49 protein-coding genes and 1 tRNA gene (2 of these 50 only partly in view) are annotated in these 57,671 nt (G+C 50.9%); 38 read left to right on the top strand and 12 right to left on the bottom strand.

Features of this window, described 5'->3' with window-relative positions:
• Positions 1-93: the 3' end of a L,D-transpeptidase gene (locus MKZ24_RS26015; RefSeq protein WP_340788245.1), read on the top strand. 1,347 nt of this gene lie to the left of the window's left edge; only the last 93 of its 1,440 coding nucleotides appear in the window; its start codon lies off the left edge, out of view; it ends in the stop codon at positions 91-93.
• On the opposite strand, the gene MKZ24_RS26010 is transcribed toward MKZ24_RS26015, so the two are convergent.
• Positions 90-227: a hypothetical protein gene (locus MKZ24_RS26010; RefSeq protein ID WP_167549535.1), complete on the bottom strand. Its 138-nt coding sequence runs from the start codon at positions 225-227 to the stop codon at positions 90-92. The genes MKZ24_RS26015 and MKZ24_RS26010 overlap by 4 nt on opposite strands.
• 208 nt (positions 228-435) lie before the next feature.
• Here MKZ24_RS26010 and MKZ24_RS26005 point away from each other — a divergent pair, with 208 nt between their 5' ends.
• From MKZ24_RS26005 to MKZ24_RS25980, 6 genes are all read left to right on the top strand, one after another.
• Positions 436-1,530, top strand: a complete 1,095-nt coding sequence (locus tag MKZ24_RS26005) for a quinone-dependent dihydroorotate dehydrogenase (protein WP_340788238.1) — start codon at positions 436-438, stop codon at positions 1,528-1,530.
• A gap of 27 nt (positions 1,531-1,557) precedes the next feature.
• Positions 1,558-2,370, top strand: coding sequence for a GTP pyrophosphokinase (locus MKZ24_RS26000; protein ID WP_039299775.1), 813 nt, complete (start codon positions 1,558-1,560; stop codon positions 2,368-2,370).
• Entirely contained in the window at positions 2,336-2,818 is a 483-nt protein-coding gene (locus MKZ24_RS25995; RefSeq protein WP_340788233.1) for a DUF309 domain-containing protein, read from the top strand. The genes MKZ24_RS26000 and MKZ24_RS25995 overlap by 35 nt, the downstream gene beginning before the upstream one ends.
• Positions 2,819-2,913: 95 nt before the next feature.
• Positions 2,914-4,479 carry an RsmB/NOP family class I SAM-dependent RNA methyltransferase gene (locus MKZ24_RS25990; RefSeq protein ID WP_340788230.1) on the top strand — a complete coding sequence of 522 codons (1,566 nt, stop codon included), beginning with the start codon at positions 2,914-2,916 and terminating at the stop codon, positions 4,477-4,479.
• 3 nt (positions 4,480-4,482) lie between these two features.
• Positions 4,483-5,247, top strand: a complete 765-nt coding sequence (locus MKZ24_RS25985; RefSeq protein ID WP_340788227.1) for a pseudouridine synthase — start codon at positions 4,483-4,485, stop codon at positions 5,245-5,247.
• Positions 5,248-5,932: 685 nt separating this feature from the next.
• Positions 5,933-6,736 (top strand): Cof-type HAD-IIB family hydrolase, encoded by an 804-nt coding sequence (locus MKZ24_RS25980; RefSeq protein WP_340788224.1) that lies wholly within the window; start codon positions 5,933-5,935, stop codon positions 6,734-6,736.
• Positions 6,737-7,279: 543 nt separating this feature from the next.
• Here the strand turns inward: MKZ24_RS25980 and MKZ24_RS25975 are convergent.
• The gene (locus MKZ24_RS25975; RefSeq protein ID WP_197073075.1) at positions 7,280-7,369 is read right to left on the bottom strand and encodes a sporulation protein YjcZ; all 90 of its coding nucleotides are present in this window, start codon (positions 7,367-7,369) and stop codon (positions 7,280-7,282) included.
• Positions 7,370-7,484: 115 nt separating this feature from the next.
• Complete coding sequence (locus tag MKZ24_RS25970) at positions 7,485-8,891, bottom strand: RsmB/NOP family class I SAM-dependent RNA methyltransferase (RefSeq protein ID WP_340788218.1); 1,407 nt, start codon at positions 8,889-8,891, stop codon at positions 7,485-7,487.
• A gap of 190 nt (positions 8,892-9,081) precedes the next feature.
• Between MKZ24_RS25970 and MKZ24_RS25965 the strand changes: the two genes are divergently transcribed.
• The 3 genes from MKZ24_RS25965 to MKZ24_RS25955 are packed head-to-tail and all read left to right on the top strand — an operon-like array spanning position 9,082 to position 14,994.
• Complete coding sequence (locus MKZ24_RS25965; RefSeq protein ID WP_039299792.1) at positions 9,082-10,218, top strand: glycosyltransferase family 4 protein; 1,137 nt, start codon at positions 9,082-9,084, stop codon at positions 10,216-10,218.
• Positions 10,219-10,222: 4 nt separating this feature from the next.
• Positions 10,223-11,695 carry a metallophosphoesterase family protein gene (locus MKZ24_RS25960; RefSeq protein ID WP_340788215.1) on the top strand — a complete coding sequence of 491 codons (1,473 nt, stop codon included), beginning with the start codon at positions 10,223-10,225 and terminating at the stop codon, positions 11,693-11,695.
• Positions 11,692-14,994: an AAA family ATPase gene (locus tag MKZ24_RS25955; protein WP_340788212.1), complete on the top strand. Its 3,303-nt coding sequence runs from the start codon at positions 11,692-11,694 to the stop codon at positions 14,992-14,994. The genes MKZ24_RS25960 and MKZ24_RS25955 overlap by 4 nt, the downstream gene beginning before the upstream one ends.
• Here MKZ24_RS25955 and MKZ24_RS25950 read toward each other — a convergent pair.
• A complete protein-coding gene (locus MKZ24_RS25950) occupies positions 14,981-16,108 on the bottom strand; it encodes a YkvI family membrane protein (protein ID WP_042235068.1) in 1,128 nt (375 codons plus the stop codon). The two genes, MKZ24_RS25955 and MKZ24_RS25950, sit on opposite strands and share 14 nt — an antisense overlap.
• Before the next feature lie 177 nt (positions 16,109-16,285).
• Here MKZ24_RS25950 and MKZ24_RS25945 point away from each other — a divergent pair, with 177 nt between their 5' ends.
• The 5 genes from MKZ24_RS25945 (at position 16,286) to MKZ24_RS25925 (ending at position 19,222) form a co-directional block, all read left to right on the top strand.
• Complete coding sequence (locus MKZ24_RS25945) at positions 16,286-16,855, top strand: xanthine phosphoribosyltransferase (protein ID WP_042235070.1); 570 nt, start codon at positions 16,286-16,288, stop codon at positions 16,853-16,855.
• 108 nt (positions 16,856-16,963) lie between these two features.
• Positions 16,964-17,281: a hypothetical protein gene (locus MKZ24_RS25940; protein WP_039309077.1), complete on the top strand. Its 318-nt coding sequence runs from the start codon at positions 16,964-16,966 to the stop codon at positions 17,279-17,281.
• A 131-nt stretch (positions 17,282-17,412) separates the two neighbouring features.
• Positions 17,413-17,631 (top strand): hypothetical protein, encoded by a 219-nt coding sequence (locus MKZ24_RS25935; RefSeq protein ID WP_042135771.1) that lies wholly within the window; start codon positions 17,413-17,415, stop codon positions 17,629-17,631.
• Between the two features lie 125 nt (positions 17,632-17,756).
• Positions 17,757-18,548 carry an SDR family oxidoreductase gene (locus tag MKZ24_RS25930; protein ID WP_340788199.1) on the top strand — a complete coding sequence of 264 codons (792 nt, stop codon included), beginning with the start codon at positions 17,757-17,759 and terminating at the stop codon, positions 18,546-18,548.
• Complete coding sequence (locus MKZ24_RS25925; RefSeq protein WP_042235072.1) at positions 18,545-19,222, top strand: AlkZ-related protein; 678 nt, start codon at positions 18,545-18,547, stop codon at positions 19,220-19,222. The genes MKZ24_RS25930 and MKZ24_RS25925 overlap by 4 nt, the downstream gene beginning before the upstream one ends.
• A gap of 414 nt (positions 19,223-19,636) precedes the next feature.
• On the opposite strand, the gene MKZ24_RS25920 is transcribed toward MKZ24_RS25925, so the two are convergent.
• Positions 19,637-20,095 carry a hypothetical protein gene (locus tag MKZ24_RS25920; RefSeq protein WP_340788195.1) on the bottom strand — a complete coding sequence of 153 codons (459 nt, stop codon included), beginning with the start codon at positions 20,093-20,095 and terminating at the stop codon, positions 19,637-19,639.
• 187 nt (positions 20,096-20,282) lie between these two features.
• Between MKZ24_RS25920 and MKZ24_RS25915 the strand changes: the two genes are divergently transcribed.
• From MKZ24_RS25915 to MKZ24_RS25880, 8 genes are all read left to right on the top strand, one after another.
• Positions 20,283-20,366: transfer RNA gene (locus tag MKZ24_RS25915), tRNA-Leu, on the top strand.
• Between the two features lie 480 nt (positions 20,367-20,846).
• Positions 20,847-21,050, top strand: a complete 204-nt coding sequence (locus MKZ24_RS25910; protein WP_042135783.1) for a helix-turn-helix transcriptional regulator — start codon at positions 20,847-20,849, stop codon at positions 21,048-21,050.
• Positions 21,047-21,469 carry a hypothetical protein gene (locus MKZ24_RS25905; protein ID WP_052416239.1) on the top strand — a complete coding sequence of 141 codons (423 nt, stop codon included), beginning with the start codon at positions 21,047-21,049 and terminating at the stop codon, positions 21,467-21,469. The genes MKZ24_RS25910 and MKZ24_RS25905 overlap by 4 nt, the downstream gene beginning before the upstream one ends.
• Positions 21,470-21,523: 54 nt before the next feature.
• Positions 21,524-22,174: a hypothetical protein gene (locus MKZ24_RS25900; protein WP_042235077.1), complete on the top strand. Its 651-nt coding sequence runs from the start codon at positions 21,524-21,526 to the stop codon at positions 22,172-22,174.
• A gap of 241 nt (positions 22,175-22,415) precedes the next feature.
• A complete protein-coding gene (locus MKZ24_RS25895) occupies positions 22,416-23,762 on the top strand; it encodes a citrate transporter (RefSeq protein ID WP_081956470.1) in 1,347 nt (448 codons plus the stop codon).
• A gap of 100 nt (positions 23,763-23,862) precedes the next feature.
• Positions 23,863-25,995, top strand: coding sequence for a hydantoinase/oxoprolinase family protein (locus tag MKZ24_RS25890; protein WP_042235080.1), 2,133 nt, complete (start codon positions 23,863-23,865; stop codon positions 25,993-25,995).
• A gap of 72 nt (positions 25,996-26,067) precedes the next feature.
• Positions 26,068-26,760 carry a hypothetical protein gene (locus MKZ24_RS25885; RefSeq protein ID WP_445324200.1) on the top strand — a complete coding sequence of 231 codons (693 nt, stop codon included), beginning with the start codon at positions 26,068-26,070 and terminating at the stop codon, positions 26,758-26,760.
• Positions 26,747-27,415 carry a GntR family transcriptional regulator gene (locus tag MKZ24_RS25880; protein WP_269322099.1) on the top strand — a complete coding sequence of 223 codons (669 nt, stop codon included), beginning with the start codon at positions 26,747-26,749 and terminating at the stop codon, positions 27,413-27,415. Before MKZ24_RS25885 ends, MKZ24_RS25880 begins: the two co-directional genes overlap by 14 nt.
• A gap of 91 nt (positions 27,416-27,506) precedes the next feature.
• On the opposite strand, the gene MKZ24_RS25875 is transcribed toward MKZ24_RS25880, so the two are convergent.
• The 5 genes from MKZ24_RS25875 to MKZ24_RS25855 all read right to left on the bottom strand — a co-directional run bounded on the left by MKZ24_RS25875 (position 27,507) and on the right by MKZ24_RS25855 (position 32,109).
• Positions 27,507-28,655 carry a DUF2812 domain-containing protein gene (locus MKZ24_RS25875; RefSeq protein WP_340788182.1) on the bottom strand — a complete coding sequence of 383 codons (1,149 nt, stop codon included), beginning with the start codon at positions 28,653-28,655 and terminating at the stop codon, positions 27,507-27,509.
• Positions 28,652-29,017 carry a PadR family transcriptional regulator gene (locus MKZ24_RS25870; RefSeq protein WP_231575337.1) on the bottom strand — a complete coding sequence of 122 codons (366 nt, stop codon included), beginning with the start codon at positions 29,015-29,017 and terminating at the stop codon, positions 28,652-28,654. The genes MKZ24_RS25875 and MKZ24_RS25870 overlap by 4 nt, the downstream gene beginning before the upstream one ends.
• Before the next feature lie 92 nt (positions 29,018-29,109).
• Entirely contained in the window at positions 29,110-29,796 is a 687-nt protein-coding gene (locus MKZ24_RS25865) for a DUF7002 family protein (RefSeq protein WP_042235087.1), read from the bottom strand.
• Between the two features lie 301 nt (positions 29,797-30,097).
• Positions 30,098-31,369, bottom strand: a complete 1,272-nt coding sequence (locus MKZ24_RS25860; RefSeq protein WP_042235088.1) for a sensor histidine kinase — start codon at positions 31,367-31,369, stop codon at positions 30,098-30,100.
• On the bottom strand, positions 31,366-32,109 hold the full coding sequence (locus MKZ24_RS25855) for a LytR/AlgR family response regulator transcription factor (protein ID WP_052416241.1): 744 nt from the start codon (positions 32,107-32,109) through the stop codon (positions 31,366-31,368). Before MKZ24_RS25855 ends, MKZ24_RS25860 begins: the two co-directional genes overlap by 4 nt.
• Before the next feature lie 188 nt (positions 32,110-32,297).
• On the opposite strand from MKZ24_RS25855, the gene MKZ24_RS25850 reads away from it, so the two are divergent.
• From MKZ24_RS25850 to MKZ24_RS25780, 15 genes are all read left to right on the top strand, one after another.
• Entirely contained in the window at positions 32,298-32,879 is a 582-nt protein-coding gene (locus MKZ24_RS25850) for an accessory gene regulator B family protein (RefSeq protein WP_042235091.1), read from the top strand.
• Positions 32,880-33,083: 204 nt separating this feature from the next.
• Entirely contained in the window at positions 33,084-34,250 is a 1,167-nt protein-coding gene (locus tag MKZ24_RS25845) for an SDR family oxidoreductase (protein ID WP_340788169.1), read from the top strand.
• A gap of 57 nt (positions 34,251-34,307) precedes the next feature.
• Positions 34,308-34,457: a cyclic lactone autoinducer peptide gene (locus MKZ24_RS25840; protein ID WP_081956472.1), complete on the top strand. Its 150-nt coding sequence runs from the start codon at positions 34,308-34,310 to the stop codon at positions 34,455-34,457.
• A 34-nt stretch (positions 34,458-34,491) separates the two neighbouring features.
• The gene (locus MKZ24_RS25835) at positions 34,492-36,180 is read left to right on the top strand and encodes a DHA2 family efflux MFS transporter permease subunit (protein ID WP_042235094.1); all 1,689 of its coding nucleotides are present in this window, start codon (positions 34,492-34,494) and stop codon (positions 36,178-36,180) included.
• A gap of 19 nt (positions 36,181-36,199) precedes the next feature.
• A complete protein-coding gene (locus tag MKZ24_RS25830; protein ID WP_042235096.1) occupies positions 36,200-38,260 on the top strand; it encodes a non-ribosomal peptide synthetase in 2,061 nt (686 codons plus the stop codon).
• A 25-nt stretch (positions 38,261-38,285) separates the two neighbouring features.
• A complete protein-coding gene (locus MKZ24_RS25825; protein ID WP_340788164.1) occupies positions 38,286-41,654 on the top strand; it encodes a non-ribosomal peptide synthetase in 3,369 nt (1,122 codons plus the stop codon).
• An 18-nt stretch (positions 41,655-41,672) separates the two neighbouring features.
• The gene (locus MKZ24_RS25820; protein ID WP_340788162.1) at positions 41,673-45,113 is read left to right on the top strand and encodes a type I polyketide synthase; all 3,441 of its coding nucleotides are present in this window, start codon (positions 41,673-41,675) and stop codon (positions 45,111-45,113) included.
• Positions 45,114-45,143: 30 nt separating this feature from the next.
• A complete protein-coding gene (locus MKZ24_RS25815; RefSeq protein ID WP_042235098.1) occupies positions 45,144-46,364 on the top strand; it encodes an ACP S-malonyltransferase in 1,221 nt (406 codons plus the stop codon).
• A complete protein-coding gene (locus MKZ24_RS25810; RefSeq protein WP_340788159.1) occupies positions 46,364-46,891 on the top strand; it encodes an HXXEE domain-containing protein in 528 nt (175 codons plus the stop codon). Before MKZ24_RS25815 ends, MKZ24_RS25810 begins: the two co-directional genes overlap by 1 nt.
• A 328-nt stretch (positions 46,892-47,219) precedes the next feature.
• The gene (locus tag MKZ24_RS25805) at positions 47,220-48,860 is read left to right on the top strand and encodes a response regulator transcription factor (protein WP_340788156.1); all 1,641 of its coding nucleotides are present in this window, start codon (positions 47,220-47,222) and stop codon (positions 48,858-48,860) included.
• Positions 48,861-48,927: 67 nt separating this feature from the next.
• A complete protein-coding gene (locus MKZ24_RS25800) occupies positions 48,928-50,742 on the top strand; it encodes a sensor histidine kinase (RefSeq protein WP_042235103.1) in 1,815 nt (604 codons plus the stop codon).
• A 107-nt stretch (positions 50,743-50,849) separates the two neighbouring features.
• Positions 50,850-51,821: an ABC transporter permease gene (locus tag MKZ24_RS25795; protein WP_042235105.1), complete on the top strand. Its 972-nt coding sequence runs from the start codon at positions 50,850-50,852 to the stop codon at positions 51,819-51,821.
• Positions 51,822-51,845: 24 nt separating this feature from the next.
• Positions 51,846-52,721, top strand: a complete 876-nt coding sequence (locus tag MKZ24_RS25790) for a carbohydrate ABC transporter permease (protein ID WP_042235107.1) — start codon at positions 51,846-51,848, stop codon at positions 52,719-52,721.
• 64 nt (positions 52,722-52,785) lie between these two features.
• Entirely contained in the window at positions 52,786-54,345 is a 1,560-nt protein-coding gene (locus MKZ24_RS25785; protein ID WP_340788152.1) for an extracellular solute-binding protein, read from the top strand.
• Positions 54,346-54,376: 31 nt separating this feature from the next.
• The gene (locus tag MKZ24_RS25780; protein ID WP_081956474.1) at positions 54,377-55,789 is read left to right on the top strand and encodes an FAD-dependent oxidoreductase; all 1,413 of its coding nucleotides are present in this window, start codon (positions 54,377-54,379) and stop codon (positions 55,787-55,789) included.
• A gap of 263 nt (positions 55,790-56,052) precedes the next feature.
• Here the strand turns inward: MKZ24_RS25780 and MKZ24_RS25775 are convergent, their stop codons facing one another.
• Positions 56,053-56,907: a YihY/virulence factor BrkB family protein gene (locus MKZ24_RS25775; protein ID WP_042235109.1), complete on the bottom strand. Its 855-nt coding sequence runs from the start codon at positions 56,905-56,907 to the stop codon at positions 56,053-56,055.
• Between the two features lie 90 nt (positions 56,908-56,997).
• Positions 56,998-57,671, bottom strand: the 3' portion of a protein-coding gene (locus MKZ24_RS25770; RefSeq protein WP_042235111.1) for an ROK family protein. The gene runs 517 nt beyond the window's last position; only the last 674 of its 1,191 coding nucleotides appear in the window; its start codon lies off the right edge, out of view; its stop codon occupies positions 56,998-57,000.

The raw sequence follows: 57,671 nt of genomic DNA, 5'->3' as shown, positions 1-57,671 counted from the left end.
CCTGAGGAGCTAGTCGCGCCGGAGGACCGGTTCCCTTCGGATGCGCCCCCAAATCAGACCAACCCCCATAAGGTCTACCATTGGTTGAATTAGTTCCCTGCTACGATAAACAAAACGACAATGAGAAGGACCAGCAGTACCAGACTTGCACTGATCCATAGGATCGCCTTGCGGTTAACTTCTTCTTTCTTCTGCTGCAGTGTAGGAGGTTTGCGTTTAGTTGACATATTGTCATCCTTCTTTCTCTCTTTATCTGTGATTACCCTTACATTGTAATGCGTTTACAAGAAAATTACTATACTTTGAGGGACAGGTTGGAACAATCGCTGCGGCAAAAAACTTTTCTTTTCACCCGGAAACGGATAAAATTAAGAAGAAACCTATAGATACGGGAGTCGCCCTGCGATTTGTGGTTCCCTTGAAGGAGCGAGAACGGTGCTGTATCGACATTTTGGTAAACCAATTTTCTTTAAAATGGACCCGGAGAAGGCGCACCATCTCGTCATAGGCGGACTAAATAAAGCGAATTTAGTTCCCGGCGGAAGTGCGGCGATGCGCCTCATGTACGGTGTTCCTGAGACTGCTGATCTGGCAGTGGATCTGTTTGGCGTGCATTTCCCGACACCGGTAGGCTTAGCTGCAGGACTGGATAAGAATGCTGAAGCGGTAGGAGGCTTCTCTTCAATCGGCTTCGGATTTATGGAAGTAGGCACTGTGACGCCGCTGGGCCAGCCGGGCAATGACAGCCCGCGGTTATTCCGTCTATTGCCCGACAAGGCGCTGATTAACCGGATGGGCTTCAACAATGAAGGCGCAGCGGCCATGGCTGAGCGTCTGAAGGGGATGAAGAAGCGCAGGATTCCGGTTGCGGTCAATATCGGGCGCAACAAGGCCACCCCGAATGAATTGGCGCATGAGGATTACCGCCAGTGTATCCGTACGCTATATCCGTACGGTGATTTTTTTGTGGTCAATATCAGCTCGCCAAATACGCCGGATCTCCGGAGTCTACAGCATGGCAGTGAGCTCTCGAACCTGCTGAGCCAGGTGAAGGAGGAAATGGAGCTGCAGCGGGTGAAGACTGGAGAAGCCAAAGGGCTGCTGGTGAAGATCGCTCCTGATGTCAGCGACGGCGAGCTGGAATATATGGTACATACAATCACAGAGGCTGGAATGGACGGCGTGATTGCCACCAATACAACACTTGTCCGTGAAGGTCTGAAGAGTGACAAAGCCGGTGAAACGGGAGGACTCAGCGGCCAGCCGCTGCGCGACCGCTCCACAGAGATTATCCGCAGAATCTACAGCCAGACCGGCGGCAAGCTGCCGATTATCGGCTCGGGCGGGATTTTTACAGCCCAGGATGCTTATGACAAAATCCGGGCAGGCGCAAGCCTGGTCGAAATTTATACAGCACTCATCTATGAAGGGCCGGAGGTTAACCGCAAAGTGCATGCCGGATTACGGCAGCTGCTGCGGCGGGACGGTTTCCGGGGGCTCCTAGAAGCGGTGGGCGCTGATCATCACTGAAGGATGAATGGACAGGAGGACAAGGCGATGGACGTCAGGGACTGGGGAACTTTTCTACTTCCATATGAACAGACTGTGGAGGAATTGAAGGTTAAATTTAAGACAATGCGTTCGGAACTCAAGAAAAGAGAAGAATATACACCGATTGAGTTCGTAACCGGACGTGTAAAACGGCTGTCGAGCATACTTGAAAAGGCTAAGCGGTTGAACGTGAAAATGGAGGATCTGGAAACGGGCATAGAGGATATCGCCGGCATTCGCATTATGTGCCAATTCGTCGAGGATATCCGCAGAGTGGCGGAGTACATCCGCGCCCGCAAGGACCTTGAAGTGTTATATGAGAAGGATTACATCACTAATTACAAGGAGAGCGGATACCGCAGCTTCCATATGATTATCAGATACCCGGTACAGACTGCGCTCGGGCAAAAGATTGTACTGGCCGAAATTCAGATCCGCACGCTGGCGATGAACTTCTGGGCGACCATTGAGCATTCGCTGAATTATAAATACCGGGAGAGCCTGCCGGATGAAATGCGCGTCCGCCTGAAGACTGCAGCGGAAGCGGCGTCGATCCTGGACAGTGAGATGTCCAGTATCCGTGAGGAGATTCTGGAAGCCCAGAAGACCTTCGAGGAGAACTCGAATACGACGACCCAGCTGCTCAAAGCCATCCATCAGCTGTATTTCTATCACCTCGTGAACGAAGCGATTGAGTGCCAAGAGAGGTTCAATGCCATCTGGCAGGTGCAGGATATGGATGCTATGCGTGAGCTGCTGGATCATGTACGGGAGCTGCTCTCGAATGCCAAGAAGGGCAGCCAGCCGGATGGCCTATGAGCCGCTGTACCTGGAGTATCTGATCTATTTCAACCGGGACAGGGATTACTTCGAATGTCATGAGGTACTTGAGGAGCTATGGCTGGAACAGCAGCGCGACCCGCTCTACAAAGCATTGTTGCAGGTAGCGGTCGGACTGTATCATTTCCGTAACGCCAATGTGCGCGGCGGACGGATCATGCTGAGGCAGTCCTATGAAGTACTGCGTGGATATCCGGCGGTAACCCTCGGGATTGATCTGGCGAAGCTGGTTCAGGAAGTGGGAGATTATGCCGCCCGGCTTGAAGCTTATGTAGAGCAGCCGTTTCCCTATTATGATCTGACGATCTGTATTATTGACCCTGTGCTGGAAGAAGCGGCGCGAATGACTGCGCAGTCTCTTAAGCCGCAGGTTCCCCAGCGCCGCGGGCCGCAGCGGCCGGATAGACCCAGGCATATAGCGGATTGAATATAGCAAAGCATAGAGCAGATTGAATATAGCAAGGCAACATTAGGAGCACCCGCAGGGGTGTTCCTTGATTATTTGAGCAGGAGGACGGCATCATGGCGGCACAACTGCCCGGGCTTTTCATGGAGCGCATGAAAGAATTGCTGGGAACTGAGTACGATCAATTTGTGGATACATATAAGCAGTCTCCCTACGGAGGAATCCGCGTAAATACGCTGAAAATTACTGTGGACGAGCTGCGCGGACGATCCCCTTTCGGGCTAGAGCCTATTCCCTGGTGCCCTACCGGTTTCTATACCGGAGAGGGAGCCAGACCCGGCAAACACCCGTATTATCATGCCGGGTTATATTATATCCAGGAGCCCAGTGCCATGGCGCCCGTCGAATTGCTTGGCGTTCAGCCGGGTGACCGGGTACTGGATCTGTGTGCTGCGCCCGGCGGCAAATCCACGCAGATTGCCGCCAAGCTACAAGGCGAAGGTCTGCTGATTACCAACGACCTTCATCCGGAACGGACGAAGGCACTTGCCAAGAATCTGGAGCTGTATGGAGTGCGTAACGGAATTGTACTGAATGAGAGCCCGGAGCGGATTGCAGCCGCATTCCCCGGGTTCTTTGACCGGATACTGATTGACGCGCCTTGCTCCGGTGAAGGCATGTTCCGCAAGGACGAGGATATGGTCAAGCAGTGGGAACCGGAAACTCCGGCCAAATATGCCGGTATGCAGCGGGATATCCTTGCGGCGGCAGCGGCAGCGCTAAAGCCGGGCGGAACGGTCGTGTACTCGACATGTACCTTCGCCTTGGAGGAGAATGAAGAGATGATTGATGACTTCTTATCCGGTCATCCGCAGTTCTCGCTGGTACCGGTGGGCGGCAGCGGTTCTTTTGCTGCCGGATTAGGTCCATTGCCGGGTGCCGCGCGGCTGTGGCCGCATAAGGTCATGGGCGAAGGACACTTCATGGCTGTTCTGCGGCATGACGGAAGTCCTGATATAGCCGGAGAGGCAGGTATAGAGGCAAGAGCAGACCTCATAGAAGCAAGGGCGGACTTCAAAGAGGCGACCGTATCCATATCTCCGCGTAACCGGGATAACAGGTCTGCTTCCCCTGTCAAAGCTTCGGCAGGTAAAGCTGAGAACGGGCGCGGAGGTAAGGGCGGACGGGGGCCTGGCAAAACTGGAGCTGCTGCCGGACGGCAGCTTCAGGGAACCGGGGAAGAAGCATCGCTTGCGGTATATGCTGATTTTATTCAGGAGCTGCTTGGGACGATGCCCGCCGGATATCCGGTATGGTTCGGAGATCACTTGTATCTCTCGCCGTTGCCGCGTAAAGCGCTGGACGGACTGAAGACGATCCGACCGGGCTGGTATGTCGGACATATGAAGAGCGGCCGATTTATTCCCGGGCATCCGCTGGCAACAGCCTTGCATCCTGCGGAGAGCAGCCGAAGTGTGTCGCTGTCCAGTGCAAGCGGTGAAGCTGTCTCCTACCTGAAGGGAGAGACCTTGTCGATTCCGCAGGAACGTCTGTCCATTAAGGCCGGTCATGCCTCCAAAGGTTACACGCTCGTCTGTATTGACGGCTTCAGCGCAGGCTGGGGCAAATGGCAGGACGGTATGCTGAAGAACGAATATCCCGCAGGCTGGAGGTGGACATAGATTATGAGTGGAGCAGGAAATACGAATAAGAAGCAGCGGATCGATAAAATATTGTCCCATATGGGTATTGGCTCACGCAGCGATATCCGCAAGCAGGCGAAGCAGGGGATGATTACGGTGAATGGCGCTGTCGTCAAAGACAGCGGATTTCATGTAGACCCCGGGCAGGACATGATCGAGGTTGGCGGTGAGCCGGTTCTGTACCGTGAATACATCTATCTGATGATGAATAAACCGCCAGGCGTCCTGTCCGCGACTGAGGACAAACGTGACCGTACCGTTCTGGATCTGCTTAAAGCTGAGCATGCGCTGTTCGAGCCGTTCCCGGTGGGACGGCTGGATAAGGATACTGTGGGCCTCTTGCTGCTTACGAACGACGGCAAGCTGGCTCATGAGCTGCTGTCCCCGCGTAAGCATGTGCCCAAAACCTACGAAGCTACTGTCGAAGGTGAGGTCGATGCGGCGGATGTGGCCGCTTTTGCAGCCGGGGTGGAGCTGGAGGATGGGTATGTGACGCTGCCAGCAAGCCTAAGGATTCTGAGCAGAGAAAGAGGCAGCAAGGTGCTGTCGTATATCTCGCTCACGATCACGGAGGGCAAATTCCATCAGGTGAAGCGGATGTTCGTGGCGGTCGGGAAGAAGGTCGTTTTCCTGAAGCGCGTATCGATGGGTGAGCTGAAGCTGGATGAGAGCCTGCCGCTCGGCGCCTGCCGGGAACTGACTGCTGAAGAGCTGGAGCTTCTGCGCCGGGGCGGAGCGGAGGAATAAGCTAGCGGATATAAGTGATGGAGCGGCATCTCCAGCAAATGAAGAGCAGACCTGGCAGAATGCCAGATCCTAAAAAAGGGTGGAAGGCTAATATAACTTCGGCGGACCGCCGGGGCTTGCATGTAATAAAGGTGAAACGACTGTACGCCGGACCGTAGCGGATGTTAGCTAGCTAGTACAACTTCAGAATTGAAAAAGCGAGTGTATTCAACAATGCTGCTTTTGATATGCTTCGTCCAAATGGAAATTCAGTGATAGTTGAATAATGTACAATTAAAAACAGCGAAAAGGGATGCTTACGCCTTATAACTGTATTCTGTACAACTAAATCTGCCCAAATGGGTGACAACCAAGGTACAATGGCCCTTTAATTGTACGAAATAGTGGAGGTGCGTGCTAGCGTTAAGGTCTGTTAGCACGAAAATACATTCTTGTTGGAGAAATACAGGCGTTGCCTTGTAAGGACAGGAACAGTCACGTGGAATGAGTACAGGAGTTTTAAACTTACGTATGGCTCGCTTACAGTACCTCCGAGACTCACGCACTATTCAGCCGATTTTGGGCAGCTGTGCGGGTGAAGGATTTACACAACCTTTGATATAAACGGAATCTTAGTTGATGGGGGTTAGGTAAGCTTTTGAGACAGAGTGAGGTATATTATACAGAGAAATAAGGATGGTGGAGTATGAAATACAAGCTGATAGCACTTGATGTGGATGGAACGCTGCTGGACGATGATCATCACTTAAGTGACGAGAATAAAGCGGCCATTGCCGAGGTTACCCGCCAGGGCGGCCAGATCGTATTGTGTACAGGACGCAGCCCGCAGAATTCGATTCCGTTCATGGAGGAGATGGGCTTGTCAGGGTATGTGCTGGGGCATAACGGAGCGGTGACGGTGCGTGTGAAGGACCGCAAAGTACTGCACCAATATGGAATGGACGCCAGAGGGCTCGATCCGTATATCGCGTATTGCCGCGAACATGATATCCATTTCGACGTTAACACTGCATTTGATATGTATGTCGACAATGTCGAGAACTTGACCAAGGAAGCCAACTTCATGTACGAGCATTTCCGGATTATGCCTGCCTCGCTGCCGGCCTGGGAGGATTTCCGCGAACCGATTGTGAAATTCACCGTGTTCACGCAGTCTGATATTCTGGATGAAGCGCAGCGGGAATGGTCTACCTGGGGAGAACAGTACAACATTCTGCGCAGCGGAGAGTTCTTCGTGGACTTCATGCACCCGGAAGCCTCCAAAGGCAATGCCCTGAAGAACCTGGCCGCAGAGCTGGGCATTCCCCAAGAGCAGGTCCTGTCGATCGGCAATTATTATAATGATATTTCTATGCTGACGTATGCCGGCCTGGGTGTTGCTATGGACAACTCACCGCTTGAGGTCAAAGCAGCAGCAGATGCGGTTACCGGAACGAATAATGACAATGGTGTACGCGATGCGCTGGTGAAATACTGCCTGTCTTCTTGACTTCTGTCTTGGTAAAATTCTGGTTCTCCGGTAAATGCTCCGCTTAGATATTCTTTGAGTTACTCGGCGTAGGCGTTTTGTTGCGCGGTAGAATGATTGGCCCGGCGGTGTGCTAAGTAGAAAAACGTCATCTAATTATGCGGAAATCTGCAGTTACAGGGCAGCAGTTGGAAAAAAGACACTTAATTTCACTCCCTCTGTAGAAAATCGGGAATCTGGGCGAAATTAGTGACGGAAATCCACTTATTATTGGCAAAGCAGCAGAGACAGAATGATTAAGTGTTGAAAATCCAACTATTCCCACAGCCCGGGCTGCTTCACAGCATTCAGGATCAGTGAAGCTTGCAGAAGACGAAGACTTACATAAAGCATGGTTCAGTGCCTTGGGGGCTCTGTGCTGTGCTTTTTTTGTGGAGTTCCGTTCGGATAATAAGAAAAAAGTATATAAAAAGCGCAAATAAAAAACGCAAAAAAGCAGCCTTGCCGCTCCTGAAAGGAACGGCCGGGCCGCTTGTGTCTATACGCTATGCTGCTAAAGCGGAATTAGACAAACAACGAACGGGAAATGATAACGAGCAATATGAAGAGCACCAAAATCGCACCGGTCGATGTGAAGCCTGGAACTGCACCCATGTCTGATTCCTCCCTTGACTCATGTCTGTTCCCATTGCCGCGTTAGTAGTTCAGCGGAGCTCCATGGGATAATGACATCATATGCGTGAGGAGGCTTCCTGAACTGGTCAGCAGCCTAAACCTCATCAACATGGGCTTTCAGAATCCGCAGGCCCTTGGGCAGGTGATTCTTCAGCTGGCCGGAGCTGGCTTTGCCCCAGCCTACAGACAAGCCATCCACGCTGACCAGCGTCCAGCCATGCAGGCTGGCCGGAACGGGCAGACTCTCCCCGCGCAGCCAGGCCTGAATTTCCGGCCCGGCGGATGGCATATCATAGCTCCGCGCCGCCTGATCCGGTCTCAGCGCCATGGCCAGAGCGTGGGCGGGTTCAATCCGGTTTTTCTTCAAGTGGGCAATATGCAGTCCGGCACGCGGAACCTTAAGGCCGTCGAGCAGGCCGGTGTGCAGCCGGTCATTGAATGCTTCGGGCAGCAGATACAGGGAATCACCGAAGAGAAGCGGTACGCCGCTCCCGGCAAACCCGGGCAGTTCTACCGACGACCAGCTCATAAACTGCTGATAGGCATCCCGGAGCGAGGCGTTTACTTTCGGACTGTTCTTGCCGCGGTCTCCGCGTTTGCTGCGGCCTTGGCGCTGTGAGGCTTCGGTATCTTGCTCTACAACTGCCTTGCGAAGCAGGGCTACGAAATGCCCTTCGCCTTTTTCCAAATGAGGCCACAGCCGTTTCGTAACGATCAGCTCCATATCGGGATAGCTCTGTATGAAGTGTTCGATCGTCTCTTCGTTTTCTTTGCGGTTAAAGGTGCAGGTCGAGTAAGCCATACTGCCGCCCGGCTTCAGCATGAGGTAGGCATCCTGCAATATATCCCACTGTCTGGCAACACACATCTCCACATGCTTCGGTGACCATTCGCTTACGGCAGCAGGATCTTTGCGGAACATTCCTTCACCCGAGCAAGGCGCATCAAGCATAATCCGGTCAAAGACTTCAGGGAACCGCTTGGAGAGTTCCCCCGGGGTTGCCGAGGTGACAAGCACGCTCCCTATCCCAAGCCGCTCTACATTTTCTGCGAGTATTTTGGCCCGCTCCGGATGTATTTCATTGGATATCAGCAAGCCTTGTTCCTGCATCAGCGCGGCAATATGGGTGGTTTTGCCGCCGGGAGCGGCAGCAAGATCGAGCACAGTCTCCCCGGGAAGAGGTCCAAGCAGCTCAGCTGCGGACATTGCCGAGGGCTCCTGAATATAATATAGTCCGGCGGTATGATAAGGATGTCTCCCCGGCCGTGCAGGCTCTTCATAATAAAATCCTGCCGGACACCATGGCACCGGAGACAGACTAAATTGGGATATTGCTTGTTCCGCAGCTGTGCGGCCCGGATCTGAAATGCTTTTTAAACCATTGAACCGCAGACCCTGGGTCCGCCGTGCATGATAGCTCTCCAGAAAAGCGTCTGCCGTATCCCCCAGCATCTCTCTAATGTCAGCGGTGTAAGCGGCAGGCAGCCGTTCTTCATTCATACTTCATTCTCCTCTAGTCAAAATCCAAGATAAGTAAAGCTGTCATCTTAGTTGCTGTTTCAGGTAGATACCGATAAAATCAAAGTATGGACCTTAGCGTACCTGTAATTGTACTTCTACATATACACAACTATATCATAATTGCCGGGTCTCACCGTAATCAGGGCAATTGTAAAGGGAGATGTACCTTATGAACTTGCTGCAAGCGCTATTCTTCCCGCCGGAGCAGCCCGGTGGTGTATCTTCTATGATCCCTTATCTGCAGGAACGCTTCCGGTCCAGCCGCTGGGAGATGGATTTGTTCTGGCTGCCCAAACGGATCCGGGGCAAGGGACGCGAAGAAATTGTCTTTGAAACCTTTGACTGGACACAGTACGGCGAAAGTCCGGTTGTGCAAAAATATATCCAAACCTACCGTGATTATATTTGGTGGACGAAGCTGCGGATGAGCAAAAGCTATGATCTGATCCATGCCCATCACCCGATTGCCGGGCTGGCCATGAAAAGAATATATCCGGAAATTCCTTTAATTCAAACGCTGCACTCCAGCTATGAACGCGAGCTGATTCTGAATGGAGCCATCCAGGAGGGCGGCCTGGAGCATCAGTTTCTGGTCTCGATTTACCGCGAGCTGGAGCATGTCAGCGACCGGCTGATGACGGTTTCGCGCGCTTTTGCCGAATATTTAACTCCTTATATAGATCATCCTGCGAGCATCGGCGTCATTCCGAACGGGTTCGACGAGAAGAGATTCAAGCCTGTGCCGCATGACAATGATATTCCGCAGCTGGTCACTGTTACCCGTCTGGTACCGGCCAAAGGAATAGATACACTGTTCAAGGCTTGTGCCGAGCTCAAAAAGCGGGGTCATGAATATGTGCTGCATATTATCGGGGACGGACCGAGCCGGGCGGAGCTAGAGCAGCTGGCGCAGGACCTGGGGATTTATAATGAAACGATCTTTTACGGCTATACGCTGCATCCGGAGGAATTCATGCCGTTCTTTGATATTTTTGTTCTCCCTTCGCGGGCGGAAGCGTTCGGGTCAGTCTTTGCGGAAGCTGCACTCAGCTGCCTTGCACTTGTCGGGACAAATGTCGGCGGGATTCCCGAGCAGATTGAAGATGGCGTCAACGGGCTGCTGGTGAATCCGGATGATGAGCTTGGACTGGCAGATGCCCTTGAGAAAGTGATCAGTGATCCCGGCTACCGTTATGAGCTGTCCCGTTCGGCCTGGGATAAGGCCAAAAGCCTCTATTCCCTGACCCGGGTAGCCAATGAACTGAAGAAGACTTACCTGCAGTTTCAGCCGGGAATGAAGGGGTGAGGGTATGATTCCTTTTCGATTCCTGCATGCTGCGGATCTGCATCTGGACAGCCGGTTTGCAGGGCTGTCCCATCTGCCGCAGGCTATACGCTCCTATCTCCGGGAGTCCACCTTCGCCGCCCTCGGGCGGCTTGTTGGCGTAGCTATAGAGCAAAGGGTAGATTTCGTTGTCATCAGCGGCGATGTCTATGATGTCTCCGATGCCTCTCTCCAGGGTCAGCTCCGGTTCCGGGAAGCGCTGGAGGAACTCGGGCGGCACGGGATTCAGGTGTTCCTGATTCACGGAAATCATGATCCGCTGGACGGGCCGCGTCTGGCAGCGGCACCGCCTGATCACGTTACAGTGTTCGGCGGCAGCGAACCGGAACAGGCTATTGCCCGCCGCAGAGAGGACGGCAGGGAGGTAGCCGTGATCAGCGGGATCTCCTATCCGACTGCCAAAGTGACTGAGAATACGGCGCTGCGGTTTAACCGTCAACCGGGTAGCAGCCTGTTCCACATTGCCCTGCTGCACGGCAATGTGGACGGGGATCTCCAGCATGAGACGTACTCTCCCTGCAGCCGCAAGGATCTGATCGGCAGGGGCTACGACTATTGGGCGCTGGGGCATATTCATAAACGCAGTATTCTGCATGATCGTCCGCCGATTGTCTATCCGGGAAATATTCAGGGACGAAGTATTAAAGAGACCGGCCCTAAAGGCTGCTACACCGTCCACGTGGATGCAGAAGGTGCTGCGTCGCTGACCTTCCATGAACTGGACAGTGTGCGCTGGCAGGTCCGTGAGATCCCGGTGGAGGGTCTGGCGGATGAGGCTGAGTGGACGCGGGCCGTTGAGAATGCGGTTGAAGACCTCCGGGAAGAAACACCGCAGCTGATGTCTGTGGTAAGATTCCGCCTGACCGGGCGGGGAGCTATACATAAGATACTTACAGAGAAGGGGGCGGCAGATGATCTGCTCGCCGAGCTGCAGCGGCGGGAAACGGTCCGTGCGGAACGTAAGGAGTATGCAGGTCTCGTGTGGACCGAAGGCTTCTCTATAGAAACGGGACTGGCTATTGACCGGGGCCGTCTGCTGCTGGAGGACAGCTTTCTCGGAGAAATGCTGCGTCTTGCCGGACGTAGCGGCGGGAACGACGAGGAGCTGGAGGAGCTGATCTCCACTGCGCTAAGGCCGCTAATGGAGAACCAGGAGCTGCGCAAGCTGCTCATGTCCACAGGGAGCGAAGAGAAGCGGGACTGGCTAAGCAGTGCTGCGGAGCTCGGCATTGTGCTGCTCAGCGGAGTAGAGGAGCAAGCCGGTGTGCCGCAGAATCCTGTGGCAGGAGAAGAGGTTCTGTCTGCCCGGGCCAGCGGGCCCTTGGAAAAAGACGGAGCCGGTGGATCAGCGGTGAGCATGGTGATACAGGAGGAAGAGGGCAGTGACGGGGAAGCGGCGGACCTGACTGTATGGCGGGAGCGGGGGGATGCTGAATGAAAATTGAGTCTTTGCGGATTGACGGCTATGGCCGTCTGGCCCGCCGGGAGATGAAGCTGAACGAAGGGGTCACTGTGCTCTTCGGGCGTAATGAAGCCGGCAAAAGCACTACCCTGCAGTTTATCCGCGCGATGCTGTACGGCATCCCCGGCCGGGCGTACCCTGCCGAGCGGTATGAGCCGCTGCAGGGCGGAACACATGGCGGGGTGCTGAATGCGCGTGATGATAGAGGCGCCCTCTGGACGATCCGCCGGTTTGCTTCCGGCGGTGAAGGGCCGGGAAGAGGAGAGAAGCTGCAGGTTACGCTCAGCCATCCGGATGGAACCACAGAGGAGCTGCAGCAGGCTGAGCTGGAGCGCCGCCTGCTGGGCGGCATCTCGCGGAGTATGTTCCGCCAGCTGTTCGCCGTCTCGCTGGACGAGCTGCAGGAGCTTGGCGCGCTGCAGTCCGGTGAGATGAGCAGCTACCTGTTCCATGCCGGGATGGGCGGCGGCGGTGAGATTATGCGGGCGGAGAAACGCCTGCTCCAGGATGCCGAGAAGCTCTATAAGCCACGGGGCAAGGTGCAGGATGCCGCCAAGATTCTGCAGTCTATTGAGAAGCTGGAGCGGGAGGTAGCGGAGAGCCGTTCCTATCTGCCCAGATATAATGAGAATACCCTGGCTCTGGAAGCGGTAGAGCAGAAGCTATTACAGATGAAAGATAGCCGGGAAACCGCGGCTGACCAGCTGCTTAAGCTGCGGAAGGCGCAGGAGATCCGTGAGCTGTGGCTGAAATGGTCTGAAGCCCGGCTTGAGCTGGCAGAGCTTCCGCAGATCGATGCGTTCCCTGAAGCTGGAGTGGACCGCTGGAAGTCACTGGAGGGTGATCTGCGGGGGTTGCAGGGCGCGGCGTTCCGCCTGGAACGGCTGCAGGCAGAGCTTGCGGCTGAGCTTGCCACGAACCCGCCTGATTCCCTGCTGGAGCAGCAGGGGCCGGCTCTCGAAGCGCTGGACCGCAGACGGGGCAGCTATGAGGACAAGCGCACGGAGCGGCAGCGGCTGACGGGTGAGCTTGCCGCGCTGGGCGAACAGCTCCAGCGTATCCTGCGCAGCATTGGCGCGGGCTGGAGCGCCGCTGAGCTGGAGGGCTTCGCAGCCAGCGCGGCGGACCGGGAAGCCGCGCGGCGCTACGCTGCGTCATTTGCCGGATACGACCGGCAAATGGAGACCCGGGGCGCGGAGCTGCTGAGCCTCCGCGCCAGAACGGCCGCCGCCAGTGCTGCGCTGCAGGCGGCCGAACGCCAGCTTGCGCAGGGGTACGCAAGCGGCGCAGCGGACTTCGCGGGCATTGCGAAGCGCAGCCCGCGTGAACTGCTGCAGCTGTGGGACGAGCTGCAGCAGGCCGCCGAGCGCTGGCGCGAAGCGCTGCTCGGCGGCTCTGCAGGCGGCGCGGAGGTCCCGCGCCGCAGAGGCACTGCCGCCGGGGACAGCCGCCCCGGCGGGAACGGGCGCCGGGCTCAGCGCTACCGGCGCCTCCTGCAGGCGGGCGCAGCGCTTACGCTGCTGCTGCCGCCTGCGCTGCTCTTGACCGGCGCGCCGCCGGTCAGCGCATGGTCCGCGCTCGGCCTGCTGGCCGCAGCGGACCTGGGGCTGTGGGCCGCCCTGCGCGCAGCGGCGGCCGTTAATCCGCCGCCTGCGCCGGGCGGCGGGGAGGCAGGCAAGGCCGCAGCGGAGATGCTGCGGCTGCGCGGGCTTTTGCTCTCCGGGGCGGAGCCGGAGAGCGGCATACAAGATGCCGGCGGGCTGGAGGCCGGGATGAAGGAGCTGCGCCGCCTGATGGAGGCGTGGAACGCCTGGCGCCAGCGCGTCGAACGGCAGACCTCTGAAGTCGAGGCCTGCCGCACGGAGCTCGCGGTGCTGGCCGGACAGGAGCGGGTACTGGCAGAGGAGCTGGACCATGCCGAAGCCAGCTTCACGGAGCTGGCCGCTCGTTATGAAGAATGGCTGCGCCAGCGGGGGCTGCCGGAAGGGCTCTCACCGGACGGCCTGCCGGATATCTTCGCCCTGGCGGAGCAAGGCAATGAACTGCTGCGCCAGCAGGGCAAATTATCCCTCCGGCTCAGCGGACTGGAGTCAGAGTGCGCTGCTTATGAGCAGGAAGGGATGATTCTGCTTAGAGATACTGAGGCTGCTGCCGATGCCCGCAGGGATCACTCCTCTGTTACTTTGAGCTCTCACGTACATCCCAACTCACAATCAGGCCCGCAGCCGGAGCCCCAAGCTGAACCTCCTGCCGGAGCCCGGGCTTCAACTCAAGCTTCACCGGACTCTCTTTCACTGCTAACCTGGCTGGAGCTGCGGAAGCGGGAATGGGAGGCGCTGAAGACAGAGCTGCTGCGCAGGGAGAGTATAGAGGCGCGGCTTACCCAAGTTCATGAGGAACTGGCTGCGAACCGGAGAGAGCAGAAGGAGCTGAACGGGCGGAGCAGCAGGCTCCTTCAGGAAGGCGGCGCTGAGAACGGCGAACAATTCCTGCGCCGTTCATCGGCCTGGCTGAGGCATAGTGAGCTGACGCGGTCGGTACGGCAGTGGGAGCTGGCTATGTTTGGCGGATGGGAGCAGGAAGGCAAGGCAGAACTGCTCTTGCTGCTGGAGCATCGGGATGCCCGGGTGCTTGAACAGGAACGTATGGCGGCGGAAGAAGCGGTGTTGAGCCTGGAGGAAGAACGCAGTTCCCTGCTCCAGCAGCGCGGCAAGCTGCTGCAGGAACGGGAGGACCTGAGGGGGCGGTGCATGGAGGACTCGGCGCTTCAGCAGCTGGAAGAACAGCGGGCGGCGCTGCATAATCTGGCCGGGCAATATGCGGTAACGGCGCTGGCGGCCGAGCTTATGGGACGGACGCGGCGGATCTATGAACAGGAGAAGCAGCCGCAGGTGCTGCAGCTTGCCTCTGTATATTTCTCTAAGCTGACGCATGGGGAGTACCGCCGGATCGTAATGACTCTGGGGCACAAGGAGCTGAAAGCGGAGCATAAGGATGCCGGGCTGATGGACAGCGGACTGCTTAGCCGGGGGACGGCGGAACAGCTGTATCTGGCGATCCGGCTGGCCCTTTCGGAGACCATGAGCAGTCAGGTGAACCTGCCGCTGTTCTTCGACGATTTGTTTGTCAATTTCGATGAACACCGCTTACATGCGGCTCTCGGATTACTGGGCGAATTGTCGGTATCCCGGCAGATTGTGATGATGACCTGCCACCGGCATGTGGCCGAAGCGGTGGCGGGGATCATACCTGCTGCTGCGGTTATTTCCGTGTAGTCCGGATCACCGGCTTAACCGCCACAATGGTGATGCCCTTACCTCCGGTTCCAGAGGCAGGCGGACCGCTTGGCCGCGGCGGCTGTGACATGGGAGCACGCATCAGCATGACCGCCCACACCAGGCACAGGGCGCCGAAGATCGGGTAGAATACCCTGAGCAGGGAACTGAAGCCGAATTGGCTGAACACATAACAGACCAGCATAAGCAGCGGGGTTACCAGGGCTGGAGCGACCGGCAGGCGCTGCTGCAGTTGAACGCTAACCCCGTAGATGTCAGCGACGAAGGTACTGAAGATTTCCATGAAGATCAGCAGCAGAAAAATCGTCTGCACGATGGGACCCAGCCGGAAGGCGATGCTGCCCATCGGGATCTCGAACTGCAGAATTCCCGGCATTTGTGAACTCATGGCAAAGTGGGCTGCCAGAAGCATGAACCCGATTCCGGCTCCGCCCAGAATCCCTCCGCGTACAAGCGCCTGCTCGTCCTCGGTATGCCGGGCCAGCGGAACAAGCACGGCCTGGGCCATGCCTAGGTTAAAGGCGGTATACAGGAGCGGAGACATCCAGGCACTGAAGAAGCTATGGTCTGTCGGCAGGAACAGGAATCGGTCTGCACCGGGAACACCCAGCGTATTAAATACAATAATTAGCGACAGAGTAAGCATCAAAGGAACCACCAGGCTATTGATTTGCAGGATTCCGGAAATGCCCCGCTTCAGCAGCAGATAGGACCCGAGAATCGTGAGCAGCAGCCCCGCCTGATAGGGCATTCCGAGATGCTCCTTAAAAATAGCCCCGGCACCCGCCAGCATAATGCTGTTCACGCCAATCAGAATAATCATGGTGAACAGGCTGATGCTGGAGCCGACCTTTTCTCCAAACAGATGGCGGTTGAAATCTTCATAGGAGTCTGCCTCAATCCGCCGGGCGATAATCATCATTTTGGTGCCAAGCCAAATAAATATCGCGGTGGAGAACAGGATGGTCAGCAAGGCCCAGTGGCCGTATCTTGTGAAGAAACGGAGAATCTCCTGGCCGGTGGCGAAGCCGGCACCCACAATGGTGCCAATATAGGTAAAAGCGATCTGCAATGTGCGGACTCGGGACTTCATGGTTCTCCTCCTCTGAATGCTGCGAAGATTTAAATAGCGGTGCGGGCAGGATTGCCTTGTGCAGTCCGCATAGTACAGGTTATGATGAGGAACAGAAGGACATGACTTCCGCCTAGTGAATAAGCTGTTATTACAGTGGAACGTCTGGAATTATAAAGGTAATGGAGGTTCAAAGTCATGGAATTATTGAAACAGCGGATTTTGGAGGAAGGGGTCGTCATTTCGGATCAGGTGCTGAAGCTGGACGGTCTGCTTAACCACCAGGTTGATCCGATGCTGACGATGGAAATGGGACGGGAGTTTGCCCGCAGATTTGCTGAGGCTGGAGTGACACGCGTAGTTACCGTGGAGTCTTCGGGTATTGCCGTGGCATTTGCCACCGCTTATGAGATGAAGGTGCCACTGGTCTTTGCCCGGCGCAAAAAAACGCTGCTCGCTGATCCCGATGCCCTATGCGAACGGGTGCCGTCTTTTACCAAAGGGATCGTCACGGATATCATGCTGTCCCGCCAATACATCTCGGAGCATGACAAAATCCTCTTTATCGACGATATCATCGCCAACGGAGACGCCGCGCGCGGCCTGATCAAGATCATCCAGCGTTCCGGCGCCGAGCTTGTGGGTCTGGGCGTAGTGGTCGAGAAAAGCTTCCAGGCTGGCGCCCGTACAATCCGGGAACAGGGTATTCGTCTGGAGTCGCTTGTCGATATTACCTCTCTTAGTGAGGGAACGATTACTTTCGGGTAGGATTTAAGTGACAAATACAGGAACATAGCCTATTTTTGAAACAACTGCTTTTCACCCTATAAGTTTTCCTTTATAATAAAAATTAGACATGAGAGAGGAGGCGTCACAATGGGGAAAGAACCGGTGACAGAGCAATTTTTTATTGATAAACTAACCGAGGCTAAGGATCACTTCGAACGTGCGCTGGATTGCAAACACACGGAGTTCGACGATTTGTACCCCTATATGATCGAACATCCTCAGTTTTTCTGGTACAAACGCTACGTAGCTTGGTCGGAGCTTCTGACAATCACAAGTTTATGTGAAGAGCTGTCCTTCAACTGGAGACAGAAATTCACGGATCATCAGGTAGAATATCTGGAACAACGGGTGATGTCCGCTAAAGTTCTTGACTTCTGGTTTGAGAAGAATGAAGCGCTGATATAAGAACTTCATAAGACATACAGACTTACTTAGTTCATAACTAGACCCGGATGATTTATCATTTGGGTCTTTTTCATGATTCGATTTAGGCAAATATTGGACAAGCTAAGGATAGAGAGGGGAGTAGAACAATTATGATTAGTGATGAACAGCTCGATGCCTACCGGATTTCCGGTGAAAAGATACGTGTGGTGCGCGATGGACTGGAGAGCAATGATGTGAAGGGGATTGTGCTGGCCTGGGATGAGTCCCAGGTAATGATCCGGCGTCCGAATAAGCGGGTAGTGAAGCTGGACCGGAACTATCTGTATCAGCCGTTCAGCGAGCCGAGACCGGAAGCAGATACCTTATAAACAGCAAACGGAATACGCTGAATGCCCTTTATTAATTACAGCTTTACAATCAGCAGAGTGCGCTCCAGAGCGTACTTTTGCTGATTATGCGGGACCCTTATATTGAACTGCCTGAGGAGGAGCATATGAACCATCAGAATAAAATCTCTGTCATCACCGGCGGCGCTAACGGAATTGGACGCTGTATAACGGAGGAGCTGCTGAAGGCGGGAGCGGTGGTTGCCTGCATAGATACCGATCTTGCGGCCGGACGCTGGCTGGAGGAGCAGTATGGAGCGGAGCGGCTGTTGTTCTATCCGGGAGATATTGCGGAGCGTTCGGTCATTGAGGATTTCACCGCACAGGTTATCAGCAAATTCGGACATGTGGATTACCTGATTAACAATGCCTGCATTAGCAAAAAAGGCCTGCTGTCGGAGTGCAGCTACGAGGATTTCGAATATGTGCAGCGGATCGGGGTAACTGCGCCATATTATTTGACACTGCGGCTTAAGGAATATTTCGCTCCGGGAGCGTCCATCGTGAATATCTCTTCAAGCCGGGAGCGAATGTCCCAGCCGGATACGGAGAGCTATACTGCCGCCAAAGGCGGCATTGGTGCGTTGACCCACGGCCTTAGTGTAAGTCTGGCCGGTAAAGTGCGGGTGAATGCGATCAGCCCCGGTTGGATTGATACCACTGCCTATCAGGGTACGGGAGAAGCAGCGGACCCGGTTCATTCGGAGCCGGACCTGCTGCAGCATCCGGCTGGACGGGTAGGCACACCGCCGGATATCGCGGCTATGGTGCTTTTCCTGTGCAGTGATGCTGCAGGGTTCATCACCGGGGAGAATATAAAGATCGATGGCGGAATGTCCAAGCTGATGATCTATCACGGGGACGAAGGCTGGACTTATAGTCCGGGAGGGCAGGCATGAAGCTGCCAGTAATTAAGAATGCGCGGGAGTTAGCCGGTCTGGTGCGTGAGATAGGTTTCCTTCCTTTATTCCGCTGTGAGATTGATGGTTTCTCCCTGCAGGAATGCACGCCTGCGGGCTACTGGTTCGTGAAGGATGTGGAGGGGCCGTGGGAGTGGCGTGAGGAAGTTGCCGCAGGGGGCGAGATCGCTTATGCGAAGCTTTTTAACAAAAAAGCCGGGTTTATCAGCAAAGCATGGTACCCTGACTTCGCCAATTACCGCCGGGACGGATACGACTTCGACGCCAGATATGATGATGGACTAGCCTCCATGCCCAGCAAACAAATTATGGATGTGCTAATGGAACACAGTGAGGGACTACTCTCCAATGAGCTTAAGCAGCTGGCCGGCTTCGGGAAAAACGGGGCTAAGGGCTTCGACACCGCAATGACGCATCTGCAGATGCAGACCTATATTACAGCCAGCAGATTTGAATACAAGCAGGATAAAGAGGGGCGTCCGTACGGCTGGGGAGTCGGGCGGTATGCGATGAGTGAGCATGTATACGGGGAAGAATGGGTTACCTCGCGTTACGCTGATAAGCCCGCGGAATCGAAGTCACGGATTGCTGAGCATGTGGCGAAGCTGTTCCCGGATGCAGAGATGAAGGAAATTGAAAAGGTCATTAAGTAGGGGAGCGCCGCGCCCGATACAGATTGAACTTTTATCACATTTCTTATTAAATCCTGCACAGGATACAACATTTTCCTCCGGAATTCGGCCCTAATCCGAAGTTGGTGTATAAAAGGCAACATCTCTCTTTGTTCTAGCGGTTTGGTGGAGGAATTATTGTATTTCATACAACAATCTGTCCGAATGCCCAAGTATCGAGGAATCAAAGTTGCAATACGTACAACAATTATGCCTATGTAGTGTTAATTTAACAATCTCAGGCTCGCTCTGCGGACAACGGGACAGGTATGAGGAATGGAATGGTTCCGCTTTTGTTGAAATTCAAACTATATGGAACCTCTAGGAAGTGTAGGTACACAAAGAGCCTCGTCCAGTAAATAGGACGAGGCTCTTTGTGGATTAACCAGTAACGGCCTAGAAAGATAAGGCCATCTGCTCGACACGTTCTTCACGGGGAAGAACGGAGGCAAGCTCGGCACCCAGCCCGAGATAAGCGCGCATGCGCAGCATCATCTCGTTGCGGAAGCCGGGCCATAGGATATGGATATCCCCGGAGTATCCCCGGCAGGTATACTCGGCCGTAACTCCGCGCTGATCCTGGCGGATGGTATTGATCTTCAGCTGATGCGACGTAAGCTCACGGGTAACCTCCTGCAGCATCAGCGAAGTCTTCTTCGTGGCGCTGGAGACCAGCTCCATGTAGAGCTGTGGAGTCTTGAAGAGACCGCTCTTACCAATAATTCGGCAATCGCGCTCAAACACTTTATGGATAAACGTTAGCAGCAGATAGCTTCTGACAAGGGACAATTCGTCTTTGGTTATATCTTCAGGAAGTGTTGGTGTGATTAGGGTGTTTCTCTTGGTAGTCGCCATATAAATCACCTCATTTATAGTATGCGAACCTTTGTTCTCATTATACATCTTTTGGGTAAGTAAATGCAATATTCATCTTGAAAATTATTGGAAATAAACAAAATTAAAAAAATATAAAAAGGTTGACTCTAAAATCCCAGCATGATAAGATCTATCTTGTGACTGCGTAAGCAAGTCAACCGAATATGCGGTCATGGCGGAATTGGCAGACGCGCTGGCTTCAGGTGCCAGTGATAGCAATATCGTGGAGGTTCGAGTCCTCTTGACCGCATCATATTTATCAAATACAGGTTCTGAATCGGCTTTGTATAGCCGGGTTAGAACCTGTTTTTTTGTGGGCAGATAGTTGAGGCCGTTGCTCATCCCTTGGGCCAATGATACTTATGCCATTCCCGAAAGCTCCCCCCTCATCCGAGAGGCTCCCCCCCAATGCAATGACGCTGCCCTTCAAATTCAACATTTCCCATAGTTCTATCTCATGTTGGCCGGATAATCCAATTACCATTTGAATACCGGCTGTTTGCCGAATAGATCGCTCAGCGTGCTCGAAATATTCTGCGAATCATCTACTTCATCAATACCGACTCCATTTGCTACAGCAAATAAAACTCCGGCATAATTACCCGTTAGGGTGATTTTATGCTTTTCTTTTTGTGTGAGTAAACACAGAGTGATGGAAAGTACGCTTTACATAACAGAGAGTGAGTGATATTATTATGGAAAGTTAACTTTACATATGCGAGGTGAAGGTATGGATAACAGGCTGGAACAGCTTCGGAAGGAGCGGGGAATTAAACAAGAAGAGCTGGCCGAGGCGCTCGAGGTCTCCAGACAGACCATCGGTTCGCTTGAGAACGGGAGGTATAACCCGTCCATCATTCTAGCCTTCAAAATCGCCCGCTATTTCAAACTGGCCATTGAGGATATTTTTATCTATGAGGAGGAATCCGAATGAAGATGAACAAGAAGATCTGGCTGTTTTCTTTTCTGCTGCTGCTTGGGGGGATTCTGGCTGCTGCCGGGCTTCTGACGATGAATGAAAGTACTGAGAGACTAGCCGGGTTAGGTCTTGGTATAGGCTCGGGGCTGTTCAGTATGAGTGCCGCCCAGCTTATCATTCAGTGTTATTATGCCAAACACCCTAAGCTAAGGAAGCAGGCTGTCATTGAACTGCGCGACGAACGCCACACGGCCATCCGGATGAAAGCGAAGGCCAAAGCCTTCGATGTAATGATTGTGGTTATGATTGCGCTGTCGTTTCTGTTTATATTCGGCGGGACCGCTCTGTGGGTAGTGCTGTCGACCATCGGACTATATGTTCTCGGCTGTTTCCTGCAGCTGTTCTACATCCGTAAGTACAGTAAGCAGATGTAACCGGACTAGTGGAAGAGTAAGACGATGTTCTATATTTGACTGGAGGGATTTCTGATGGATGCGCCCGTTAAGAACAGGATGCATTGGGAGCTGACCTATATTTTCCTGCTTACTGGCCTCATCGTACTGCTGGCAGCTGCCGTTCGCGGATGTTCAGAGCAGGTGGCTGTTGCAGGATTTGCAGCAGCCTTAGCGCTTAATTGTTGGGTCTGGAAGCATGCTGTCAGCCGGAATGTTATCTATTTGCATAATGGCTTGAACATCATCTGTGCAGTTCTGCTGGCGTATCTGCTGTCAGCCTACGTATTCGTCTCGGAGAGTACGGTGATTGGCGCTGCCTTCGGAATGGTGATCATGGATGTGTTCAGCTTCACCAAAAGAGGACGTTTCACGCTCAACGCCCGGTTAATGGAGCATACGAATACAGCCGCCCGTCTATCGGTCTGCCTTCCGGTTCCCGGGAGGCGGGGGCTCATTCCGGTCATCGGTACAGGAGATCTGACTTTTTATTCCCTGCTGACTATAGTTTCCCTGCAATCCGTCAATAGAGCAGGACCGCTCTTTGCAGTCTTGCCTGTCCTGGCAGGTCAGCTGCTGAATATGGTAATTATTGCGGCCCTGAAGAATAGAGCGGGCTTCAAAGGGTTTCCTGCTACCTTAATGCCGGGCTTGCTGTTCATTGCTGTACTTCTTCCGAACATTTAAACTTAATAAGCAGCACCCAGCCCCTGCGGCCATGCCGTGGGGGCTTTCTCTGTTCTTGCTGAAAGGCTCCCATTGTTATCCCGCGACTGACTCGAAATACAGTGAAATCCACAGCGCAGAATTGTATTGACGCCTGAGCAACTAACATGTTAATATTTTCCCGAGACAAACTAACATGTCAGTTAGGCTATATAGCATGTTAGCATGTTATTCATATATTCCTATTTCAGGAGGTTATTTTGTGGATGTGGCTAATGTTGTAATCGGTTTCATTATGGTCTTATCATTTTTTGGATTGGTGTGGTACTGCGTTAAGGGGTATAACCTCATGGTGGGCTTCTTCGTCATGTCGGTCCTGTGGACATCAATTGCCCTGATCGGCAATTCCATTCATCCAACCTCCGTTATGGAGGGTAAGACATTTATTGACGTCCTGACGAACGTCTTCCAGACGGGTCCGGAGAACTACGGTAAAGCGATTCTGGTTAATATCTTCTTCGGCGCCTTCTTCGGCAGAGTCTTGATTGACACAGGGATTGCTGCAACGCTGATCCGTAAGGTGGTAGAGCTTGGCGGAGACAAACCAAGAATTACGATGTCGCTCTTATGTATTGTTACTGCGGTAATCTTCACCTCTATGACGGGTATCGGTCCGGTAATCTCCATCGCCGTAATCGTCTTGCCGATCATGCTGTCACTGGGAATACCTTCACCGATTGCCTTGTTCTCCTTCATGGGCTCAATTATGGCGGGTATCTTCGGGAACATTGTTAACTTCAAGCAGTATCAGGCTATTTTTGCTACAGCCAATGAAAGTTATGCCAGCTACGACTACAATACATACTTCAAATTCGGCATGATTGCGATGGCTGTCTCCCTGATTGTTGTTCTGGTGGTATCTAACCTGTCCATGAACAAGAAGGTTTCCCGTGCCTGGGCAGCCACTCCGGATGCCGGAGCTACGGTTGATGCCCCTGCAATCTCCTGGATTTCCATCATTCTGCCGGTAATCGGTGTAGTGGTGTTCAAACTCCCGATTATCTTCGGATTTATCGTTGCCGGTCTGTTCGCTTTACTGACTTGCGGCAAGTTAAAGGGTGGATTTGCAAGCGTTTGCAGAATGCTGTCGAAGCAATTCGCAGACGGGGCTATCGATGTGGCGCCGATGATCGGATTCTTGCTCACACTGTCCATGTTCAATAATGCTGCAACCTATGCTTCTCCTTACTTCAAAACCTTGCTTGATGGTGCAATGCCTCAGACGGCGTTATTGCTCTGTATCGTATTCGCCATCCTGACACCGCTTGGCTTCTTCCGCGGCCCGATGAACCTGGTCGGTTCCGGATCGGCCATTCTGGCAGTAGTTGTGGCTACCGCAGCTTGGCCTGTACAGTTTCTGTATCCTTTGTTCGCCATAACTACAGTAGCTCCGCAGCATTTGGACGTTACCCAATCCTGGGTAGCCTGGGGCTTCGGATATACGAAGGTTCCGGCCAAGGAATATATGAAGATGTCCATTCCTACAGGCTGGATTATCGGGATTATTCTGTGCGCGATTGTATTCTTCATGTACGGAAATTTGGTGTAGCACCGCTTATGTCCAAATGAACCGGCTGCTGCGTCCCTGTCAGCCAGGAGCCGGTTATTAGCCTTCAGTACAATTTAATGAAGAGAAACGGAGAAATCATATGGGTAAAATGGTTAGAATGGGGATCGACGTCGGTGGAACACATACAAAAGCAGTTGCCATCGACAATGAAACACATGAAATTATCGGGAAATCGTCCGTCAAGACTACGCATGATCATGAGAGAGGTGTAGCCGCCGGTGTTGTGAAATGTTTTCAGAATTGTCTGAAAGAAAATAACATCAAGCCGGAAGATGTAGTCTTCGTTGCACACAGCACGACGCAGGCAACCAATGCGCTGATTGAAGGTGATATCGCACAGGTTGGCATCATTGGCATGGCTAAGGGCGGCCTTGAAGGCTGGCTGGCCAAACGTCAGACCAAACTGCAGAACATCGATCTGGGCAACAGCAAAGAGATCAAAATCTACAATAGCTTCATTAACATTAAGAAAATGTCCGAAGCCTCCGTGCTACAGGTCATCGATGATCTTAAGCGTCAGGGAGCACAGGTGATTGTGCCTTCCATGGCTTTTGGCGTAGATAATGGCAGACCTGAAGAGCTCGTCTATATAGAAGCTGAGAAAAAAGGCATTCCGACCACCATGGCATCCGATATCACCAAATTGTACGGGCTCACCCGCAGAACGAGAACAGCAGCAATCAATGCAAGCATTCTGCCCAAGATGCTGGACACCGCCAATTCAACTGAACAGTCCGTAAGGGAAGCCGGCGTCCATGTACCTCTGATGATCATGAGAGGCGACGGCGGGGTTATGGAAATCAGCGAAATGAAGAAACGTCCTGTGCTTACGATGCTATCGGGTCCGGCTGCCTCAGTCATGGGGTCTTTGATGTATCTGAGAGCCTCTAACGGTGTGTATTTCGAGGTGGGCGGAACCACAACCAATATTGGGGTTATCAAAAATGGCCGTCCGGCCATTGACTATTCAATCGTCGGCGGTCACCCTACCTATGTCAATTCACTGGATGTGCGCGTACTCGGTGTTGCTGGCGGCTCCATGATCCGGGCGAACAAAAGCGGAGTAGTGGATGTCGGGCCCAGATCGGCACATATCGGCGGCCTGGATTATTCGGTCTTTACCGATCCGGACAAGATTAAGGGCGCCAAGGTGGAATTTTTCTCGCCCAAACCGGGTGATCCGGCAGATTATGTAGCCATCCGTCTGGAGAACGGGGAGCGTGTGACGATCACGAATTCCTGTGCTGCGAACGTGCTGGGCCTTGTGAAGCCGGAGCATTTCTCCTACGGGAATGTGGAAGCCGCCAGACGGGCGATGCAGGCCTTAGCCGATTATTGCGGAACCACGGCCGAAGATATTGCGAAACAGATTATGGAAAAAGCGTATGCGAAGATCGAACCGATCATTCTGTCGCTGGCCGAGAAATACAAACTGGAGAAAGACCAGATCTCCCTGGTGGGAGTTGGCGGGGGAGCCGCTTCGCTGATCGTCTATTTCTCAGAGAAAATGGGCCTGAAATACAGTATTCCTGAGAATGCTGAGGTGATCTCGTCCATTGGTGTTGCCCTGTCGATGGTTCGGGACGTTGTTGAGCGGATCATTCCGTCACCTTCCAAAGAAGTGATTGCCGCACTCAAAATGGAAGCAATGAACAAAGCGATTCAGAGTGGAGCCACTCCGGAAAGCATCGAGATCCATATCGATATTGATCCGCAGACGTCAAAGGTTACCGCGATTGCTACGGGTTCCACGGAGGTGAAGACGACCGAGCTGCTGAAGGAATGTGATGAAGCGGAGCTCCGCGAGCTGGCCGCGAAGGATATGCGTATTTCCATCGACCGGACACAGCTGCTTGAGAAAACGAGGTATGTCAGCATTTTCGGCGAAAAGGTTGACAAGGCCGGTGAAGCGGGTGCAGTGCGCATCTTAGACACCAAAGGGTTCATTAAGGTGCAACGAGGCCGGGCGATGGCCCTCAAGACAACTGCCGGAGATTACCTGAATGCCGTCAAAAAGCTCTGGGAGGCTATGGCTGTCTACCAGACTGAACTGATTGCCCGGCCGGACTTCTATCTGTGTATCGGTGCCCGGGTGATGGACTTTACCGCCTCCGATTTCGAACAGCTGGAGCTGCTTATGGATATCGAAATTTCCACGTTTGAGCCGGATACGGAGGTTATCGTTGTCGCTGCCAATGTCAAGCAGAGCTAACGCTAATCTATTGAGGCCATTCATAGCGATATTAATGAAGGAATGAAGAATGGGGGCAGCATGCAGGTGCAGATGAAGCTGGGTGTAATGATGCGTGATTTGCTGCAGGTAGAGGATGAGGCTTGGGGGCTGTACGCTTTTTCCAGGGACATTCTGAACCGGCGCATTCTGCCTGAAAACAAGACAGAGATGATTGAGAGAGCTACAGCCTGCGGCAAAGCATACGCACAGCGCATCATCCTTGAATATGGAACCCGTGATGTCCGCGTGATCGCGGACAAATTGAAGCTAAAGCTAGAATTTCAAAGTGCGCTTATGACAGGGAAACGTGTGCTTTTTGCCTGCTATACCCCACCGTACACCATCGAAATTATGGAAGAGCCCGTGCGCAGGGCGGTGGAGCTGGTCCGGGAGGAGGAGCCGGGGCTAGTTGAACTTTTTCAGCAAGCTGGTATAATGAATACTATCCTTGGCCACGAAATTTTTCATTTTGTAGAAGACCAGTTTGCACATGAAATCTACACCCGGACTGAGAAGATTCTGCTATGGAACCTGCTTGGGTTCAAGAATTATTCTACAATACGCACCTTGAGTGAAGTGGGAGCCATGGCCTTTACACAGGAACTGAATAGACTCAGCTACGCGCCGTTTATTCTGGATGTTCTGTTGTATTACAGCTATGATGCTGCCAGTGCGGAGAAAATATATCGTGATGTACTAGGAGTGAGTTCAGGAAGGTGTAGGGAACCCGTTGAAGATTATTAATAACAGTAATTCACTAAATGATGTAACTTACAATAAAATAAGAGAAGACATCATGAATATGACGTTGGAGCCGGGAATGGATGTCAGTGTGCAGAAGCTCTCTGAACGCTATGGCGTAAGCCGGACACCGGTACGGGAAGCAGTAGTCCGCCTTCAACAGTCTGGACTGGTGGAAATATATCCTCAGCGCAAAACAGTAGTCTCCAAAATTGATCTGCAGCGGGTCCGCGAGGAATGGTTCATCCGCACATCGCTTGAATCTGCCGTGATTGATGAATTCATCCGCAAATGCAGTGAGCTTGTAGCAGATACGATGCAGGAACTGATTAACAAACAGAAGAAATATATGGATAAGAAATATTTCCGGGAATTTTATTTCAAGGACAATCGTTTTCACCAGCTGATCTTTCAGACGGCGGGCGAAGAGCTATCCTGGTTTACAATTGAAGAGGTTGCCTCGCATTATAACAGGATCCGTCTGCTGTACGGCAAGATGGAGGGCGTGCAGCCATCCGATATTGATAAACATGTGAAGATGGTAGCGGCCACCCGCAAGCGTGATGTGGAGGGAATGCGCAAGATTGTGATGGAGCATTCTAATACATTGCTGGACCGGGTACAGGTGATGTCCAAGCAATATCCGCAATTTTTCTGAAATATGGTAAGCATATGCTTAAGGCGTATCCTTGAAGCTGCTCCGTTTGGAGTATGACTTCCGGTATACGCCTTTTGTTGCGGTGCAATACCTACAGCTTCTTAAGCCGCCGGTAATACAGCCAGGTTCTTCCTGCGAACGAGCCGAAGAGAAGGATACAGAGGAACATAAGTGAAGTATTCCATGCCCGGGAAGCGGTGACTCCGTCTTGCAGCATGTCGTCAATAAATGCCGTCACATTCAGGCTGTAGAGCAGAATCATCGGAAGAAACAATGCTGTATAGCTGATGGCAATTTTACGGGCATGCTTCAAGCGGTGATACGGGTCACTGTAGATTTCCGGTTGTTCAGCACGCTTCAGCTCCTCCCGGCTCCAGAGGGTCCATTTCTGCAGAGAAGAGGATGAGCTATAGACCTTATCCCAGCCTGCCTGCCGGTGCAGCTCGAAATACTCTTCATCGCCAATGACCTGATAGTCGGCGTGATACTTCATGATACGTGGACTGCCTTGGCTGAAATGGAACAGGGTGCCTCCCGGGCCGACTTTATACAGATTCCATCCCAGCCGTTCCTTATCCTCCAGCCATTCCTCCAGCCGGTCAGGAGCGTACATCCAGCCTAACTTCAACCGCTTCATTGTAACGCCCGCCGGCCTCTGCGGCTCGTGAGTCTTCTTGAAGTCCTCATAATCCGAGATTAACACCTTGCTGGCCGCCCGGAGCTTAATAATAGAATAGATGGCAAGTACGAGCAGGATCACAGCCAAGGCTGCTGCGGCCCAGGTAACTGCCCACATAGGGCTTTGCTGTACCTGAAGTGGAGCATCCTGGGTCAAGGAGAAGCCTAGAGCAATCAGCGGAATCATTGCAATGAGCAGCATATAAAGAAGTATTCCCATAAAAATATATGAGATTTTGTGGTTTCGCCTCAAGACATCCTTGCGGGAAGGGTAGGCCTTAATCTGTGACGGCTGCTGATCATTCTCGTAGACGGTCCACTTGCCTTGCTGCAGGCGCTTGCTCCAGCCTTCAGCAGCAAGATAGGAAGACATGTAAGGCTGGGAGGATGGAGCATAACCGATCTGATAAGTAAGCTGAACCGGCTCAGACTGCCGGAACGTAAACTGTCGCAGCAGCAGATTCCACTCCGCCAGCATCCATCCCCGGCTAGCCATATCGGCCAGCCAGGCTTCTGATTTGGGCAGGTCGTAGCTCCAGAAGGGCCTAAAAACCCTTTTCATACAAATTCCTCCTCACTGGTAATGGCATTACGGTGAAGTTCCTTTAATCTGCTGATTTCTGCGCGCATTACTGCTTTCCCCAGATCTGATACCTCGTACACCGTTTTTCTCTCTTCATCGGCGAATACAACGATCAGTCCATCTTTGTTCATCTTCGTCAAAGTTCCATATACCGTACCGGAACCCAGTCTAAGCCGGCCCTCAGACAGCTCATCCACATGCTTGATGATTCCATATCCGTGGCGTGGGATGGTTAAGGACAACAGAATATAGAAGGCCGTCTCTGTCATCGGCACGTACTTTTTCAGCACTTTATCCATTGTGGACAACACGATCACCTGCTTCGCCAGTTCATTGTGCATAACTCATGGCCTTTAATATAATATGTCTTGCCGTGACTATGTCATAACGTGACTATATCACGATGCGACATAAGTTACAAGGCTAGCGGCAATTAATGTGCCGTCAGAGCCAGCGGTTGACATACAGGCTGCCAGATCTCAGGAACCAGCTGCGGCTCCGAACAATAGACCGTCTGCAAATACCGGCTGAGCGGTGATATTTGTCCTTCGACCAGCACTTCCTTGATTTCCGAAGGTTTGGTGGGTATCGCCGGCCCGGCTGTTGACATGAACTCAGCAATGGGCAGCAGCATCCCGCAGCTTTTGCGGTAGGACATCCGGTGCGGGAATCTGGGCGAGCTGCCAGAATCATATTTGGACAGCTTGATCCGATCAAACTGTCCGGCGAGCAGCTCGCAGGCGTCGAATTTCAGGATGGCAAAAACTTCGCCGGGCTCTCTGCGGGAGTACATCGCCGCCATGGCCAGGCAATCCCGCCAGGTCGGCCACAAGAAGACATGGCGGTCAAGGCAGAGACGTAATTCCTCAGGGGTTGTGTCCGGGTCCATTGCTTCAGGTGTGATGCGCAGATGGGAATTCAGGATAACCGGCTGCCCGGCGTATTGTACCTGGAGGGCTGTAGTCCGGCGTACTCCGGCTGCATGCGCTGGACATAATACGGATGAGGCGTACAATGCGTCAAGTGTAGCCATTGCGGGCAAATTCTTGGCGCGGGTGAAGTGGTATAACGAAGTGCGGAGCGGGCTTTTGGTAATGGCAGCAATCAGTGAATGTTTCATAGTGTTATTTTATCCTTTGCGGGAAATGAATATTTTTTTATTTTAGAAAGGAAATGCTGAAAGGGAAAGGATGAGAAAGATGAAAGTTGAAGCACTCGAACAGAGCAGAGTGGAGGCGTTAGCTTCAGGGCAACGAGACGCCCGCCACACCAGCGATGGTGAAGCAGATGATCAGTGGAGCCGACTATATCGAAGGCGGTTTACAGATACTGTACCATAACGGAAAAGCTGTGGAAATTGTAAAAAAGACCGCATGGAACCCACGCAGCCACGGTCTTGAAATATATAAGGGTTTATGAAATTAGGCTTCCCGATTTATTGGAAGGACAACAATAGTTTTGAATGTTTCTCTTGCCGTTACAGTAAGATGACCTCCATATCTTTCAGTGATCTGCCGGATATTGAGCAGGCCTACTCCATGTAGCTCATTATTCTTCTTTATTCTCCTTTTGTTGTTCGGCGTGTATGAATTTTCGGAATAAATGGTTAGCATTTGATACTGTGTGAAGATTCGAATTAATATAAACCGTTCTGCTGGTGTAGGAAGAAGTTGAGCCGCTTCGACTGCATTATCCAAGATATTACCGATTACTATGCACAGGTCAAAAGGATCTATCTTGTCCAGATTCTCTATACTTATATGATGCGTTATTCGTATATTTCTCTCATTAGAAATATTTATTGCATTATTTAGCAAAGAATCAATGACCAGGTTACCTGAAGCTATCGCGAAATAAGAATTCCTCATCGCTTGCATAGTTTGGCTAATATGGCCAAGTGCCTTTTCCCTTTCCCCTGCTTGAATGCAGGCACGGATATATATAAAGTGCTTATTCGTATCATGGATAATTTGTTTAGTCATTTGAAATGAGTTTGAGACTTTCTGATAGCTGGCATTTTGATAATCAGTCTGTTTATGTAATCTTTGCAGCTCATCTTTCATCTGGAAGTTTTCAATTAATTCATCAAATAAATAGATAATAGTAACATTGATTAATAGGACAGCAATTGCTGAATAAATATACATGTTATTTTCTTGTGCATAGAAGAAAAGCGTATTTAAAATAAAAAGACTAACGATATTGATGATGATCAGTACAAGATAGTACCAGGTGTTCAGCTTGTAGTCCCTTTGTCTTTTAAATAATTTGATAAATACAATGAACAAGAAAAAAATAAGTGAGGATAGCAATAAAATGAGTAACCGTGTTTGTTCTTTGCTTAAGTCTACAGCATCGGATGTGAGATGAAATTGCAAAATGAGTCCATATGACAATGTTTCCGCTATGAAACCCAGAATGACGTATACAATTGAAAAAATCAATTTCGATTCTACCCGGGCAGGGTAGCACTTAGAGATGATAAATGCACTACACATTGATAATAAACCTGTTATGACCACAGGAAAAAAAGAGATTGAAGATGAATAAATGATAATTCCGCTCAGCAGATAATGGAAAGTAATTTGCAGTTTATTTTGTTGAGAAGAACCGAGCAAAGCAAAAAAATAGCGATTTAGTAGAACAAGCTGTATGAGAGTCGTTCCTAGAAAAAATAGCAGGGTTATTTTCATGGAATATATTTTCCTGCCATATATTGTGTATAGGAATCTTTGATTTGCTTACTGTGAGCTCTGCTTATAGGTAATTCCTGATCGTTGCTCAGCACAACGGAATGAACAGTAAACTTTCGGATATAATCCATATTTACAATAATTGATCTATAAATGCGCAGGAAGGGCGCGCCTAATTTCACGGAATAGGATGATATAGTTCCTGTAACAGAAAAATTTCCATCTGTAGTGATAATATTCAACTTATTCTGTGCCAAAGAATGCTTTACTTTCAAAATAGATATAACTTCTGACAATGGTATAATATTCTCTCCTTGCTCCTCTTTCAAAATGATTGAATATTTTACGGCAGAATTTAGATGGTCATAGAGCCGTCTCATTTTTGATTCAAAAGTACTATACACCAGTGGTTTTAGTAAATACTGGAATGTAAATACTTCAAAGCTTTCCATGACATATTCCGGGTAGCTGCTTAAAAATAGGATGGCGACTTCTTTATTAGGGAAGGAACGGATTTGTTTTGCCGTTTCCAGGCCGTTTATACCTGACATTTCAATGTCAAGAAAGAGAAAATGTAAATGAGGAGGCTTTTTGCTTTGATAATGTTCCAGCAGTTCTTCTCCTGAAGAAAAATAAGTTAAACTGAATTTACAATTAAAATCCCTCTCAAAATGTGTGAAAAACTGACTTAATTCTTCGTAAACTTCGCTTTCATCGTCACATATTCCACCGTACAGCATTAGTTCTTCTCTCCCATTCATTCCATATATTTAAAGTATAGCAAATTTGGCCTATAGATCAACACAAGGCTAGTTCTAAAAATTAATACATAAAAATGCATTTCGCATAGAATTTAATGCGGTTCGCATATAAGGTGTTCCTTTAAAGGAATAATTATCCTATATTATTTACAAGGGGATGGAAAAAAATGATAGAGATGTTATTAAATATTGCGGGTGAGAGGATGGTCCATCATAAAGTAATCATGCAGAAGGAGCTGGCGATAATCCGTTACGGATTACAGGCCATGATCGAATCCATGCTTATTTTCAGTACGATGATAATTTTATCTGTTATTTTGGGGAGTTTTGTAGAAGCTCTAGCCTGGGTAGGGACGGTCTTCTTAATAAGAAGTATGAGGGGCGGAAGACATGCGGGAACATTTTTACAATGCTATTTCATATCTGTAGGTACCTTTTTATTATGTATGCTAGCCATACATTTCTTTCAACATCAACTTATTCTATACAGGATCATTTGGGGAGCCGCGTTACTGCTGATACTCTGGTCTCTAATATCTTCAATTCCAAGGTCAAAACAGAAGAAAATACAACTAATAGGTACTTTAATTAATAGTCTTCTGATTTTCGCATATGGCTTATTAATTTTCCTGCAAAATACTAATCCATTCTTGTTGGCAAGCCTGCTGGGCTTAACGGTTTCGCAATTATCCGGTTTTGTGGAGATCAAAGCCTGCTGCAAACAGCAAGTGGCAAATGAGCCAGGCTAATGCGTAAGATTCCGGGACGATTAATGAAAATAAAGTACATATTGTTTATGTTTGTGAAATTAATAACGTTGTATAGATAACTATACAAAAATATATTATGGGAGGTTGTAACATGGATGTGTCTCGTCCGGTTTATAGTTCTGAAGAACAGCAAAGCGAGGTTCCCGGAATTCATAGTTTGCTAGAGGACAAGGAGGGGAATATATGAATACTTCAGGAGATTCTATGATACCCTCTAAGCTTCAAGGCAATGTTCTCATTACCGGCGTCACAGGTTTTATTGGGAGACACGTGTTATACGAGTTTCTGAAAGTGGCTATGGAAACTTCATGGAGAAATAAAATATATATTCTATTACGGGGAAAAAAGGGTCTCTCGGCAGCCGCAAGAGTTGAGCATTTATTGACTCATGAGTATCTTCCCGAGTATCTCAAAAAGTATGGCTACCAGGAATTAGCGGAAAATATCACCGCCATTGATGGCAATTTAGAAGATTCTGATCTTGGGCAGCAGTTGTATTCGCTAATCCCCAGAGACGAGCAGTTGTTCGTTATACATAATGCAGGATCTGTTAATCTTTTTAATACTGCTGCGGCTGAACAAGAGGTCCATCATACTAATTGGCTGGGAACAATAAATCTAATTCATGCCATAGAACAGTTTAACAGTAAATTGGTGTATATGAGCACTGCATTTTCGTGTGGCATTGTGGATGGAGTAATCGGAGATAACTTCACTTTTTATCAAGATAATAGTTACAGAAATCATTATGAGAAATGCAAAAATCTGACCGAAAAATTCATTCAGAGCTATTGCACCGAAAAAAATATCAAGTATCAGATTTTGAGGCCAAGCGTGGTCTGCGGAAGACTTATTGATGCACCGCTGTATTACATCTCCAAGTTTGATGTGTTTTACGGCTGGACAAAGTTCTTTTGGAATTTACAAAATCAGGGTAGCACAGAAAGTGTAAGAATTCACATTTCCCCCGACTCAAAGGTCAACATAGTGCCTGTGGATTTTGTAGCCAAATCAGTTCTGGCATTTTTTCAGCAGGATATCCCTTACGTTAATATTGTTTATCCAGAATCTATTAATAACCGCTATTTGCATAGCTCATTGCTGCGCTCTTTACACTTTAATCACTATGAGTTCATTGACGAGGCCCCGACTAACCTGAACAAGAGTGAGAAGCTATATTACAGGTCTATTAACAAGGTGTACACTCCTTACTTAAATCAGTGCAGTAATGAATATGACAGCCAACTAATAGGCAGTATTATGGGCAGTAAGTTTATGCCGAAAATTGATTTGCATTCATTGGCTGATTTTTCAATTTGTAATCGTTTTGATGAAGAACTAGTCAACTAAAATAATGTGAGAACCCGCGTTACCAAAATCAAGCAATCTTAGGGAGAGAACCTGATCATGAATTTAGCCCAAATGAAAAGAATTCCTTGGAAAGTAATCAGTGTATTGGCTGTTGCTTTTGTCGTGCTGAGAGTGAATACGTTATGCTGGTGGATTGCACATGAGCCAGAAATGCCGGAGGAGATTAAAGAAAAATATTACAATTAGTCAATTATAAAAATCTGGGAGTGGAGATCGGATAATGATAAACGGGACAAAAAACAAATTAGCATTTGTGGCAGTTATTTTTGGTTTTTTCATGGCATTACTGGATACGACGATCATTAACATCACCCTTCCCGAGATGATGAGTTACTACAATACTACGCTGAAAAACATAACTTGGGTAATCAACGGGTATAATTTGGCATTTGCTGTTTTTATCATTACAGCTTCAAGATTGGCCGACCAGTTTGGCCGTAAGAGGATATTTGGGATCGGTATCTTTTTCTTTACACTGATGTCATTTCTATGTGCTATCTCATCATCCTCTGAGATGCTTATCTTGTTTCGCGTGCTTCAAGGCTTATTCGGCGGAATTATTCTGCCGGTATCCATACCGCTTGCACTGGACTTGGCTCCGGAAGACAAGCAGGGGAAGGTGCTGGGCATTTGGTCCGTAGTATCGGGGCTGGCAGCAGCCAGCGGACCGACGCTTGGAGGATTCTTATCCGATCAGTTCAACTGGCAGTCGATATTCTTGATCAACGTACCAATCGGCATTGTCGCTCTCTTCTTAGTGATCTTTTGCATCAAAGAATCCTATGATCCTACTGCGGGCAAACAACTCGACTTTCTGGGGATGTCTGCATTGTCCGTCTCGCTGTTCTCTATCACCTATGCGCTTATTCAGGCCAACGACGAAGGTTGGACATCTCCGCTTATCTTGAGCTTGTTTTTAGCCTTTTTGATCTTTATGGCTTTATTTGTCTGGGTTGAGCTTACAACAAAGAAGCCAATGATCCCCCTGTCACTCCTCAGGAATGTCACCTTTAACGCCGCCTCCTTAACGCTGCTTATATTAGGCGCGGGCATCATGACAATATCGCTGCTTATTTCTTTTTTCATGACTCGGTTGATGGGGCTCAGCGAGCTTGAGGCTGGTGTGACTCTATCAGTTATGCCGTTGGCCTCGGCCCTCTTCTCGGTAATTACCAGTCTGCTGCTCAAAAGGGTAGGGGAACGCTGGCTTATCATTGCCGGCATGGCTTGCATCGCACTGTCGATGTTCCTTATGAATGACCTGACTGCAGGGTCTGACCGGCTTGATGTAATATACAGACTGGCTATCGCAGGTGCGGGTATGGGGTTTGCGCTGGCGCCTACAATGAATTCGGCCATCGGCAATGTCCCTAAAGATAAGGTTGGTATTACGTCGGGAATTATGAATATGACGCGCTCTATCGGGGCAGTGCTTGGTGTAGCTATCATTGTCACTATTTTGAATACGACGACTGGTAGTGAAATTGCGGCTGCAAAGTCCGATATTATCGACATTATCCATTCGGATAAAGTCTTCAGCGCCGCCGCTCAAGAGGAATTGATTAGTGCTGTGAATGAGATCGAGGTATCCAGCAGTAGCGAAGTTCCCCAGATGGAGAGCGTTATCGGCTTGATGCAGGAGAGAGGGGCCAAATTGCTGGCTGGTGTGGCTCCGGACAAATTGGAGATGACCAAAGCCGTTCTTCAGGCTCAGCAAGACGAGGTGAAGAAACTGTGGCCTGAGCGAATTCAGCCTGAGCTATATTCCGGATTGGTCTCTTCGTTCAGTGATACATTCAAATACGGCAGTGCCTGTCTGCTGCTGGGCATCTTATTTTCCTTCTTCATAGGAACGGGGCAAAGGCAGGAACAGGGGACCGAAATAGCAATGGACAATACAGAAATGTGATAAAAGGTGGGAGAAGCCAATGAACAGTATCTTTGAGATGATAAGGCAGTCAGCGTCAAGATGGCCGGATAAAGAGATATTGATAGAACTTCCTATGGACGAAACAGGGGAACGTGGAATTACTTATTCCGGATTGATTACGCGAGCCGAAGGCGTTGCTGCGCTTCTTCGCAAGCAGGGATGCCAGCCGAAGAGCAGAGTACTTCTCCTATTCAACTCGAACATTGAATTTACGGTTGCATTTCTTGGCTGCATTTTCGGAGGAGTTATAGCGGTTCCCATGTATTTGACCAAAGGCGCGTCGTTTGTGGAGGAACTCAAGGCTTTCTCCGCGGATTGTCTGACAAACCTTCTGTTGACCACATCCGAGATGCAGCCCATGCTCCAGGCGCGCTTGCCGGGTTATAGCATATATACGACTGACGGTCTGTCAGAAGAGGCTGAGTACATACCAGCCGATCTATCCCCTCTCTCCGAGGCATTCATTCTGTATACATCCGGTTCTACTGGCAGGCCTAAGGGAGTCGTTCATACACATCAAAGCTTCAGCAGTCATGTGATGTCCGTTCAGGACCGTCTCCGGCTGCAGGATACAGACAGTTCAGTGTGTGTCAGCCCGTTGCAGCATATTATGGGGATGCTGAATGTATTCATTTCATTAACTTTTGGTCTTCAGGTTGTTTTTCTGCCCATGCTCCGAGTCTTACAATCGCCTCTTGAATGGGTAACGGAGCTATCCCGGCGCAGAGCGACCATATTTCTTGGTCCTGATTTTGTATACAAATTGGCGGCTGGCGCTTATACGCAGGAACAGGCGGAAGGATTAGATTTGAGCCATCTACGAATTTCTCTCAGCGGCTCGGAGCGGGTTCTTCCCTCCACAGTGGATAGCTTCACCCGCATTTTCAGCAGGCATGGCTTTGCGGCTACTAGTCTGATCATAGGATACGGAATGACCGAGGCGGGCATTATCTCAATCAGCGCATTGAATGAACAGCCGATTGGGCTTGAATCACTTCCAGGTATATATAGTTGTGGTCAGGTCGTTGCAGGGTATCATGCCGTAATTGTGGACAGCAGCAGCGGGCGGGAGTGTGGATCGGGCGAGACCGGCGAGGTATGGGTGAAGGGACCCGGACTGGCGGATAGATACTGGAACAATTCTGATCAAACAAAGCTGGATTTCGGTTTGTATTTGCCCGAAGGAGAGGGGCCATTCTTCAGGACAGGGGACTTGGCCTGCAAGATCGACGGCAATCTCTTTCTGACCGGAAGACTGAAGGAAATAATAATCATCAAAGGGCAGAATTTCTACCCGGATGATATTGAGGCGGGGGTTCGCCGCCAGGCAACGGCAATAGGGCAGTGTGCGGCTTTTTCGGTTGATGCTAGTGAGGGTGAACGCCTGATTGTAATAGTGGAAACCGCACTACAGGACAAGGGGGAGTTATCCCGGCTGTCCGAACGGACAGTCGCGGATATTCAAGTACGCAACGGAATTCGGATTGCGGAGCTGCTCTATGTATCTCCTCAATCGCTTCCGCTTACCCGCACCGGCAAGCTCCAAAGAAGTCAATGCAGAGTGCTCTATGTTGAAAAAAAACTAAACCCTGTATACATCTATGAGCATCTGACCGACATGACGGGGGAGAGTAAATCCCGCTCCCCATTTACAACCGGTTTGACGAATGAGCTAACAGTGAATGAGCTCCGGAATACTGTACTTGCTGATTTGACTGCAGCTTTCAAGAGGTTACTTCCCGGTGAGACTGAATCGATCGACATCGGAATGCCGATCCATCTGCTCGGTACCGATTCCATTACAGCCATTGAGTTACATCACCTGGTCGAGGAGAAATATGGGGTACAGCTTCCGATCACCTATTATCTGGAGGGCAATACTATAGAGACTATTGCCGGCAGAATAATCGAAGAGAGCAGGGCATCTGCCGTTATGGAGGCAAGCCCGACGATAGAAGAACTGGATCAGGACACGATGGACATGGAGACGGTTTACAACCGTCTGGACAGTTATTCAGAGGAAGAGCTTAACCGGATTCTTGATGCCTTGCAGCGGTAATCTATGGCACATTAAGGAGGAAGAAATGGAACAGACCCTCGAAAGAACACAGAAACTCCAGCTTGCTGAAGCTATATTGAGAGATAAACTGGGTCTAACCGGAGACTCTATTCCTGTCTCCAAAGGGCAGGAAGGATTGTTTTTACAATATCGCCTCTCTCCAGACTCTTGTGCGTACCACTTAAACTTTTGTTCACTGATTGATAATCAGATCCGGATCGACCTTTTGCGGGAATCTTTCCGCATTTTGCGGGACAAGCACCCTATCTTACGCACCGGATATCGAGAGAATACCGGAGGCCCCTACAAAGTTGTCCAGCAGGTGATGAACGGGGAAGAATTCTGGATGGTGCATGAGGTATTTGATCTGGAGGAAGAAACGATTGACCAGCTGGTTCACGAGCGATCCAAACATCCCTTTGATTTGGAGAACGGCAAAGTAATGAGAGTTGATTTTTTTGAAAAGGCGGAGGGACAGGGCAGGCTGCTGGTATCCATACACCACATAGCGATGGATTATTGGAGCCAGGGTGTTTTGTTGAACGAGCTCGGGTTGATCTTTACAAGTCTGGTTGAGCATGGAAAGGCAGCTCCAGGCACTTCCGGCGTGTTGTACAGTGAGTTTGCCAAATGGCAAGGGAGATTGCTAGCATCCAAGGAAGGCCGCCATTCCTTGGATTACTGGAAAGAAACATTGAACGGTTTACTGCCCTGCATGGATCTTCCAACGGACTATCCAAGAGGAGATCATACAGATTACAGAGGCCAATCCTGCTCCTTCGAGCTGAGTCCAAAGATGGTAGATGGAATCAGAAGACTAGCGGGGGCGCATGAAGCTACAGTTTATGTAATTATGCTTGCTTTCTATTACATGCTTCTCCAGAAATATTCGGGGCAAAAGGATATCATCATCGGATCGCCGACAACCGGCAGAAGCAGTGCCAGGTTCAAAGATACGATAGGGTATTTAGTCAATATGCTTCCGCTCCGGATTGACGCTGACAGCAGCCTCTCTTTTCCGGAATTGGTTGCTTATGTGAAGCAAGTTTCTATGGAGGGTCTGACCCATGGAGATATTCCCTTCTTTAATATTGTCCGGGAGCTGCAGGGTCAACGTAACGGCAACCGGACGCCTGTCTTCCAGGTTTCCTTGACGTACGAGAAGCCGACATCCTCGAACCGGTCGGGGCGCTTTCTTTATGCGGAAGAGAGACCGAGTATTCAATTAGGGAGTCTAGTCCTGCATCCCGTTCCTGTGCCAGTACAAGCTTCCCAGTATGAGCTTTCCCTGTACCTGGAGGAAGTCGAAGGCTCGCTGTCAGGGCAGTTTCACTACCAGTCTGCATTGTTCAAGGAAGAGACCGTTCAGCGCATGGCTCTTCATTATGTTCAGCTCATCTCGGAGGTGCTGGATAAACCGGAACTGGAGATAGGTGCCTATCCCATAATTACTAAGGAAGAACGGGAGAAAATCCTGAACGTCTGGAACTATCCTGCCGCGAAGTCTACGGAAGAAGAAACATTGCATAGCCGGATTCACAAGATGGCGGAGCAATTTCCGGCAAGAACAGCGGTAGTGTGCGGGCAGGAGGAGATTACCTACAGTGAGTTAAATCTGAAATCTTCCATTCTGGCTGCTTGTTTACAGGCGAAGGGTGTCGGACCCGAAGTGAAGGTGCCCTTGATGGTGCAGCCCTCGCTCGATATGATCGTGGCCATTCTGGCTGTTCTTAAAGCAGGAGGGACTTACGTCCCCATTCATCATCAAGCCCCTCCGGAACGGATTGCCGAGATCATACAGGATATTCAACCTGTTGTTATGATCACCGAGCGGGGGTTAGCTACCCATATTCTAGCTGGCGAGACGGACATATTGTATGCAGATGGAGATTGGAATGTGCCGGAACCGGCGGAGATGCCAGAGTCTAACCATGATGTAACTGCTGATAACACTGCTTATATTATTTATACGTCCGGCTCGACCGGAAAGCCGAAGGGCGTTATGGTCAGCCACCGGAATGCCGTCCGCTTGTTTACTTCAACCCAACAGAGGTACAACTTTGACGAACGGGATACTTGGACACTCTTCCATTCATTCAGCTTTGACTTCTCGGTTTGGGAAATTTTCGGGGCTTTATTGTACGGAGGCAAGCTTGTTGTTGTTCCTTACTACGTCACCAGAGAGCCCCATGCTTTTTACAGACTGTTGAGCTCGGAAGGCGTTACGGTGCTGAATCAGACCCCGTCTGCATTCAAGCAGCTGATGAATGTGGACCAGAGCCTGCATCAAGAATTTCCATTGGCATTGAGGTATGTCATTTTTGGAGGAGAAGCGCTTGATCTCCAGAGTCTGAGACCTTGGTTTGAGCGTCATGGGGACAAAGAACCAGCAATGGTCAACATGTACGGAATTACCGAAACCACAGTCCATGTTACGTACAGACCCGTCGTTATGGCTGATACTGAATTCGCCACCGGAAGTTATATAGGAGAACCAATTCCCGATTTGCAGATTTATCTGCTTGATGATTATCGGAATTTGGTTCCGCCTGGTGTTCACGGGGAAATCTATGTCGGAGGCGCAGGGGTATCCAAGGGATACTTCAATCGCCCTGAACTGACCGCGGAGAGATTTATTAATGATTTCATAGGCGGGATTTCTGGCAATCGCCTGTATCGTTCAGGTGATATGGGAAGATATCTGCCGAACGGAGATATCGAATATTTGGGAAGACGGGACTCACAGGTCAAAATTAGAGGCTTCCGGATTGAACTCGGGGAAATCCGGTCCAGAATCCTCGCTTTTAACGGAATCAAGGATGCTGTAGTTCTGGTAGACGGCAGCCGCGATGAAGACAAAAAAATTGTGGCTTATGTGATTTGGCAGGGTCAAGAGCTATTGGATTCCGGGACGCTTCGGAAGTTTCTGAAGGGCAAATTGCCAGATTATATGATTCCATCCGCTTTTCTAGCTGTTGAAGAGATTCCACTGAACGCAAATGGCAAAATAGACCGCACGGCCCTTCCACCCGTTGTCTACGGGATCTTGGAGTCAAACAGTACTGCTGTCCCTGAGACCGAGCTGCAACGGAAGCTTGCCTGCTTGTGGGAAGAAGTTCTGTCATTGGATCAGGTGGGAATAGACCAGGCGTTTTTTGATATGGGCGGGAATTCTATTCTTGTAGTGGAATTGCATAATCGCATTAAAGATCAATTATGTGCAGATATCAGCATAGCAGACCTCTTCCAATATTCTACCGTAGCGGAGCAGGCTGGGCATATCGAGAGCATACAGTCAAGACACAAGGATGACCAGACGTTGCACTCGACTGCCGGCATAATTGACAAACAGCAGTTAAGAAAACATGCGATGAATCGGAGAGTCAAACCGTAGAGGGGAGTGTTACTAACTTTGGATAAGGATACGAGCTACGATATTGCGATTATAGGAATGTCCTGCCGGGTACCCGATGCGGGGAATTTGGATGAATTCTGGGACAACCTGAAGCAAGGCAGAGAAAGCATACAGTTCTTCTCCACCGAGGAAATGGCCCGGGAGGGGGAAGTATCATTTACTAAAAGCAACTATGTAAATGCTGGAGGAATTCTGGAGGAGATTGAGGAATTCGACAACACCTTTTTTGACATGTCCTCATCCGAGGCCGACATTTCAGACCCTCAGCACCTTATATTCCTGGAAGCTGTCTGGAATGCCCTTGAGGACTCCGGGAATATCCCGGGGAGGTATCCGGGGATCATCGGGATGTTCGGGAGCTCCAGCACTAATACATACTTGTACCGCAACCTGCTGCCGAATCGCGATCTTATGGATACGCTGGGTATTCACCCGTTGCTGATTGGGAACGAAAAGGACTTTCTTTCCACTCGGGTATCATACAAGCTGGGCTTAACGGGCCCCAGCATGACTGTTCAGACTGCATGCTCAAGTTCTTTGGTTGCTGTGCATATGGCAATTCAAAGCTTGCTGAATGGAGAATGTACTATGGCGGCGGCTGGCGGCGTTACGGTCAGATCGTCACAACGGGTAGGGTATGAGTTCAGCGAAGGCGGAATTTTGTCACCCGATGGGATATGCCGGGCATTTGATGAAAATGCGAATGGCACGGTAACTGGAAACGGAGTCGGGGTTGTGATTCTGAAGCGCTATGAGGATGCAGTCCGAGAAGGGGATTCTATCTATGCCGTTATCAAATCCAGCGCGGTGAGAAACGATGGATTACATAAAGTCGGGTTTACAGCTCCGGGAGTTGAGGGCCAAATTCAGACGATCCGGGATGCGATTAATTTATCCGGTGTCCGTCCAGAGGATATCAGCTATGTGGAAGCTCATGGAACTGGCACACGGCTTGGAGACCCGGTGGAACTGTCTGCTCTTTGTCAGGTGTATGCAGAATATACTGATCGAAAAGCCTTTTGCGCTTTGGGGTCCGTCAAATCTTCAATAGGACACCTGGACGTGGCTGCAGGCGTTGTCGGCTTAATTAAAGTGGCTATGATGCTGCGTAACAGGAAAATGGTGCCGACCGTAAATTTTTTATCCCCTAATCTGGAATTAAACCTCGAGAAAAGCCCGTTCTATATTAACACGGAGTGTGAGGAATGGGAGAGCGAGGGAAACCGGTTTGCGGGCGTCAGTTCCTTCGGACTCGGGGGGACTAACTGCCATATCATTCTGGAGGAGTATGTGCCGGAGCGTATGAAGGGAAAGGAGCGGCCGCTGTATCTGGTGCCGTTGTCGGCCAAAACAGAAACCTCATTGATCAGCTACACGGACAAACTGCTAAACCAGCTGAAAAAAAACGGCTATCCATTGGCTGATGTTGCGTATACACTTGCCACTGGACGAAAGCTCTTTAAATACCGCCGGGCAATTGTCTGCGGAAATTTGGAGGAGCTGAAGACTAAGCTCGGCTCTACTACGGAGATAAAGAAGTCCCCATCCCGGACACATCCTTTGACGTTGCTTGTTTCCGATATGGAAGCTTGGATGTTGGACAAGCTGTATTCTCAACTATCTGCTTGCGGAGGTTCCTTTGCCAGCAGCCAGTTGGCCAGCTCGGAAATTCTGAGCAGGCATGGGCTGACTTGCAGCGACTTGCTGGATTGCGCCGCTGGAAGGATCTGCACGGAGCGGCCAGCCTGGCTAACCAAACAGGCTGCCGGGAGAACTGCCTCTTATATCTGCAACCTGTCGCTTCTCTCTGGAATTATTACCGAGTTTGGATTGATGCCGAATACTTACGCTTACACAGGCGATGGACACTATGCGATCAAGGTACTACTTGGCCAGATCGGAGTGGAGGATGTGCTGGACATCCTGCTGGAGGACCCGGCATCATCCGGACGCGGCACAGACGCTGATATTAAATCCACAGCTGAGTTATATGACGGCAACCGTAGAGCTGGACATCTCTTCCATATCGGCTGTATGGAGTTAAATAAGGAAGCCGCAGATCAGGTGCATCAGATCGCCGGAATCCAGGAGGATGTGTCGGAGTATTCGCTGTTCCAAAGCATCATGGAGACGGTTGGAGCGTTATGGTGCAGCGGTATAGCTATAGATTGGGAGAAGTATTATGAAGGACTTGAGGCTAAAAGAGTGTCCCTAGCCACATACAGCTTCGAACGGACGCGTCACTGGATCGAAGCCAAGCCACAAACCGAGCCACAAACCGAGCCTGGTATCACAGTATCTAATGAGGCAGGCGGCAGATCGCCGGAGGAGGTCACCTCCAGACTTGTGGAAATTTGGCGCCGGCATCTCCCTGTGGAACAAATAAATATGGATACTGATTTTTTTATGGCCGGTGGGGATTCATTCCGGGCTATTCAGATTCAATCTCAAATAAGTCAGGAATTCGGAGTTCAGCTGTCATTGTCCAGATTCATAGCAGAGCCTACTCTTGGAACTCAGGTCCAACAATTGCTGTCCAAGCTTGGGGGAGAGGAAGTTCACCATGCGAGAACCGATGAGCCGGATGAGCGTGTGGTGAGGCTTAGAAGTGGTGATGATGCCCAGCCTCCGGTCTTTCTGATCCATCCTGCGGGAGGAACGGTGATGGTGTACAAGGCGCTGGTTCAGGAATTAAACTGCAACCGTAATATATTCGCGATCCAGGTGGGGATGCCCGCAGAGCGGGCGGGTGAGAAGAAGGAATGCATTGAGGAGACAGCGGCCGAATATATTAAGTTAATTAAGCGCCTATACCCTCAGGGGCCGTATCTTCTAGGGGGGCACTCTTACGGAGGGAATGTTGCCTTTGAAATGTCGCTTCAATTGCAGCGGACCGGGGATTTGGTAGAGGAGCTGCTGTTGTTCGACAGCCATCCGCCTAAAGCTTATTTTAATAACAAGGTCATGACCGATGAGAAATTCCTCGAGGCATTCCCTATTATTGCTTCCTTGTACTTTCCAAACGATAACATTCGAGAGGATGCGGGGGCTCCGTCTGTTCGCGTAATCACGCAGCCCCGGGAGGATATTGCGGGTATTGTCGGCTATTTGAAGAAATATTCAACTCAGTTGAGCCTGCTGCCTGATGAGGAGATCATGCATTTCTTCCAGGTATGGGTCAGTAACCACAACGCATTGAGAACTCATAATCCGCTGGAAATGTATAACGGGCGGCTGCATTTCTTCCAGGCACAGCAGCCTCAGCCCAGAGAAATACTTGAGATATTGAACATTAATTTACAACACGGAATGGATCTGGCCGAATGGGGAAGACTGTCTGCAGATTTCTGCGTATACCCCATTCCCGGCACGCATTATTCAATGCTGAACGAGCCTAATGTCCGAATCATGGCAAGAAGTTTAGAGGGGATTGTGTAAGAGTATATTGTTTGCAAAGGTGGCTTAGCGATGAACAAGCTTGCACTTCTGTTTCCAGGGCAAGGTTCACAGTACATTGGGATGGGAAAAGAATGGATCGGCACTTGCCGGGAAGCTGCTACAGTCTATGAAGAAGCCAGTGACTGGTCTGGAGTAGACGTGAAAAAATTATGCACGGAAGAAACGGCTGCACTGGACGGCAGCCGCAACACCCAGCTTGCAGTACTGGCGAACAGTGTTGCCATGTTCAAAGTCTACGAGGAGAGGGTAGGGATTCAACCGGCCATTTCTGCCGGACACAGTCTGGGAGAGTATTCCGCTTTGACCTGCGCGGGTGCACTCGAATTCTCTGATGCAGTCAGGCTGATTGCCAGACGAGGGCAATTTATGGAGGAAGCCTGCGCAGAGGTGGAGGGAGGAATGGCTGCCGTCACAGGCGTTAGTCCTCTTATGGTTGAAGAGTTATGCGCTTTGGTTTCCGAGCCCGGTCAATTCGTTCAACCGTCTAACTACAATACCGATCAGCAAACTGTAATCTCGGGGCATAAGAAGAAGCTGGAGGAGGCTTTAGACGTTCTGGACAGACGTGGAATCCACTATAAGCGGCTCCCGGTAAGCTTGCCCGCTCACAGCCGGATATTGCTGCCAGCCAGAGACCGACTGGCGGAAGAGATGCGCTCTCTTACTATCCGCATGCCCAAGTGGGAGGTTGTTTCCAACCTCAAGGCGAGTCCTTATTGCTCGGTGGAAGAAATCAGACATTCCTTACCTGATCAGATTGTATCCCCAGTATTATGGTCCAGCACCATGCGGTTTCTGCAAAGCAGCGGAATTACGGTTGCCGTTGAAATAGGGCCAAAGACGGTTCTGCGTAATTTGCTTCGTCAATCGGCACCCGGTATCAGAAGCTTAGCTTTCGATGTAGCGGAGGATCGCAAGCTGCTGCTCCAATATATGAGCAGTGAATTGTACCGGCAGAACGATGCTCATTTTATTTCACTTTGTATGGGGATCGCTGTATCTGTGAGGAACAGAAATTACAATCAGGAGGAATATGAAGAAGGTGTGATAATACCATATAGAGAAATGAGTAAGATGAAAAGGACGTATGAAGCACGCGGTTATTCACCGGACGTTGCGGACAGAGATAAGGTCTTGGAATATCTGGTCCAGATTCTTGAGACGAAGAAGTATCCCCACGAGCAAATCCGGCGGAGGATTGGGACCTTGACCGCAGAAAGGAGAATGTAATGAACCAGCTGATTAGTGACACCGCTATTTTATGGCTGCTCCCGATCATATTTATGATTCATGATTTTGAAGAGATCATTCCTACTCCCGGATGGGTTCAGAGAAACAAGGAGCAGATATACAATAAGATTCCCGGCTTCGCCAAATCCAGAGTGGAAAAAATGTCCTCCCTTACGGGGTCACAATTCTCAGCGGCGGTGGGAGTGCTGTTTGTCCTATTTTCGGCCGCAGCATTCCTAGCTTATGAGTATCATTTTTATCTTCTTTACATGGTGCTGAGCCTTGGATTGTTCCTGCACGCCTTCTTTCACATAGGGGTATCGCTGTTTTTGAGGAGATGGACGCCGGGCGTGGCAACAAGCGTGCTTCTACTTCTTCCATACGGTGTTCTAAGTATTGATTACTTCATTCGCAATGATCTGTTTGTGTTCCCGGATATTTTGTATTTCAGCCTGATTGTAATCCTCTTATTTATGCCATTTCTTCAATTTCTTCATTTCATTGGAAGAAAGCTGGCGAGATCATAACATCAATAGCCTGCCCGAAGCGTTTCTCGACAACTCAAGTTCATTCGCTTGCCTGCTAGTGCTTCTGCAAGTCCAGTTTCTCGCTTAGCGGAAGCTTATTCGCCGGGCTAGACGTACAGCCGTTCCTTCCTAATTAGAGAATCTCTAATCCGGGAGGAACGGCTGTTTAGTCTGCGTACATTGAACATGCAGAATGAATGTGTAAACTATATTGCTTCCTATTTATTGCTTTTTGGCAGGAGATGAACAGTCTTTGTAGAATTTTTGGTCAACACACTCTATTCCTACGAACTGGCCTTGCAGATCATGAGTAAGAAGGGACGGATTTATGAAAACACTGGTGATTGTGGATGATGAGCCGTCGGTAGTGAACGGGCTGCGGACCTATGTGGACTGGGCGGCACAGGGGATTGAGCTGGTTGGAACCGCAGACGACGGGGACACAGGACTGGCGCTAATCCGGGAGCTGAAGCCGGATATCGTGCTGACGGATGTCCAGATGCCGTCAATGGACGGCATCCGCATGGCAGCTGAGGTCCGGGCGCTGCTGCCGGAGGCCAAGATCGTCTTCATCAGCGGCCACAATGATGCTGGATACCTTAAGTCCGCGCTGCAGATGCATGCGGCGGATTATATTTTTAAGCCGGTCAGCCGCAAGGAGCTGTCTGTGGTGATGGGCAAGGTGACTGCAGCGCTGGATGCGGAGACGCAGGAGCGCAAGCGGATCAAGGAGATGCAGGTGAAGCTGACGCAGAGCATGCCGCTGCTGCGCGAGAAGTTCCTGCTGTCCGTTATCAGCGATGGTGTTCATACCGCGCATATTCAGGACAAGCTGGAATTTCTGGGCTTGCAGCAGCTCGCGGCGGACAGCTACATCCTCATGGTCATTCTGCTCGATGATGTGCCGCAGGTGCTGGACACCCGCAGCGAGCAGGACAGACAGCTGCTGTCCTATACGGTGCTGAATATCATCCAGGAGCTGATTGACAAGCAGATGCGCGGCGTGACCTTCGAGAAGGAGCCGGGAGAGTACGTCGGGATTCTGCTGGCCGGACAATTGCAGCCGCAGGAGTTCAGCGAATCTCCCGAGAATGACCTGCTGGTGCTGGCAGAATCAATCCGCAGCAATCTGCGGCAATGGCTGAAGCTTAGTGTAACCATCGGTGTCGGCGAGGGGGTTGAGCACTTGCCGGAGATCCCGTCCTCTTACAAACAGGCGAGGGATGCAGCTGACCAGAAGTGGTATCTGGGCAAAAACCGTATTCTGACTATGGACAATATCGTGTCCGGAGAGCGCGGCGAGAATCTGCGTTACCGGTACGAGCCGGAGTGGGGGGAGCGGGTGTGGTCTGCCCTGAAATCCGGAGACCGCGGACGTCTGCAGACGGAGATTGGTGACATCTTCAGTCTGCTCGGGCAGAACCGGGGACAAGGGGCGCGGTATGCGCAGAATGTCAGTCTGCATCTGATTCTGCAGTCCGGCCAGGTGCTGCTGGAGCTTGGCGGAATGACGGAGGAATGGGAAAAACGCGAGACGGCTGCCTGGAAACAGGTTGCGCGCCAGGAGACGATGCAGGATCTGCTGGGATATACAGAAGCCTATTTGCTTGAGGTCTGTGATTTCGTAGGGATGAAGCGCAGCGGTAAGACAAGCGAAGTGATAGAACGGGTCCGTCAGCTGATTGGAGAACGGTATCCGGAGAATCTGGCAGTGGCGGATATTGCGGCAGGCGTCTATCTCAGTCCGACCTATGTCCGGCTGCTGTTCAAGCAGGAAACGGGGGAAACGCTGTTCGAATATCTGACCAAGGTCAGAATCGAGCAGGCGAAGAAGCTGCTTAGAGACCCGCAGAACAAATTCTACGAAATCTGTTATGCCGTCGGCTACAGCGATCCCAGCCATTTCAGCAAGCTGTTCAAGAAAATCACCGGAATTACCCCCAGCGCCTACAGGGAGCAGAGTCTATGAGCAGGGGTAATCCTATGAGGATCAGGCCGTACAGGAATGTAAGCATGCCATATAAGGAGGCTGTGCAGTGAAAAAGGGCTGGAGCTATTTGACCGGACTGGGCCAGGGCATTCTTGCGGCGAGAAAGTGGCTGATTGCCTATGTGATACTCATTCTGCTGCCGGTATCAGTCATGCTGGCTTCCTTCTATCAGCGGTCCAGTGACATCCTGGAGCAAGAAGTCACCCGTACGATGCAGCTGACCCTTAAGCAGGCAGGGATGAATCTGACCTATAAGCTGGATCATATCCGTGACAGCAGCAATTCAGTTTTCATGAACCAGGTGCTCTACAGTAATCTGCAGCAGAAGGACAGCATCACCGATGAGCTTAACCAGCTTAAGGAGCTGCGCAATTTAGCCGAAACCGCCCAGGAGAATGAGGATATTTTCCGGCTGCGGTTTTTTGTTGATCCTTCCCGGATGTACGGAGGGGACCGGGTGAATCTGTATCCGCTATCTGATATAGAGCATTATCCGTGGTACAGGCAGGTGCTGGAGGCCGGGGGCGGTATGGTCTGGACCGGGGTGTATGAGGAGAGTTATATCGATTTCGGTGACAAAAAGATTTTCTCTGTCGCAAGGATGCTGCGCAATCCCAAGGCATATGAAGAGACCATCGGCATACTGGTGATGGATATATCCCAGGATCTGATTGCAGAAGTTATGTCAGAGCTTCATTTCTCGGACAGCTACGCCCCTTATCTTCTGGATAGTGAGGGCCGGCTGATCTACAGCACCGGAGAGAACGGTTCGCAGGAAGTCAGCATGCTGCCGGAAGAACTGCTGGATACGATTAAGCAATCGGAGGAGGGAATCGTTAAGCGGACCCTTGGGCGTGAAGAGGTTAATGTGGTCTATACCACGATCGGGACTTCAGGGTGGAAAATGATCTCCCAAGTCTCTGAATCAGAGATTTCGCATAGGGCAACAGCAATGAACCAGTTCACCAGCATTGCCACGCTGGCGGGGATCACGGTCATGTTCCTCGTACTCGTGTTTGTGCTGCTGATGTTTCTCGTGCAGAACATGCAGCGGAGAGTGCAGATGATACTGCGGATGATCCGCAAGGAGGGCATCGGCTGGCTGGAGGACAGAAGGACGATGCCAGGCGGGGATTTCCGGCTGCTGGAACGCAGTGTGGACCACCTGATTCACAAGGTCAACCTCCTGATGGAGGAATCCTATCAGGCGAAGATGCAGGAGCGGGAGGCGCAGCTGAGAACCCTGCAGGCCCAGATTAATCCGCATTTTCTCTATAATGCACTGGATATGATCAACTGGTCGGCAATTTCTCATGATGCGGAGGATACCAGCCAGATGATTGAGGCGCTGGCCCGCTATTTCCGGCTCAGCCTGAATCAGGGCCGCGACAATGTCAGCCTTGCCGATGAATTGAATCTGGCCAAGGTGTTCATGGAGATTCAGCAGAACCGCTTTCCGTCCACCTTCACCTTCAGCGTCCAAGTAGAGCCGGGACTTGAACAGTATATGATTCCCAAGCTTACCCTCCAGCCGCTGGTGGAGAATGCGCTGCTGCATGGTATCCGCAAAACCTACAATAAGCAGGGGAATATCGCCATAACAGCCCGCCGGGAGCAGGAAGATATTGTTCTGGCAGTGTCCGATGACGGGATCGGCATGAGTCCGGAGCAGGCCAGACGGCTGCTGCTGGAGCCTTCCTCCGAGCTGCGCAGTGACGGGATGCCGGGCTCCTTCGGCCTCTATAATGTCAACGAGCGGATAAGATATTTTGCCGGCAACCGGTATGGCTTGTCCATTGAAACGGAACCCGGTCAAGGAACAGTGATCAACATCAGAATTAAAGCGGTTCCATTCGAATAAGCAGATTGCCCGATATACAGTCGCGTAAGACCAGAAATAATCAGATTACCACCTACAACCGCCCCCCGGTTTCCCAGTATAATCAACTCACAAACAGATGGGGGTGAATGAAATTGGGTGGGAGTGTCACGGATTTGAACCGGAAGAGCAAACTTCAGGCAACCAGAATCAGGTCCGCCAGCAAGTGGAGGCTCGCCTGGAGAAACAGGGATTATTATGTGCTGCTGATACCCGGTCTGCTGTTTCTGCTGCTCTTCAAATATACACCGCTGTACGGGGTGCTGATCGCCTTTCAGGATTTCAACATTTTCGAGGGCATCAGAGGCAGTGAATGGGTAGGGCTGGAGCAATTCCATAAGCTTATCCAATCGGACGAATTCGGAAGGGTATTCATGAATACGCTGCTTATCAGTGTCTACAAAATTGTCCTGCTGTTCCCGGTGCCAATCTTCATTGCGCTGGTGCTGAACGAGGTCAGGCTGATGTTCTTCAAACGGACGATCCAGACGATTATTTATCTCCCGCATTTTCTGTCCTGGGTGATTATTTCCGGGTTGTTCGTCACCATACTCTCCACCTCGGGCGGACTGGTCAATACTATCATTCAATGGTTCGGCGGAGAACCGGTCAGCTTTTTTGTCAGCAATGATTATTTCCGCAGTGTGGTTGTCTTTACGGCCGGCTGGAAGGAATCAGGGTGGAACGCGATCGTCTTCATTGCCGCCATTGCCGGAATCGATCAGGAGCAATACGAGGCGGCTGCCATTGACGGGGCTGGGCGAATCCGCAGAATGCTGCATATCTCACTGCCGGGTATTCTGCCGACTGTGGTGCTGATGTTCATTCTCCGGCTGGGCTCGGTGCTTGATGCGGGAACGGAGCAGATTCTGACCATGTACAATCCGGTAGTCTATGAGACAGCAGATGTGATCGGCACCTTCGTCTATCGCATCGGGCTGGGTAAAATGGATTACAGCTTCAGCACCGCGGTTGGCCTGTTCAACTCGGTGGTAGGCTTCATCCTCATCGTTTCGGGAAATTATATCAGCCGGAAGCTGCTGAACCGCGGAATCTGGTAGGCGGGAAAGGAGACAGTATAATCCATGACCAAACGAACCAAAGGCGACAGGCTGCTCGATATTTTTGTCTACCTGTTCCTGATTACGCTCGGAGTGATGATGCTGCTGCCGCTGGTTAACGTATTATCGAAATCGGTCAGTGAAGAATGGGCGATTACTTCGGGGAAAGTAGGCATTCTGCCGGTAGGCTTCCAGCTCGACACCTTGCGGGAGGTTATCTCTTCCTCAATGTTCATCCGGGCGTTCAGCGTATCCGTAGGCGTCACGGTAGTGGGGACCCTGATCTCCATCTTAATGACAGCACTGACGGCCTATCCGTTATCCAAACGGAATCTGCCGGGCATCTCCTTCTTCATGGTGCTGTTCATCTTCACGATGCTGTTCAGCGGCGGGCTTATTCCCAATTATCTGCTAATGCGCCAGCTGCATCTGATCAATAATCTGTGGGTGCTTATCCTGCCCGGAATGATCAGTGTGTTCAACATGCTGGTAATCAAAAGCTACTACGAGAGTCTTCCCGAAGCCCTGGAGGAGTCCGCGCGGATCGACGGGGCCAAGACGTACACGATTCTATTCCGGATTATTCTGCCGCTCAGTATGCCGGTGATTGCCACGATCGCGCTTTTCTATGCCGTCGGGTACTGGAATGATTACTTCGGGCCAATGATCTACATCAACGATACCGCGCTTAAGACCCTGCAGCTCTATTTGCAGGATGTGGTGATGGATGCCAGTGCCGCCAATGCCGTCAATAAAAGTGTGGATGACCTGATGAACATGTCACCGGAAGGCATACGTGCGGCAACGGTGGTCGCTTCGACGGTCCCGATTCTGTTCGTATACCCGTTCCTGCAGAAGTATTTCATCAAAGGCGTGCTGATTGGCTCGGTTAAAGGCTGAGGCAAGTTTGGTACGAAGTAAGACTGGAAGCTTAAGCTCACAAAACTTATAGGGGGTTATGTTAATGAAACAGACGAAGTGGCTGTCACTCCTGCTGAGTACCGGGCTGCTGCTCGCTGCAACTGCCTGTGGTTCTTCTAACAACACGAATAGTAACGGGGGGAACGCTTCAACAGCAGCACCAGCTTCTGCAGAAGCAACTGCCGCACCGGCAACGTCAGAGAATGCTGCCAAGCCGGAGTTGAAATCGCTTAATCTGTGGTCGAAGGATGATTACAATACGTATCCGCTGGCCAAGGTGATCGAAGAGCGGACCGGCTATAAGGTGAAGTATGAGATGCTTCCCGCCGACAAGGCGATGGATAAGCTCAATCTGCTGATCTCCTCTGCCGAGCCGTATGATGTCATTACCATTTCCGGTGAAAAAGCCGTGTATACCGATTATGCCAAAATGGGCGCACTGGTGGATCTGACCCCGCTCATCGAGGAGTTCGGCGATAATATCAAAGCTTCCATCTCCCAGGCGTCCTTCGATGCAATGAAAATTGACGGCAAAATCTATGGTATTCCCAACAGCTCCTCACAATTTGCCGGTGCCGATCTGATGATCCGCCAGGACTGGCTCGATAAGCTGGGGCTGAAGACGCCGACTACGCTGGATGAATTCACGGAAGTGCTGAAGGCATTCAAGGAGAAGGACCCAGGCGGAACCGGGAACAGCGGCGCTCCGATGTCAATTGACGGTGCACTGGCAACGACGGCGAATATTACAGGTGCCTTCGGAATAGGCACAAGCTGGAATACAGTGGACGGCAAGCTGGTTCCTGCCCCGCTGCATCCGGGCTTCAAGGAATATTTGACGTACATGTCCGGTCTGTATAAGCAGGGTCTGCTCGATAAGGAATTTGCCGTGAACAAGGATGCTACTCTGAAGGAGAAATTCACCAGCGGCAAGATCGGGGTTATTCAGCTGCCTTGGTATGATATTCCCGGAATTGCTGATGCCTTGACCAAGAACTTTCCTGATGCCAAATATGCTTATCTTCCTGCCCTCAAAGGCAAAGACGGTCAAATGGGCCTCGGCATGAGCGGCGGGTTCGACCGTATTACCTTCATTCCGAAATCTGCGAAGCATCCTGAAGATGCGATGAAATGGATCAACGCCAAGCTGGAAAAAGAAACCTTCAAGCTGATTGCCATCGGTGAAGAAGGCAAACATCATACCTATAAAGACGGTGTATACAGTCCGATCCTGCCGCTGTTCACGGACGAACGCGGCAACGCCAGCAATTATCTGACTGGTATAGACGAGAAGCTGTACCCGATCTATTGGCAGGCCCGGGTGCAGAAGGATGCGCGTCTGTTTGCAGGCTTCTCTTATCTGAACAATGAGCTTCCGGCGGAAGCGAGAATTGCTGATCCGCTGGCGCTGGCTCCATCCTTGCCGGAATATTCGAAGAACAATGCTTCGCTGAATCAGATGATTAATGATTTCGCTGTCAAAGTCATTGTCGGTGAAGAGTCCCCGGATGCCGTGGCTGATTTCGCCGAGAAATATAATGCTGCTGGCGGAGAAGCCAGCACCAAAGAGGTGAATGACTGGTATGCTACAGTGAAGAAATAGTGTCATAGAAAACTTTTTAGGAGGCAAAAGAATGAACAGCTACAGGATGCGGAGCAGTGAGATTCCGCTGCAGGATTCCTGGGATGTCATCGTTGCAGGCGGCGGGCCGGCGGGTTGTACGGCGGCCGCTGCCGCAGCTCGGGAAGGGGCAAAGACGCTGCTAATCGAAGCAACAGGCAGCCTGGGCGGAATGGGCACATCGGGACTTGTGCCTGCCTGGTGCCCGTTCTCGGATATGAAGACGATCATCTACCGGGGACTGGCGATGAAGGTGTTTGAAGCCTTGAAGGCGCAGATGCCTCATGTAAGCAAAGAGGCGATGGACTGGGTTCCGATCGAGCCCGAGAAGCTCAAGGTCATCTATGATGAGCTGGTATCCGGAGCAGGGGCCGCGGTGCTGTTCAATACGCAGCTGGGTTCCGTGGAGGCGGATGAGGAAGGTAATGTGCTGGCGCTGATCACTGCCAGCAAGAATGGACTGCAGGCGCTGAAGGCTAAGGTCTATATCGACTGCACGGGCGATGCCGATGTAGCAGCCTGGGCGGGAGCAGAATATCTCAAGGGAGATACGGCAACCGGTGAGCTGATGCCTGCCACGCACTGTTTTACCTTGGGCAATGTCGATGAATATGCTTATCTGAACGGTCCGCTACTGCATAACAATAACAAAACCAGCCCAATCTTCGATATTCTGGGCTCCGGCAAATTCCCCTTAATTCCGGACTCGCATATCTGTAATAATGTCATTGCTCCCCGGACGGTGGGCTTCAATGCGGGACATCTATGGGATGTCGATAATACGGATGCCTTCTCCGTATCTGCCGCATTGATGCAGGGAAGGAAGCTGGCTTCCGTCTATAGGGATGCCCTGGCAGAATACATGCCTGCTGCGTTCGGCAGCTCTTATGTAGCCAACACCGGCTCGCTGATGGGTGTGCGGGAGACGCGGAGAATTACGGGAGATTATGTGCTGAGTGTGGATGATTATATCAACCGCCGCAGCTTCGCGGATGAAATCTGCCGCAACAGCTATTTCATTGATATCCATGGGACTGAGAGGGAAGAGAAGCAGGCGGGAGGCAAGCCGGAGGTCATTAAACGTTACGGTCCGGGAGAATCGCACGGCATTCCATACCGCTGCCTGACGCCGCGTTCACTGAAGAATGTGCTGGTCGCGGGACGTTCGATCTCCTGTGTCCGTGAGGTGCAGGGGAGTGTCCGGGTGATGCCGGTCTGTCTGGCGATGGGCGAAGCGGCCGGGATTGCCGCAGCACTCGCCACAGAGCTACCCGATTATGACGTGCATGCGGTGGATGTATCCGTGCTGCGCAGACGCCTGAAGGAAGAGGGGGCTTATCTTCCCGATAATCCCGTAGCCGGCACAGTATTTGGTGATCCGGGTGCGGCGGCAGGAGAAGAGGAAGAACCGGTGAGGTATCACTGAGAGACGAAGCATAATGATGCTTAGCTTATAGTTATTTCCAATTAGGCAATCCCCCGGTCAGCGGGGAATTGCCTGTCTTGTTGTACAGGAATCGTACACCATGAGTAGGGGCTTAAGAGAACGATAGGGCAAATGTATGCGAAAAACCGAATACAATGTGCCGATGACAGGATAGACGAGCTGAATGAGGCTGCATCCCTCTGATCTGATCTCAGCAGATGCAGCCCCAAATTAGTTGCTGTCAAAAAATACTGATAATCTTGTTATTTTACCGTGGCTCCGTCAACTTTACGCTTGAGCAGGATGGCATTAATCTCACCCCCGGCAAGAATAATAATCGAGCTGATATACAGCCAGATGAGCAGGATCATTACGCCACCGAGGCTGCCGTAGGTTTTGGTGAAATCACTGAATTGATTGACGTACACAGAGAAGAGGACCGATGTAGCGATCCAGCCGAAAGTGGAGAAAAGCGCACCTGGCACTACCTCCCGCAGAGCCAGCCTGCGGCTTGGGGCGATCCAGTAGAGCAGTGTGAACACAATGAACATGACCAGCAGCGGCACGGCGTATTGCAGCAGGTCCCATAGCTTCTGTAAACCGTAGGGCAGATCCGTCAACAGGAAGACCTGTGTCTTGAGCCAGGTTCCGAGGACCAGCAGCAGAATGCTGAGCAGCACGACAAAACCGATAGTCAGGGTAGCGAGGAAGGCGATCCCTCTTATTTTCCAGAAGGCCCGGCTCTCATCAATGTCGTAAGCGCGGTTGAGCCCTTTAATGACAGCGTTAACCCCTTTGGAAGCCGCCCATAGCGTTGCAAGCATCCCGAAGGATAATAGCGCCTGACTGCGTCCCTCCGATACATCCTGCAGAATCTCTTCTATAATAGAGACGGCTTCGGCAGGCATCACCTGTTCCAGCTGCTGGATTTTGTCCTCCAGGGAAATATTCGCGTACCCGATCAGGGTCATAATGAAGATCAGAAAGGGAAACAGCGACAGAATCAAATAATAGGTCAGCTGTGCGCTGATCCCCTGGACGTCGTCGGCTTTGATTTTTTGCAGCAGCTGTTTGATGAATGTGAATGTGCCGCCGGAACCGGAAATGCTTCTGCTCATAGGGACCTCCTTTGTGAAATATACCCATATATATGTGCCCCGCGTCAAATTATCCGTAGGTAGAGCAAGCTTGTTCTAATTTTAACACATTCATTCAATATCCCAATCATTTAGCAGCAGGATAGCGGCTCCGGTGGCTACGGCCTCTTCTCTAAGAAGTCCTTGAGTGAAGAACGGACTGTTCACGGGAGAGGGATAAGTGTTCTTCCTGGCGACCTCGACGGAGGTGTCGAACACAAGCGGATGTGCCCTGACGAGCGGGCCGCCCAGAACGACACACTCCGGATGAAGGGTATTCATCAGATTAGCCAGCCCAATCCCCAAGTACGCAGACGATTCCGTGAACTGCTCGGTAACCAGCTTGTCCCCCTGCACGAGAGCTTCGGACAAAGCGGCAAAGGTGATCCGTTCCGGAGAGAGCTCCGTCAGTAAGCTGCTGCGCCCAATCTTTAACTGTGTGCGTACCCGCTCTTCCAGTGCCGGAACAGACACGAATGCTTCGAGGGCACCATAGTTTCCTTTGCCGTGCAGTCTGGGCCCGTTGGTCTGGATAATCATCTGACCCAGTGCGCCCTCTGCGCCTGAGGCTCCCCGAACGATATGGCCGCCGGAGAGCATCGCGAAGCGGATGGTTGTTCCGGCATGCACATACAGGATGTGTTGGTAATGGTTAGCCTTCAGAGCCCAATGCTCACCGATGAGGGCACAGTTTGCACCATTGTCAAGCTTGACCGGTATTGCGAGCCGCTCCTCCAGCATTTCGC

The organism is Paenibacillus sp. FSL R7-0297, from assembly GCF_038009025.1.
In the GTDB taxonomy this organism is placed as follows: Bacteria; Bacillota; Bacilli; order Paenibacillales; family Paenibacillaceae; genus Paenibacillus_AQ.
Note: the sequence above shows the minus strand (reverse complement) of the source record. Positions and strands in the feature narration are given on the sequence as shown.

Coding starts and splice junctions, on each gene's coding strand:
- MKZ24_RS25985 (WP_340788227.1), top strand. CDS start 4,483: ATGAGTGGAGCAGGAAATACGAATAAGAAGCAGCGGATCGATAAAATA.
- MKZ24_RS25995 (WP_340788233.1), top strand. CDS start 2,336: ATGCCAAGAAGGGCAGCCAGCCGGATGGCCTATGAGCCGCTGTACCTG.
- MKZ24_RS25855 (WP_052416241.1), bottom strand. CDS start 32,109: ATGCTGTACGGTGGAATATGTGACGATGAAAGCGAAGTTTACGAAGAA.
- MKZ24_RS25920 (WP_340788195.1), bottom strand. CDS start 20,095: ATGGCGACTACCAAGAGAAACACCCTAATCACACCAACACTTCCTGAA.
- MKZ24_RS25950 (WP_042235068.1), bottom strand. CDS start 16,108: ATGAAGTCCCGAGTCCGCACATTGCAGATCGCTTTTACCTATATTGGC.
- MKZ24_RS25980 (WP_340788224.1), top strand. CDS start 5,933: ATGAAATACAAGCTGATAGCACTTGATGTGGATGGAACGCTGCTGGAC.
- MKZ24_RS25815 (WP_042235098.1), top strand. CDS start 45,144: ATGAACAAGCTTGCACTTCTGTTTCCAGGGCAAGGTTCACAGTACATT.
- MKZ24_RS25850 (WP_042235091.1), top strand. CDS start 32,298: ATGATAGAGATGTTATTAAATATTGCGGGTGAGAGGATGGTCCATCAT.
- MKZ24_RS25925 (WP_042235072.1), top strand. CDS start 18,545: ATGAAGCTGCCAGTAATTAAGAATGCGCGGGAGTTAGCCGGTCTGGTG.
- MKZ24_RS25840 (WP_081956472.1), top strand. CDS start 34,308: ATGAATTTAGCCCAAATGAAAAGAATTCCTTGGAAAGTAATCAGTGTA.
- MKZ24_RS25835 (WP_042235094.1), top strand. CDS start 34,492: ATGATAAACGGGACAAAAAACAAATTAGCATTTGTGGCAGTTATTTTT.
- MKZ24_RS26010 (WP_167549535.1), bottom strand. CDS start 227: ATGTCAACTAAACGCAAACCTCCTACACTGCAGCAGAAGAAAGAAGAA.
- MKZ24_RS25965 (WP_039299792.1), top strand. CDS start 9,082: ATGAACTTGCTGCAAGCGCTATTCTTCCCGCCGGAGCAGCCCGGTGGT.
- MKZ24_RS25825 (WP_340788164.1), top strand. CDS start 38,286: ATGGAACAGACCCTCGAAAGAACACAGAAACTCCAGCTTGCTGAAGCT.
- MKZ24_RS25960 (WP_340788215.1), top strand. CDS start 10,223: ATGATTCCTTTTCGATTCCTGCATGCTGCGGATCTGCATCTGGACAGC.
- MKZ24_RS25900 (WP_042235077.1), top strand. CDS start 21,524: ATGGATGCGCCCGTTAAGAACAGGATGCATTGGGAGCTGACCTATATT.
- MKZ24_RS25885 (WP_445324200.1), top strand. CDS start 26,068: ATGAAGCTGGGTGTAATGATGCGTGATTTGCTGCAGGTAGAGGATGAG.
- MKZ24_RS25945 (WP_042235070.1), top strand. CDS start 16,286: ATGGAATTATTGAAACAGCGGATTTTGGAGGAAGGGGTCGTCATTTCG.
- MKZ24_RS25785 (WP_340788152.1), top strand. CDS start 52,786: ATGAAACAGACGAAGTGGCTGTCACTCCTGCTGAGTACCGGGCTGCTG.
- MKZ24_RS25865 (WP_042235087.1), bottom strand. CDS start 29,796: ATGAAACATTCACTGATTGCTGCCATTACCAAAAGCCCGCTCCGCACT.
- MKZ24_RS25805 (WP_340788156.1), top strand. CDS start 47,220: ATGAAAACACTGGTGATTGTGGATGATGAGCCGTCGGTAGTGAACGGG.
- MKZ24_RS25930 (WP_340788199.1), top strand. CDS start 17,757: ATGAACCATCAGAATAAAATCTCTGTCATCACCGGCGGCGCTAACGGA.
- MKZ24_RS25940 (WP_039309077.1), top strand. CDS start 16,964: ATGGGGAAAGAACCGGTGACAGAGCAATTTTTTATTGATAAACTAACC.
- MKZ24_RS25935 (WP_042135771.1), top strand. CDS start 17,413: ATGATTAGTGATGAACAGCTCGATGCCTACCGGATTTCCGGTGAAAAG.
- MKZ24_RS25795 (WP_042235105.1), top strand. CDS start 50,850: ATGAAATTGGGTGGGAGTGTCACGGATTTGAACCGGAAGAGCAAACTT.
- MKZ24_RS25970 (WP_340788218.1), bottom strand. CDS start 8,891: ATGAATGAAGAACGGCTGCCTGCCGCTTACACCGCTGACATTAGAGAG.
- MKZ24_RS25810 (WP_340788159.1), top strand. CDS start 46,364: ATGAACCAGCTGATTAGTGACACCGCTATTTTATGGCTGCTCCCGATC.
- MKZ24_RS25875 (WP_340788182.1), bottom strand. CDS start 28,655: ATGAAAAGGGTTTTTAGGCCCTTCTGGAGCTACGACCTGCCCAAATCA.
- MKZ24_RS25830 (WP_042235096.1), top strand. CDS start 36,200: ATGAACAGTATCTTTGAGATGATAAGGCAGTCAGCGTCAAGATGGCCG.
- MKZ24_RS25790 (WP_042235107.1), top strand. CDS start 51,846: ATGACCAAACGAACCAAAGGCGACAGGCTGCTCGATATTTTTGTCTAC.
- MKZ24_RS25990 (WP_340788230.1), top strand. CDS start 2,914: ATGGCGGCACAACTGCCCGGGCTTTTCATGGAGCGCATGAAAGAATTG.
- MKZ24_RS25845 (WP_340788169.1), top strand. CDS start 33,084: ATGAATACTTCAGGAGATTCTATGATACCCTCTAAGCTTCAAGGCAAT.
- MKZ24_RS25860 (WP_042235088.1), bottom strand. CDS start 31,369: ATGAAAATAACCCTGCTATTTTTTCTAGGAACGACTCTCATACAGCTT.
- MKZ24_RS25890 (WP_042235080.1), top strand. CDS start 23,863: ATGGGTAAAATGGTTAGAATGGGGATCGACGTCGGTGGAACACATACA.
- MKZ24_RS25905 (WP_052416239.1), top strand. CDS start 21,047: ATGAAGATGAACAAGAAGATCTGGCTGTTTTCTTTTCTGCTGCTGCTT.
- MKZ24_RS25780 (WP_081956474.1), top strand. CDS start 54,377: ATGAACAGCTACAGGATGCGGAGCAGTGAGATTCCGCTGCAGGATTCC.
- MKZ24_RS25910 (WP_042135783.1), top strand. CDS start 20,847: ATGGATAACAGGCTGGAACAGCTTCGGAAGGAGCGGGGAATTAAACAA.
- MKZ24_RS25870 (WP_231575337.1), bottom strand. CDS start 29,017: ATGCACAATGAACTGGCGAAGCAGGTGATCGTGTTGTCCACAATGGAT.
- MKZ24_RS26000 (WP_039299775.1), top strand. CDS start 1,558: ATGGACGTCAGGGACTGGGGAACTTTTCTACTTCCATATGAACAGACT.
- MKZ24_RS25775 (WP_042235109.1), bottom strand. CDS start 56,907: ATGAGCAGAAGCATTTCCGGTTCCGGCGGCACATTCACATTCATCAAA.
- MKZ24_RS25955 (WP_340788212.1), top strand. CDS start 11,692: ATGAAAATTGAGTCTTTGCGGATTGACGGCTATGGCCGTCTGGCCCGC.
- MKZ24_RS25975 (WP_197073075.1), bottom strand. CDS start 7,369: ATGGGTGCAGTTCCAGGCTTCACATCGACCGGTGCGATTTTGGTGCTC.